This is a genomic window from Pseudomonas sp. AC463 (genome assembly GCF_979253585.1).
The window spans coordinates 1-56,400 of the sequence record NZ_CEEDDZ010000010.1 but is presented as its reverse complement, the minus strand read 5'-3'; the positions used below and the strand labels follow the sequence as shown (position 1 = coordinate 56,400).

55 protein-coding genes, 1 tRNA gene and 2 pseudogenes (1 of these 58 only partly in view) are annotated in these 56,400 nt (G+C 60.7%); 34 read left to right on the top strand and 24 right to left on the bottom strand.

Translation table 11 applies throughout. From position 1 onward, the window contains the following. The 12 genes from AC0IYH_RS14310 to hrpT all read left to right on the top strand — a co-directional run. Positions 1-132, top strand: the 3' end of a protein-coding gene (locus AC0IYH_RS14310) for a 50S ribosomal protein L25/general stress protein Ctc (RefSeq protein ID WP_116629216.1). Its footprint begins 474 nt before the window's first position; 132 of the gene's 606 nt are visible here — the last part of the coding sequence; the start codon falls outside the window, past its left edge; it ends in the stop codon at positions 130-132. A 168-nt stretch (positions 133-300) separates the two neighbouring features. Beyond that, the gene (gene pth, locus AC0IYH_RS14305) at positions 301-885 is read left to right on the top strand and encodes an aminoacyl-tRNA hydrolase (protein ID WP_122773637.1); all 585 of its coding nucleotides are present in this window, start codon (positions 301-303) and stop codon (positions 883-885) included. Between the two features lie 21 nt (positions 886-906). Then, positions 907-2,007, top strand: a complete 1,101-nt coding sequence (ychF, locus tag AC0IYH_RS14300; RefSeq protein ID WP_053254256.1) for a redox-regulated ATPase YchF — start codon at positions 907-909, stop codon at positions 2,005-2,007. A 289-nt stretch (positions 2,008-2,296) separates the two neighbouring features. Further along, complete coding sequence (locus AC0IYH_RS14295; RefSeq protein ID WP_277420877.1) at positions 2,297-3,223, top strand: sigma 54-interacting transcriptional regulator; 927 nt, start codon at positions 2,297-2,299, stop codon at positions 3,221-3,223. A gap of 217 nt (positions 3,224-3,440) precedes the next feature. Next, positions 3,441-3,596: a hypothetical protein gene (locus tag AC0IYH_RS14290; protein WP_163821434.1), complete on the top strand. Its 156-nt coding sequence runs from the start codon at positions 3,441-3,443 to the stop codon at positions 3,594-3,596. Positions 3,597-3,681: 85 nt separating this feature from the next. Continuing rightward, the gene (locus tag AC0IYH_RS14285; protein ID WP_122773636.1) at positions 3,682-4,038 is read left to right on the top strand and encodes a hypothetical protein; all 357 of its coding nucleotides are present in this window, start codon (positions 3,682-3,684) and stop codon (positions 4,036-4,038) included. A gap of 3 nt (positions 4,039-4,041) precedes the next feature. Next, entirely contained in the window at positions 4,042-4,827 is a 786-nt protein-coding gene (sctJ, locus tag AC0IYH_RS14280; RefSeq protein ID WP_122773635.1) for a type III secretion system inner membrane ring lipoprotein SctJ, read from the top strand. Beyond that, a complete protein-coding gene (locus AC0IYH_RS14275; RefSeq protein WP_471834850.1) occupies positions 4,820-5,395 on the top strand; it encodes a type III secretion protein in 576 nt (191 codons plus the stop codon). The genes sctJ and AC0IYH_RS14275 overlap by 8 nt, the downstream gene beginning before the upstream one ends. Further along, positions 5,379-5,969: a type III secretion system stator protein SctL gene (gene sctL / locus AC0IYH_RS14270; RefSeq protein WP_116629220.1), complete on the top strand. Its 591-nt coding sequence runs from the start codon at positions 5,379-5,381 to the stop codon at positions 5,967-5,969. The genes AC0IYH_RS14275 and sctL overlap by 17 nt, the downstream gene beginning before the upstream one ends. A gap of 100 nt (positions 5,970-6,069) precedes the next feature. Next, positions 6,070-6,300: a hypothetical protein gene (locus AC0IYH_RS14265; RefSeq protein WP_116629221.1), complete on the top strand. Its 231-nt coding sequence runs from the start codon at positions 6,070-6,072 to the stop codon at positions 6,298-6,300. Between the two features lie 344 nt (positions 6,301-6,644). Next, positions 6,645-8,783 (top strand): type III secretion system outer membrane ring subunit SctC, encoded by a 2,139-nt coding sequence (gene sctC / locus AC0IYH_RS14260; RefSeq protein ID WP_116629222.1) that lies wholly within the window; start codon positions 6,645-6,647, stop codon positions 8,781-8,783. Further along, positions 8,780-8,983, top strand: a complete 204-nt coding sequence (gene hrpT, locus AC0IYH_RS14255) for an HrpT family type III secretion system protein (RefSeq protein WP_116629223.1) — start codon at positions 8,780-8,782, stop codon at positions 8,981-8,983. The genes sctC and hrpT overlap by 4 nt, the downstream gene beginning before the upstream one ends. A 56-nt stretch (positions 8,984-9,039) precedes the next feature. On the opposite strand, the gene sctU is transcribed toward hrpT, so the two are convergent. From sctU to AC0IYH_RS14200, 11 genes are read right to left on the bottom strand one after another with little or no spacing between them, the layout of a single operon-like run. Then, positions 9,040-10,137 (bottom strand): type III secretion system export apparatus subunit SctU, encoded by a 1,098-nt coding sequence (sctU, locus tag AC0IYH_RS14250; RefSeq protein ID WP_471834848.1) that lies wholly within the window; start codon positions 10,135-10,137, stop codon positions 9,040-9,042. Beyond that, a complete protein-coding gene (sctT, locus tag AC0IYH_RS14245; RefSeq protein WP_471834847.1) occupies positions 10,134-10,922 on the bottom strand; it encodes a type III secretion system export apparatus subunit SctT in 789 nt (262 codons plus the stop codon). Before sctT ends, sctU begins: the two co-directional genes overlap by 4 nt. Positions 10,923-10,932: 10 nt before the next feature. Continuing rightward, complete coding sequence (gene sctS / locus AC0IYH_RS14240) at positions 10,933-11,196, bottom strand: type III secretion system export apparatus subunit SctS (protein WP_116629226.1); 264 nt, start codon at positions 11,194-11,196, stop codon at positions 10,933-10,935. A gap of 7 nt (positions 11,197-11,203) precedes the next feature. Next, complete coding sequence (gene sctR, locus AC0IYH_RS14235; protein WP_116629227.1) at positions 11,204-11,857, bottom strand: type III secretion system export apparatus subunit SctR; 654 nt, start codon at positions 11,855-11,857, stop codon at positions 11,204-11,206. Beyond that, positions 11,854-12,864: a FliM/FliN family flagellar motor switch protein gene (locus AC0IYH_RS14230; RefSeq protein ID WP_471834845.1), complete on the bottom strand. Its 1,011-nt coding sequence runs from the start codon at positions 12,862-12,864 to the stop codon at positions 11,854-11,856. Before AC0IYH_RS14230 ends, sctR begins: the two co-directional genes overlap by 4 nt. Further along, positions 12,861-13,319 carry a type III secretion system HrpP C-terminal domain-containing protein gene (locus AC0IYH_RS14225; protein ID WP_471834844.1) on the bottom strand — a complete coding sequence of 153 codons (459 nt, stop codon included), beginning with the start codon at positions 13,317-13,319 and terminating at the stop codon, positions 12,861-12,863. The genes AC0IYH_RS14230 and AC0IYH_RS14225 overlap by 4 nt, the downstream gene beginning before the upstream one ends. After that, complete coding sequence (locus tag AC0IYH_RS14220) at positions 13,291-13,728, bottom strand: type III secretion system stalk subunit SctO (protein ID WP_471834843.1); 438 nt, start codon at positions 13,726-13,728, stop codon at positions 13,291-13,293. Before AC0IYH_RS14220 ends, AC0IYH_RS14225 begins: the two co-directional genes overlap by 29 nt. Further along, positions 13,715-15,073 (bottom strand): FliI/YscN family ATPase, encoded by a 1,359-nt coding sequence (locus AC0IYH_RS14215; RefSeq protein WP_116629231.1) that lies wholly within the window; start codon positions 15,071-15,073, stop codon positions 13,715-13,717. The genes AC0IYH_RS14220 and AC0IYH_RS14215 overlap by 14 nt, the downstream gene beginning before the upstream one ends. Further along, positions 15,070-15,963, bottom strand: coding sequence for an FHA domain-containing protein (locus tag AC0IYH_RS14210; RefSeq protein WP_471834842.1), 894 nt, complete (start codon positions 15,961-15,963; stop codon positions 15,070-15,072). Before AC0IYH_RS14210 ends, AC0IYH_RS14215 begins: the two co-directional genes overlap by 4 nt. A 28-nt stretch (positions 15,964-15,991) precedes the next feature. Beyond that, positions 15,992-18,085 (bottom strand): type III secretion system export apparatus subunit SctV, encoded by a 2,094-nt coding sequence (gene sctV / locus AC0IYH_RS14205; protein ID WP_116629233.1) that lies wholly within the window; start codon positions 18,083-18,085, stop codon positions 15,992-15,994. Beyond that, a complete protein-coding gene (locus AC0IYH_RS14200) occupies positions 18,082-19,131 on the bottom strand; it encodes an HrpJ domain-containing protein (protein ID WP_116629234.1) in 1,050 nt (349 codons plus the stop codon). Before AC0IYH_RS14200 ends, sctV begins: the two co-directional genes overlap by 4 nt. 261 nt (positions 19,132-19,392) lie before the next feature. Between AC0IYH_RS14200 and AC0IYH_RS14195 the strand changes: the two genes are divergently transcribed. The 8 genes from AC0IYH_RS14195 to AC0IYH_RS14160 all read left to right on the top strand — a co-directional run bounded on the left by AC0IYH_RS14195 (position 19,393) and on the right by AC0IYH_RS14160 (position 25,503). Next, entirely contained in the window at positions 19,393-19,944 is a 552-nt protein-coding gene (locus tag AC0IYH_RS14195) for an RNA polymerase sigma factor (protein WP_116629235.1), read from the top strand. Between the two features lie 254 nt (positions 19,945-20,198). Beyond that, a tRNA-Met gene (locus AC0IYH_RS14190) sits at positions 20,199-20,275 on the top strand. Positions 20,276-20,601: 326 nt separating this feature from the next. Beyond that, positions 20,602-20,982: a hypothetical protein gene (locus AC0IYH_RS14185; protein ID WP_471834841.1), complete on the top strand. Its 381-nt coding sequence runs from the start codon at positions 20,602-20,604 to the stop codon at positions 20,980-20,982. Then, positions 20,979-21,746: a DUF1828 domain-containing protein gene (locus AC0IYH_RS14180; RefSeq protein ID WP_471834839.1), complete on the top strand. Its 768-nt coding sequence runs from the start codon at positions 20,979-20,981 to the stop codon at positions 21,744-21,746. The genes AC0IYH_RS14185 and AC0IYH_RS14180 overlap by 4 nt, the downstream gene beginning before the upstream one ends. Positions 21,747-21,917: 171 nt before the next feature. Then, positions 21,918-22,751 carry an EamA family transporter gene (locus tag AC0IYH_RS14175; protein WP_471834837.1) on the top strand — a complete coding sequence of 278 codons (834 nt, stop codon included), beginning with the start codon at positions 21,918-21,920 and terminating at the stop codon, positions 22,749-22,751. 80 nt (positions 22,752-22,831) lie between these two features. After that, positions 22,832-24,661 (top strand): gamma-glutamyltransferase, encoded by a 1,830-nt coding sequence (gene ggt / locus AC0IYH_RS14170; RefSeq protein ID WP_471834836.1) that lies wholly within the window; start codon positions 22,832-22,834, stop codon positions 24,659-24,661. Between the two features lie 292 nt (positions 24,662-24,953). Beyond that, positions 24,954-25,202: a hypothetical protein gene (locus tag AC0IYH_RS14165; protein WP_241092314.1), complete on the top strand. Its 249-nt coding sequence runs from the start codon at positions 24,954-24,956 to the stop codon at positions 25,200-25,202. Then, the gene (locus tag AC0IYH_RS14160; RefSeq protein ID WP_122773626.1) at positions 25,189-25,503 is read left to right on the top strand and encodes a helix-turn-helix domain-containing protein; all 315 of its coding nucleotides are present in this window, start codon (positions 25,189-25,191) and stop codon (positions 25,501-25,503) included. The genes AC0IYH_RS14165 and AC0IYH_RS14160 overlap by 14 nt, the downstream gene beginning before the upstream one ends. Positions 25,504-25,529: 26 nt before the next feature. Here the strand turns inward: AC0IYH_RS14160 and ddlA are convergent, their stop codons facing one another. Further along, the gene (gene ddlA, locus AC0IYH_RS14155) at positions 25,530-26,624 is read right to left on the bottom strand and encodes a D-alanine--D-alanine ligase (protein WP_471834834.1); all 1,095 of its coding nucleotides are present in this window, start codon (positions 26,622-26,624) and stop codon (positions 25,530-25,532) included. A 44-nt stretch (positions 26,625-26,668) separates the two neighbouring features. Next, positions 26,669-27,307, bottom strand: coding sequence for a LysE family translocator (locus AC0IYH_RS14150; RefSeq protein ID WP_471834833.1), 639 nt, complete (start codon positions 27,305-27,307; stop codon positions 26,669-26,671). A 140-nt stretch (positions 27,308-27,447) separates the two neighbouring features. On the opposite strand from AC0IYH_RS14150, the gene AC0IYH_RS14145 reads away from it, so the two are divergent. After that, positions 27,448-28,254 (top strand): AraC family transcriptional regulator, encoded by an 807-nt coding sequence (locus AC0IYH_RS14145; protein WP_116629240.1) that lies wholly within the window; start codon positions 27,448-27,450, stop codon positions 28,252-28,254. Positions 28,255-28,293: 39 nt separating this feature from the next. On the opposite strand, the gene AC0IYH_RS14140 is transcribed toward AC0IYH_RS14145, so the two are convergent. The 4 genes and pseudogenes from AC0IYH_RS14140 to AC0IYH_RS14125 all read right to left on the bottom strand — a co-directional run bounded on the left by AC0IYH_RS14140 (position 28,294) and on the right by AC0IYH_RS14125 (position 30,683). Then, the gene (locus AC0IYH_RS14140; protein WP_116629241.1) at positions 28,294-28,869 is read right to left on the bottom strand and encodes a flavin reductase family protein; all 576 of its coding nucleotides are present in this window, start codon (positions 28,867-28,869) and stop codon (positions 28,294-28,296) included. A 58-nt stretch (positions 28,870-28,927) separates the two neighbouring features. Continuing rightward, positions 28,928-29,359: pseudogene (locus AC0IYH_RS14135) on the bottom strand (methyl-accepting chemotaxis protein); the annotation flags it as partial. 108 nt (positions 29,360-29,467) lie between these two features. Next, positions 29,468-30,154 (bottom strand): annotated as a pseudogene (locus AC0IYH_RS14130) (PAS domain-containing protein); the annotation flags it as partial. Positions 30,155-30,350: 196 nt separating this feature from the next. Continuing rightward, the gene (locus tag AC0IYH_RS14125) at positions 30,351-30,683 is read right to left on the bottom strand and encodes a DUF2790 domain-containing protein (RefSeq protein WP_471834832.1); all 333 of its coding nucleotides are present in this window, start codon (positions 30,681-30,683) and stop codon (positions 30,351-30,353) included. Between the two features lie 227 nt (positions 30,684-30,910). On the opposite strand from AC0IYH_RS14125, the gene AC0IYH_RS14120 reads away from it, so the two are divergent. From AC0IYH_RS14120 to AC0IYH_RS14110, 3 genes are all read left to right on the top strand, one after another. After that, on the top strand, positions 30,911-32,230 hold the full coding sequence (locus tag AC0IYH_RS14120) for an OprD family porin (protein ID WP_471834830.1): 1,320 nt from the start codon (positions 30,911-30,913) through the stop codon (positions 32,228-32,230). Positions 32,231-32,573: 343 nt separating this feature from the next. Continuing rightward, positions 32,574-33,248, top strand: coding sequence for a heavy metal response regulator transcription factor (locus AC0IYH_RS14115; protein ID WP_116629245.1), 675 nt, complete (start codon positions 32,574-32,576; stop codon positions 33,246-33,248). After that, positions 33,245-34,681 carry a heavy metal sensor histidine kinase gene (locus AC0IYH_RS14110; protein ID WP_122773620.1) on the top strand — a complete coding sequence of 479 codons (1,437 nt, stop codon included), beginning with the start codon at positions 33,245-33,247 and terminating at the stop codon, positions 34,679-34,681. The genes AC0IYH_RS14115 and AC0IYH_RS14110 overlap by 4 nt, the downstream gene beginning before the upstream one ends. Here AC0IYH_RS14110 and AC0IYH_RS14105 read toward each other — a convergent pair. Genes AC0IYH_RS14105 through AC0IYH_RS14095 form a run of 3 tightly spaced genes read right to left on the bottom strand, consistent with a single transcriptional unit; the run spans position 34,605 to position 40,115 of the window. After that, on the bottom strand, positions 34,605-37,751 hold the full coding sequence (locus AC0IYH_RS14105) for a CusA/CzcA family heavy metal efflux RND transporter (protein ID WP_471834828.1): 3,147 nt from the start codon (positions 37,749-37,751) through the stop codon (positions 34,605-34,607). The two genes, AC0IYH_RS14110 and AC0IYH_RS14105, sit on opposite strands and share 77 nt — an antisense overlap. An 18-nt stretch (positions 37,752-37,769) precedes the next feature. After that, positions 37,770-38,876, bottom strand: coding sequence for an efflux RND transporter periplasmic adaptor subunit (locus tag AC0IYH_RS14100; protein WP_471834826.1), 1,107 nt, complete (start codon positions 38,874-38,876; stop codon positions 37,770-37,772). A gap of 18 nt (positions 38,877-38,894) precedes the next feature. Next, a complete protein-coding gene (locus AC0IYH_RS14095; protein WP_471834824.1) occupies positions 38,895-40,115 on the bottom strand; it encodes a TolC family protein in 1,221 nt (406 codons plus the stop codon). Positions 40,116-40,357: 242 nt separating this feature from the next. Between AC0IYH_RS14095 and AC0IYH_RS14090 the strand changes: the two genes are divergently transcribed. Next, positions 40,358-41,728 (top strand): GntT/GntP/DsdX family permease, encoded by a 1,371-nt coding sequence (locus AC0IYH_RS14090; protein WP_028618693.1) that lies wholly within the window; start codon positions 40,358-40,360, stop codon positions 41,726-41,728. Between the two features lie 2 nt (positions 41,729-41,730). Here the strand turns inward: AC0IYH_RS14090 and AC0IYH_RS14085 are convergent, their stop codons facing one another. Then, positions 41,731-43,020 (bottom strand): MFS transporter, encoded by a 1,290-nt coding sequence (locus tag AC0IYH_RS14085; RefSeq protein ID WP_116629251.1) that lies wholly within the window; start codon positions 43,018-43,020, stop codon positions 41,731-41,733. A gap of 184 nt (positions 43,021-43,204) precedes the next feature. Between AC0IYH_RS14085 and AC0IYH_RS14080 the strand changes: the two genes are divergently transcribed. From AC0IYH_RS14080 to AC0IYH_RS14060, 5 genes are all read left to right on the top strand, one after another. After that, positions 43,205-44,623, top strand: coding sequence for a TIGR00366 family protein (locus AC0IYH_RS14080; protein ID WP_116629252.1), 1,419 nt, complete (start codon positions 43,205-43,207; stop codon positions 44,621-44,623). Between the two features lie 122 nt (positions 44,624-44,745). Continuing rightward, a complete protein-coding gene (locus tag AC0IYH_RS14075; RefSeq protein WP_116629253.1) occupies positions 44,746-45,066 on the top strand; it encodes a hypothetical protein in 321 nt (106 codons plus the stop codon). Between the two features lie 101 nt (positions 45,067-45,167). Continuing rightward, entirely contained in the window at positions 45,168-46,868 is a 1,701-nt protein-coding gene (locus tag AC0IYH_RS14070) for an acid phosphatase (RefSeq protein WP_471834821.1), read from the top strand. Positions 46,869-46,990: 122 nt separating this feature from the next. Continuing rightward, positions 46,991-48,160: a hypothetical protein gene (locus AC0IYH_RS14065; RefSeq protein WP_471834820.1), complete on the top strand. Its 1,170-nt coding sequence runs from the start codon at positions 46,991-46,993 to the stop codon at positions 48,158-48,160. Positions 48,161-48,307: 147 nt separating this feature from the next. Continuing rightward, positions 48,308-48,832 (top strand): SET domain-containing protein, encoded by a 525-nt coding sequence (locus tag AC0IYH_RS14060; RefSeq protein WP_116629256.1) that lies wholly within the window; start codon positions 48,308-48,310, stop codon positions 48,830-48,832. On the opposite strand, the gene can is transcribed toward AC0IYH_RS14060, so the two are convergent. Further along, a complete protein-coding gene (can, locus tag AC0IYH_RS14055; RefSeq protein WP_025856499.1) occupies positions 48,829-49,473 on the bottom strand; it encodes a carbonate dehydratase in 645 nt (214 codons plus the stop codon). The genes AC0IYH_RS14060 and can overlap by 4 nt on opposite strands. Positions 49,474-49,612: 139 nt before the next feature. Between can and AC0IYH_RS14050 the strand changes: the two genes are divergently transcribed. Beyond that, positions 49,613-50,017 carry a serine kinase/phosphatase gene (locus tag AC0IYH_RS14050; RefSeq protein WP_471834817.1) on the top strand — a complete coding sequence of 135 codons (405 nt, stop codon included), beginning with the start codon at positions 49,613-49,615 and terminating at the stop codon, positions 50,015-50,017. Between the two features lie 58 nt (positions 50,018-50,075). Here AC0IYH_RS14050 and rimI read toward each other — a convergent pair whose 3' ends face one another. Next, a complete protein-coding gene (gene rimI, locus AC0IYH_RS14045; protein WP_003214382.1) occupies positions 50,076-50,528 on the bottom strand; it encodes a ribosomal protein S18-alanine N-acetyltransferase in 453 nt (150 codons plus the stop codon). Continuing rightward, on the bottom strand, positions 50,521-51,264 hold the full coding sequence (locus AC0IYH_RS14040; RefSeq protein ID WP_471834969.1) for an energy transducer TonB: 744 nt from the start codon (positions 51,262-51,264) through the stop codon (positions 50,521-50,523). Before AC0IYH_RS14040 ends, rimI begins: the two co-directional genes overlap by 8 nt. Positions 51,265-51,451: 187 nt before the next feature. Between AC0IYH_RS14040 and mksB the strand changes: the two genes are divergently transcribed. Genes mksB through mksF form a run of 3 tightly spaced genes read left to right on the top strand, consistent with a single transcriptional unit; the run spans position 51,452 to position 56,263 of the window. Further along, complete coding sequence (gene mksB, locus AC0IYH_RS14035) at positions 51,452-52,729, top strand: Mks condensin complex protein MksB (RefSeq protein WP_116629259.1); 1,278 nt, start codon at positions 51,452-51,454, stop codon at positions 52,727-52,729. Next, on the top strand, positions 52,719-53,426 hold the full coding sequence (gene mksE, locus AC0IYH_RS14030; RefSeq protein ID WP_116629260.1) for an Mks condensin complex protein MksE: 708 nt from the start codon (positions 52,719-52,721) through the stop codon (positions 53,424-53,426). Before mksB ends, mksE begins: the two co-directional genes overlap by 11 nt. After that, positions 53,423-56,263, top strand: coding sequence for an Mks condensin complex protein MksF (gene mksF / locus AC0IYH_RS14025; protein WP_471834815.1), 2,841 nt, complete (start codon positions 53,423-53,425; stop codon positions 56,261-56,263). The genes mksE and mksF overlap by 4 nt, the downstream gene beginning before the upstream one ends. Positions 56,264-56,400: the final 137 nt, after the last annotated feature.

Genomic DNA, 56,400 nt, shown 5'->3' with positions numbered 1-56,400 from the left:
CTGTCCGACCTCAAAGCCCCTAAAGGCGTTGAGTTCGTAGCACTGGCTCACAACGACGACAAGGCTGTTGCCAACGTCCACGCGCCACGTGTTGTAGCTGAAGATGAAGCTGAAGAAGGCGCTGCAGAGTAATTCACTCTGTATTGCCGGAGCTTGAGGAAACATCGCGGACCGGAACGTAGCGAGAAAGCGGGCGACAACGCGAAGTTTATCTCTGGATAAGTGAGCTCCTGTCGTCCACTTTCGCCGCACTCAGGTCGCGGCGATGTTATCCACAACTCCAAAGGAAGGGCCCCTGTCGTGACTGCCATAAAACTGATCGTTGGCCTGGGAAATCCAGGCGCCGAATACGAACAGACCCGGCATAACGCGGGGGCCCTTTTTGTTGAGCGCATCGCCCACGCACAAGGTGTGAACCTTGCGGCCGATCGCAAATATTTTGGCCTGACCGGGCGCTTTTCGCACCAGGGTCAGGATGTTCGTCTGCTGATTCCCACCACCTACATGAACCGCAGCGGCCAGGCTGTCGCGGCGCTTGCGGGCTTCTTCCGGATCAAACCCGAAGAAATCCTGGTGGCCCATGACGAACTGGACCTGCCTCCCGGTGTTGCCAAACTCAAGTTGGGCGGGGGGCATGGCGGCCACAATGGCCTGCGCGACATCATTGCGCAGTTGGGCAATCAGAATAATTTTTACCGTCTGCGGCTCGGCATTGGCCACCCAGGCGTTGCCAGTATGGTTTCAAATTTCGTCCTGGGTCGTGCGCCACGCGCCGAACAGGAAAAACTCGATGCCAGCATCGATTTTGCCCTCGGCGTGCTGCCGGATATCTTAGCCGGTGAATGGAACCGCGCGATGAAAAACCTGCACAGCCAGAAGGCCTGACTCTTACCGAGGGGAAACACCATGGGATTCAATTGCGGCATCGTCGGCCTGCCCAACGTCGGCAAATCCACCCTGTTCAACGCTCTGACCAAATCCGGTATTGCGGCGGAGAACTTCCCCTTCTGCACCATCGAACCGAACAGCGGCATCGTGGCCATGCCGGACCCGCGCTTGCAGGAGCTGGCGGCTATCGTCAATCCAAAGCGCATCCTGCCGACCACCATGGAATTCGTCGACATCGCAGGCCTGGTAGCTGGCGCATCGAAAGGTGAAGGCCTGGGCAACAAGTTCCTGGCCAACATCCGTGAAACCGATGCCATCGCCCACGTGGTCCGCTGCTTCGAAGACGAGAACGTGATTCACGTCTCCAACAGCGTCGACCCGAAACGCGACATCGAGATCATCGACCTGGAACTGATCTTCGCCGACCTCGACAGCTGCGAAAAGCAACTGCAGAAAGTCGCGCGTAACGCCAAGGGCGGCGACAAGGACGCAGTGGTCCAGAAAGGCCTGCTGGAGCAGTTGATCGCTCACTTCACCCTGGGCAAACCGGCACGCAGCCTGATGAAGAGCATGAATGCCGACGAAAAGGCAGTCATCAAAGGCTTCCACCTGCTGACCACCAAGCCAGTGATGTACATCGCCAACGTCGCTGAAGACGGCTTCGAGAACAACCCTTTGCTCGACGTGGTCAAGGCCATCGCCGACGAAGAAGGCGCGATCGTGGTGCCGGTGTGCAACAAGATCGAAGCAGAGATCGCCGAACTGGATGACGGCGAAGAGAAAGACATGTTCCTCGAGGCCCTGGGCCTGGAAGAGCCTGGTTTGAACCGCGTGATCCGCGCCGGCTACGAAATGCTGCACCTGCAGACCTACTTCACCGCCGGTGTCGAAGAAGTACGTGCCTGGACCGTAAAGGTCGGCGCCACCGCCCCACAGGCCGCCGGCGTGATCCACACCGACTTCGAAAAAGGCTTTATCCGCGCCGAAGTCATCGCCTACAACGATTTCATCCAGTACAAGGGTGAAGCCGGTACCAAGGAAGCCGGTAAATGGCGCCTGGAAGGCAAGGAATACATCGTCAAGGATGGCGACGTGATGCACTTCCGTTTCAACGTGTAAGTAATACCTGCGGTTAACGTCGCAAATAAAAAGCCGATGCAATGCATCGGCTTTTTTGTGGGCAACGATTACACACACGGCCAAAAAACTTTTAGACACCTGTGATTTTTAATTTCCCCTACTGACTACCCCTTAAAAAGAAATAAACCTGCAACGGTCTAACTTATCCTACGCCAACTGCGCAAGTTCCTACTTCAATTCAGGAAGAAAAAACTTATGCTTTCCATTCTATTAAAACGCGCCCGCTGACACTTTCCCTAATCGCGCAAAGCAATAATGGAGCACCCTTTTGACGTCGGCCGCCCCTCTGCAGGAAAATGAAACATATATCTCATTGATCGAAAGCCCGGACATTGAAAGTACACTCGTTAACACCGCGTCTCTCAGCATTGACATACTGCTATTGGGTGAAACCGGCACAGGCAAGGATACCTTGGCGCAACGAATACATAATCTATCGGGGCGCCGAGGTAACTTTGTTGCCGTGAACTGCGCGGCCATCCCGGAAAGTCTCGCCGAAAGCCAGTTATTCGGTGTCAACAGCGGCGCCTATACAGGCGCACTGCAATCGCGGGCCGGCGTTGTCGAGGCTGCTCACTTGGGCACCCTGTATCTCGATGAGATCGACAGCATGCCCTTAAGCATGCAAGCCAAGCTGCTGCGCGTACTGGAGACGCGTGGCGTGGAGCGCCTGGGCTCAACCCGCTTCATTCCTGTGGACATGCGCGTTATTGCGTCGGCCCAGCAGTCGCTGCTGGCAATGGTCGAACAAGGCACGTTCCGACGTGACTTGTACTTTCGCCTGAATGTCGTCAGCTTCCAACTTCCTGCCCTGCGAGACCGACGAGAGCGGATCATTCCGTTATTCCAGGGGATGATCCAGCAAGAAGCCGACCTCTTCAAATGCCCGGCCCCGACACCGCCCGGTGAATTGCTGCAGCAATTGCTGTGTCATTCCTGGCAAGGCAATGTCCGCGAATTGCGCTCTGCAGCCAAGCGGTTCGTCTTGGGCCTGCCACCCCTTTCCCCCCCAATACTCAACCCCCATGTTCATGAACTGAGCCTGAAGGCGCGGTTGCAGCAAATTGAAAAAGCCTTGATTGAAGAGTCGCTGCGCCGTAACGACCACTGTGTCGATAGCGTGGCAGCTGAGCTGAAGGTCGCCAAGCGTACGCTCTACTACCGGATGAAACAGCTCGACGTACAGCTGGCATAAAGCGCGTGGACGTAATGCCGAAACTTGCCTGCGTGCACCTGCCGTTACGTAATTCAGATAAAAAAAACATTAAGAAATAATTATCCACACCCGCCCTGCAGGAGAACTGGAACGTTTCATCTCGTGTAAGCCACATATACAACGAGCGATTTCAATGCCGCTCATAAACCCCCGACAGCGAACGCTCGCTATCGATTTAAAGTTCAAGAGGTGAATCATGGCAATAGGCGGCTTGGGTACCAGTCCACAAGAAATAGCTACAAAAGGCATCGAAGAACAAAAGAAATGGGATGGCGTACAAAAGGCCAAGGAAGAAGCGGATATCGCTAGATTCAACGCAACGGCAGCCAACACCAAAGCAGTACGTTACTAAGCAGATCAAGCCCTCTCAACTCATCCGCTGAGAGGGCTTCACTTAACGTGGGTCACCACACTCGATACGTTCGATAGAGGGACATATGCTCATCACCCACGAATACTTCACCACGAACGGAAAGATCAACACAGCGCCGGATGCCCCTGCCGAGACTCATCGATCTTCTGAGGTCAACTTTTTCCTGGCCGAAATGAACAAGACCGATCAACCCGATAAAGGACACCCTCGCGCCGTGGCCTCTACTGATTCAGGCTGGGGCAGTCGTGAGTCGTCGGAAATATCGAGACGCCTCTCCAAAGGTTTTCGGGACGCTAGCCAGAACAAGCGTATGAATGAGCTACCCCAATTGCTTGCCGAATCACATGTCAATGTGATTTCACAGGTCAAGGTCGTCGGCGCAATCGCAAAAGCCTGCGACAAAATTTCAACCATGGGGTAGTGCATGTACCGCCGCCTAAGCACCCTCTTATTTTTTTCATTGGCGCTGTTGCTCACCGGCTGCGGTGAAAGTGTAGAACTGCATCGCAATATTTCCGAACAGGAAGCCAATGAAGTCATCGCGGAACTGGCAGACAAACAGATTCGCGCCCAAAAGATTCCGGGAAAAGACGGCGTCGCTGTGCGCGTCAAGGCAAGTGACATCAATCGAGCCGTTCGTACCCTGGACGCCGCTGGACTGCCCAAGGTTGCACGCTCGACCTTGGGACAAATCTTTCGCAAAGAGGGGGTCATCTCGACGCCGCTTGAAGAGCGCGCGCGCTACATCTATGCACTGTCCCAGGAACTGGAAGCGACCTTATCCAATATTGACGGTGTTCTCGTCGCACGGGTGCATGTGGTGTTGCCTGAGCGAATAGCGCCTGGAGAGCCAGTTCAGCCGGCATCCGCCTCTATATTCATCAAGCATGACCCGCGCCTGGACCCTGACAATATCAATGCGCGAGTGCGCAGGTTGGTGGCCAGCAGTATCCCCGGCATGGCCTCGGCTATAGACAATACGACAAAGCTGACCGTCGTTTTCGTACCCGCCACGGCCTACATAGATAAGCAACAGCTTGCCTATTTCGGCCCTTTCCTGGTTCCGGAACAAGACCTCGGTATCTGGCTTATGAGCACTTTCGTGCCTGTGCTCGGGCTCTTGCTGGGTGCCGGTGCCTGGCTGTTCTGGCGCCGCAGGACAAGGCCCGCTTCGGCACCCAAGCCTGAGATAGCACACGCTCATGAGTGATGAACTGCGCTGGGCGAAATGGTGGGCCTGCCCATGGGAGAACGCCCACATTGACTGGCTTACCCTAACGGGCTTTGTTGAAACAACGGCACTTTCTCGCAGCCATCATGCCCGGGCGAGCAATCTGTTCGGCATCAAAGCCGAACTTCCTCCACCCGTGTCTGCGGCCTTGCTGCAACTGGTGCGCAGTAGCTCGCAACAACGAGACCTCATACTCACACTCGTCAATGAGGTATACAACGCGCCTTACGACAGTCGCTTGAGCCAAGGACAGCTACTTTGGTGCCAGCGCCTGGCCAAAGCGTTGCCACCCGGTCCGACACCCTTGAGCATCGACGACCCCCTGCACTACCTGCGCGCGTGGGTCACACCCGCTACATGGCAGCGATTGCGCCTGAACTTTGCACTGGAGAGGGTGCTTGAATTGGAGCAGCACCCAACGCTGGTGGACGCTCAAGGCCGCCTGGACATTCTGTGGCAAGCCGCTATTTGGCGTGCAACTTCTACCTCCGTAGATGAAGCGCTGCGCACCTCCCCCGAGATAGCCAACCATGTTTTGCACCCATAAAGTCGAGCTCAACGCCCGCTCGAGCGACCTGTCGACAGCCTTGATTCCTCGGGAAATGCTTGCCGAATATACCCAGGCCCGTGAAATCCTCGAACACGCGGAAGCCCAGGCACAGGCACTCATACGCCAAGCCGAAAGCCAGTGCGAGCACATACTGGAAAGTGCAAGCAATGAGTTCTGGCAGCGCGCCAACGCTCAACTTCATCGCTGGGAATCGGACCGACAAGCGATGTTCGACCAATTGGAAACTGCCGCCAGCTCAGTTATCAGGATGGCTATCCGCAGCTTGCTGGAGGAGACCGTACCCGCTCAACGCCTTACGGTACTGCTCAATAAGCTGTTGACTGCCCAACTTCCGACTGTCGAGGCGAACCTGCTGTGTCATCCGTTGGACCGCGAACATGTCGAGCAATGGCTGAGCAATCACTGCGATGTGCCATGGGCACTGCGCGTCGAGGACGGGCTCGCCGCCAGGTCGCTGATTCTTGAAACCGAAGATGGCGGGTTTCACATCAACTGGACTGATGCCGTCAACAACCTGGTGATCATTCCCCCCGAAGGTCGATACAAGTAACAGCGCATTCAGTATTTTTTTATTAACAATTTAATCCGTGGGAGGAACCGGTCATCCATCGGTTGCCACATAGGAGTAGAACCCCACTGGAGTTAATGCGATGAGTGACGCCCGCTTTCTTGATGGTCTCTACAGGCAGCAAGCTCGTTCCAATACTGTTTCCAAGCAAATCGAGGAGGATATTTCAAACGGGGGCGCAGACGAAGAGCTCTCCATGGCCTTCGACAAAATCTTGCAAGGGAAAATCAACGATGGTGTCAGCTATACAGTGACCGCGGCCTACATCAGCTATCAGCACGAAACTGTAAAAAGCGCCATAAATGTCGTCTAGTGCCGCACAGCATTTTCTGACTGACTGTTTGAGTGGTGGTATGCAGCGCTCTCAGGTGCTCGGTCAACGTGCTACGCACCCAACTGCTGCGTTCAAACCAAGCCACTCCGTCCAGCCTGGTGCATATCCAGGGCGCACTTGCCTCGGCGCCAGGCGCTGGCCACTTGCGGCCGGTGGGATGCCCGCCACGAAACGTCAGGCCGGAGTACCTGCGGAATGTTTTGGAAGCCCTTTTCAACCAACGCGAAACCCGGCGTGGCGTAACTGCGCGCCTGACTAAGGCTGGGTGCGATCTGCAGCCCACTCCCCTTCGTACGCTACCGCACTGAAACAGAGAACTTGTCATGTATAGCAAGATCAACAAGCACTCCGGCTTGCGCATAAATTCGCCTGCCATCCTGGTAAAACGCGTTCACTGGCGCAGTTTGCTAGCGCTGCCCTTGCTGTTGGCACCGCTGCACAGCACCCTTGCCGCCATTCCCCCGGAGTGGAGAAATACCGCCTACGCCTATGAAGCCGAGCATAAGCCCCTGGGCGATGTACTGGAGGACTTCGCTCAGACGTTTGGCACGCAACTGCAAATTGACGGCCTTCTGGACGGGACCGTCAACGGCAAGATACGCGCCAATACCCCCCAGTCAATGCTCGACAGGCTGGCGGTGGAACACCGCTTCCAGTGGTACCTGTACAACAATACCCTCTATATCAGCACGCTGGACCTGCAGGAGTCCGCGCGGCTGGAAGTCTCTGCCGAGACCGTCGCCGACCTCAAGCGGGCCCTGACCGATATCGGCTTGCTTGACAGCCGTTTCGGCTGGGGTGAACTGCCTGATGATGGCGTGGTACTGGTCTCTGGTCCCAAGCGCTACATCGACCAGATCAAGCAATTCAGCAGCCAGCGTAAAACCGCCGACGAAAAGCAGAGCGTACTCAGCTACCCGCTGAAGTTCGCCAACGCAGCGGATCGCCAAATTGACTATCGCGGCGAAAAAATTACCATCCCGGGTGTCGCCAGCATGCTGCAGGGGTTATTGGAGCCGCGGGGAGCGTCCACCCTCTCGTCGATGAACACGGGCCTCAATTCATCACAACCTTCGCCTATCACTGCGAACATTCCCCGGCTGAACAACCCTTTGCTGGGGCAAATGCTCGGTCAAACAGGGAGCGCCGGGCAGTTGGACAGCGGTGCGACGCTCACCCCTCGTGCGCCCGTGTCCAGAGGCAGAATTCGCGTCGAAGCCGATGTACGCAACAACGCTGTGCTGATCTACGACCTGCCAGAGCGCCAGGCGATGTACCGCGAACTGATTACCCAGCTCGACGTGGCGCGCAAGCTGGTGGAAATCGACGCAATCATCCTGGATATCGAGCGCACTCAATTGCGTGAGTTCGGGGTGACCTGGGGTTTCCAGAACAGCCGCTTCCGTGGCGGCGTGAACATGGCGCCGGGCACGTCATCGCAAGTGTCGATCGCCAGCCGGGACCGCTTCTTTGCCGATATACGCGCGCTCGAGCAACGCGGCCTGGCGACCATGGTGTCCAACCCCTCGGTCCTCACCCTGGAAAACCAGCCGGCGGTCATCGACTTCAACCGTACCCAGTACCTCACGGCAGGCAATGAGGTCGCGACCATCTTGCCCATCACCGTCGGCACCAGTTTCCAGGTGGTGCCCAGGGTGACTACCTCGGGTGGCGCGCATCAGGTTCACCTTGCCGTAGATATCGAAGACGGTAATTTCGACGAATCAAACCCCGATCGCATCGGGCCCGACGTACGCCGCGGCAAGGTCAGCACCCAGGCGGTCATCGCGGAAAAGCGCTCATTGGTGGTGGGTGGTTTCCATGTCACCGAAAGCACTGACAAACGCAGCAAGGTCCCGCTGCTGGGGGACATTCCGCTGCTGGGCAGGGCGCTTTTTTCCTCCTCCGAACGCCAGAACAATCGCCGCGAACGCCTGTTTATCCTGACCCCACGCGTCATGGGCGATCAGGCCGACCCTTCACGTTATCTGCCTCAAGACGATCAGGTGGAGCTACAAGCCGCTCTCAAGCCTTTGGCCAGGCGTTATGCCGAACATCAGCCGGTGATCAAGCGCAGTGACATCACCGGCACGTTGGCTCGCCTGGTGTCCGGTGAAGTGCCCCTGGCATTCAAGGCCGCACCGATGCCCCTGAGCCTGGACACCCTGTGCAGCACCCGTGACCTACTGGCAATGAACACCGAACGCAGCCAGTGGTATGCCGGCCCGGAGTTCAATGTGGCGGTGGTGGTGCTGCGTAACCAGTTCAAGCGCAATGTGCGTATCGACGAAAAAGAATGCAGCAATTCGCAAACCCTGGCCGTCACCGTGTGGCCGCGCGCCTGGCTCAAACCGGGTGAAGAAGCCGAGGTATTTATCGCCATGCGCCCAGTGGTGAAAGATGAACACATCGGCGTTCCCCGCCCCTCCTTGATCACTCCAGCGAAGAAGGCAACACCATGAAACACCACGTGTTGTGCGTCACCCTGATCAGCACAGTGCTGCTTATCGCCGGCTGCACCCCAACCTGCAAGGGCGACTCCTGCTCACGCCCACAAGCGACCAAGGATCGAATGGTGATCTGGTGGCCACCGCAGATGCGCGTCGAGCCTGGCCCTTCCGGCGAACGGGCGGACTACCAGACGATATCGTTGGAACGATAAGCCCTGGCAAAATGCCTGGCGATCAACGCCAGGCGTTTCGCAGCGCCAGTGACTGATCAGCGCAACTCAAGCTCCGGCAGCTGCAGGGTTTCGCGCTTGCTTTCATCATCAAGTTCACGCAACGTGCGATAGATCAGCGCCACGGCCTGCAAGGTTTCGCGCGGGATACTCGCTCCGAGTTTGCGGGTGTACAACGTGCGTGCCAGCCACACACACTGGATCACCGGCACCTCGGCCGCTTTGGCCTGCCGGATCAACTGGCGGGCGTCGGCATCCGTACCTTTGCTGACCAGCAGGGGCAGCGGCGTCACACCGGCGCGGTAATACAGGGCAACGGCAAAATGCGTCGGGTTGACCACCAGCATGTCGGCTTCTTCCAGCTTGGGCAGCTTGACCTTGGGCTCTTCGTTGGCCAATTGGTACGCCAACGAACGGCGCTGCCCCTTCACATGGGGGTCGCCCTCCATGTTCTTGTACTCCTGGACGACCTCGACCTGGGTCATGCGCATGCGCTTGGCAAAAAAGTGCTTCTGCATCGCCAGGTCAATCAGCGCCAGCACCAGCAGAAGCCCCAGGCAGGCATGCAGCAAGTGGCGAAACAGGACGATCAGCGCAAGGATATAAGTCTGCAGGTCAGTGGTGGCCAGGTTGATCAACGCGCCCAATGAGGGCCTGATCACCACGTACAACACCACACCCAGGAGCACCGCCTTGGCGATGCTCATCAGCAGGTTGATGACCGACTGGGCAGAAAACATTTGCTTGAGCTGATTGAGAGGGTTGATGCGGTTGAAATCGAGCTTCAAAGTCTGCGGCGCAAACAAAAACCCTATCTGCATCCAACTGCCGATCAGCTTCATGACAATCGCTACCCCGACCATTAACAAGGCAAACGCGAAAAACATCGCCAACCCTGAAAACAGCACTTCTTCCAGCGCGCGCGTGAAGGGTTGACTCATGCTCGACATGGGCAACACCATCAGCTGCTGGAAGCGTTGCATACTGCTTTGGGCGGCATACAAGGCAATCTCACTGATGGCCGTCAGCACCAGTAACTTGCCCACATCCTGGCTCTGGGAAACCTGGCCTTTCTTGCGCTGATCGCGCAGTTTCTTGGCGGACGCGGGGTGCTTTTTTTCGCCTGAGTCACTCATGGCGTCGAGTCCTTGAACATCAGCCCGAGTGAGTGTTTAAGGTCATCCAGCAGGCTCAGACGCCCCACGATCAGGTCTTGAAACAACGCAAAATACAACAGCAAAATACCAATACCCGCCAGCGACTTGACCGGTGGCGCCAGCGAACTTACTTGCAGTTGCTGGCTGTAGACCCCCAGCAGCGCAATACCGAATTCCAGGAACAACAGCACCGCAATAAAAGGCGCAACGTAGAGCATCATGTGCGTAAAGGTATCGCCGAGTATGCCCAAAAAAATACCGAACCCATTGGCGGCCGGCATCGGCACCCATGCCGTAGCGGGCCAGATCAGGTAACTGTCCCAGATCACCTGGGTAAGCACGCTAAGCCCCAACACAGCGATCAACAGGTAAATAACCAACTGTTTGAACAGATGCCCGATAGGCGTCGCGTCCGGCCCCAGCGAAGGGTTGAGTTGCCCCCCTGCCAGCGCGCCTCGCTGGTTGTCCAGCAGTGCGCCGACGGATTCGAACATCCAGAACGGCATGGCCAGCAAGACGCCGAGGAAAATGCCCAGGGCCGCCTCCTTGAACACCAGCCCACTGATCATCAACGCCGAGTATTCCTCAGCCGCCAGCACCGCGTGGATTCCTGGCGCCGGGATCAGCGCCATGACCATCACGACGACGTGCCGCAGCATGCCGCGTATGTGTTGGAACAGGAACGCCGGGACCAAAATGGCACAGGGGTAAATACGCGCCATGCCCACCAGCACGCTGGATAAATACTCAAGATAAATCAGCACGCTTATTCCCTCAGTTCAACGCCGAGCGGGCGATCATTTCAAACATCAGGTTGATCAGTTGAATCAACTCCACGCCGATCCAACGGCCCGTCAAGACCAGCGTGACACCTACCGCCACCAGCTTGACGCCAAAGGGCAATGTCTGGTCCTGGACCTGCATCAGGGCTTGTACCAGGGACGTCAGCACACCGACGATCACCGCCACGATCAGTGGCGGCGCCGACAGCACCACCACCAGCAGCATGCCCTGTTTGAACAGTACGATCGGTTCCATAGGGCACTCAGAGGTAAGAAAGGAACAGACTGTCGAGCAACCGCGACCAACCGGAAACCATGACAAACAACAGCAGTTTCAGCGGCAGGGAAATGGTCATGGGCGAGACCATTTGCATCCCCAGGGCCAACAGCAGGTTCGATACGATCAAATCGATGACGATGAAGGGAATGTAGATCAGGAAGCCGATCTCGAATCCCGCCTGCAACTGCGACAGCACAAAGGAGGGGACCAACAGGATCAGGTCATCGCGCTGGGTGCTTTGCGCCATTTCAGGCGGCCACATACGCGCACTGTTTTCCAGCATGTGTGTGAGTACGTCCGGGTCGGTGTTGCGCTTCATAAACGCACGGAGCGGCTCTGTGGCAACAAGCCCCGTCTCTTGAAGCGCCTGAACACTGCTCATGTCCAGGGGCGATTGCTTGAAAGCCTGGGCGACCTCGTACCCCACCGGCGCCATGACAAACAGCGTGGCAGCCAGTGCGATGCCATTGATTGCCATACTCGGCGGCACTTGCTGAACGCCAATGGCGTTGCGTGTGATCATCAGCACAATGACGATCTTCAAGAATGCCGTGCACACCACCAACAGCATCGGCAATAAAGACAACGCGCCAAAAAACAGCGCCAGCACAACGGGGTCAATGCCCTGGAATATCATCGGGAAAAAACCACGCGAGACAATTGCAGACCGAGTCGGCCATCCACTTCAACCAGCTGCCCTTGACCAATGGACCGCTCGCCGTAATACAAACCCGCCATGCCGGGTGCATATCCGGTGATCCCCAACACCGCTCCGGGTGCCAGATTGCGCAGCTCACCCAAGGTCAGGTTCAGCGCACCACATCGCACGGTCAGCGCCATGCTCAACTCATCAAAGAGTTCACCCCCGAACACATCCATTACCGGCTGATCCGACTCGGGTCCGGTGTACGCTTCCATTATGAAATCTTCGTCCATGGACGTTTCCTCGATCGAAATAAGGTTCAAGCACAACGGCCCGGATTCATCGTCAATACGCCCGTGCAAACGACGCCTGGCGACATGCAAATAACCCTCGCCGCGCGCATCGAAAAATGCCTGTTCAAGCATCAGCACATCGCCGACACGCAGGCAGCCCAATTGCGTACCAGGCAGGTTCAAGCGCCCCAGGGTCACCACCAGGGAAAGCGCAAACGCCGCTGGTAACGGGCCGGCTGTGGCGTGCCAGGGTCCGGCCGCGCACAGCGCCAACAGGCTTTGCGGGCTCAGCCACAGGTAGCCCATGACCTTCGAGGGGCCCAGCGTCACCGTGAAGCGGCAACCAAAGCTCAATTTCTGAGGCGCCGACAGCAACCGCAGGTACCCGAACAGCGCCTGTAACTGAGGGCTCAAATGATGCTGGAACAGTGCCCAGAGCCACGACTGCGGGTCATTGCCGGCTTCTGCCAGGGGCACGGGGCATTCGCCCATAAGGCTGAACAGCGGCCCAGCCTCGGCAAATGCCAGCACACCGCAGGCGCTCTCGAAATACAGCGGGCGAACACCCGCAGGGCCCCGGCCGGGCTCGAGCAACAACGCGCCCTCCTGGTCGACAACCCGAAACGGCATACGCAAACCGCGTCCCAGTCGCTGTGCCGCTGCCGCCCTGTCCGCATTGACCAACGGCAGTGTCAAAGGCGTGATCATGCGCGGCCCACGTGCCCGATGTGGATATCCACAGGCTGGCCCAGCGCTTGGGCCAACCCGTCCTGACAGCGCGTCCTGACGCCGCCGAGCCAATGCGCGGTGCGCTCTTCTTCGGCATCCAGCTCAACGTTCCAGGCGATCCCGCCCTTCCCCACACGGGCATTGATGCGCCCCAACCGGGGAAGGTAAAGCACCGCCTGCAAGGGCCACTGTGCGCTGACCTGTATGCGAGGCGCCAACTGCTCGGTCAATGCTTCGATCATCGCTTTATGAACCGATGCTTTAGGGCCCGACAAGCCGGAAGCGAAGCCGCTGCCGCCATCATCAGGGGCGAACAGTTGGGCGAACAAACGTCCATGTTCCCAAGGCACCACCCCTGCCGCATTGGGCTCACGGTCTTCCCGGGGCTGGCGCACGCGGGGTGCATCAGGTTTGCTCACAGGTTCTTGCTTCATTCTCTTCCTGCACCAGTAACTGGGATAATTCCCAAAGTTTTTCAACCTCGCGCAAACAGCGTGTGGCCTGCTTCTGCGCGCTGTCGATGTGGATCATTTGCTGCTCGTGCCGCCCGTTCAACGCATGCAACTGCGCGCGCTCGCGCTGCGTACCGGCAGACAGCGAACGCTCCTGGGTTCCCCACGATTTGAGTTGCCGAAAGGAGAGCACTTGCCCTTGATGCTTGCTCAATAGCGCCGCAGCTTCCTCGGCTTCCTGCAGCCGGGTCTGCTCCAGGAGCTGATGGGCCTGCTCTACCTGCACTTGCAGCGCACGCTGATGCCTTTTGGCCTCACTCAACGCGCGCTCCGCCCGGTCCGCCCGATGTTTGCGCAGGCGCCGCAGGGTCTCCAATTCAGAAAGGAACATAGCCGGTCAACTCCGTCAGTTGATCCAGGGTTCCATCCATCGGTGACGGCTCACGCAAGTCCTGGCGCAGAAACCGATCCACTGCCTGGCGGGTATCCACCGCCAAGTCGGTAAGCGCATCACTGCCAGGCTGGTATTCACCCAACTTGAGCATCAGCTCGATCTGCTGATACGCCGACAGCAGCCGCCGCAGCGCCGTACCCGCCTGGATATGCTCAGGCGTGGCGACGTTACTCAAAATCCGGGAAAGACTGGCCAGTACATCAACCGCCGGGTAGTGACCACGCTCGGCCAGTTTGCGCGACAGGACAATGTGGCCGTCGAGCAACGACCGGACTTCGTCGGCGACCGGGTCGCTCATGGAGTCCTGCTCGATCAGCACCGTGTAGATCGCCGTGATCACGCCGTCGCGGGTCAGCCCGGCGCGCTCCACCAAGCGCGGCAGCAAGCTGTACACCGAAGGCGGTAGACCGCCGCGCCCAAGGGGTTCACCCGCCGCCAGGCCGATTTCTCGCTGGGCCCGGGCAAAACGGGTCAGGGAGTCGATCAGCAGCAGCACCCGCTTACCCTTGCGTCGATAGCCTTCCGCCAACGCTGTCGCGGTAAACGCCGCGCGGGCTCGCTCCATGCTTGAGCGATCGGACGTTGCACACACCAGGACGGCCTTGGCCCGCAATTGATCATCCAGCTCATGGTCAAGGAACTCGCGCAACTCCCGACCGCGCTCGCCGATCAGGCCGAACACAATCACATCGCACTCGACATTACGGGCGATTTCCGCCAACAAGGTGGTCTTGCCACAGCCGGCGCCGGCAAACAGGCCTACGCGCTGGCCTTCACCCAGGGTCAACAGCCCATCGATCGAGCGTACCCCGGTCGCCAGGGCCCGATTGATCCGCGGCCGTTCAGTCGGCAAAGGCGCTTCGCACAACACCGTGCTCGCCTCTGGGTCGTCGGATTCGACGAAGGCACTGTGACCATCACCCGCAATTGGCCGCCCGAAACCATCCAGGACCTGGCCCAGCAATTGATCACTGACCCGCACCCGATGCGGCACACCCAGGCGCTGCACACTCGCCCCCACACGCACGCCTTCGAGGTTGCCAAGGGCGCTGAGTACGGCATCCTGCTGATCAAACCCGATGATCTCGGCCAGCATGTATTCGTCGGTGTTTTTTTCAACCTGGCACAAATCACCGATGCGTGCGTTGGGCAGCCGGCATTGCAACAGCATGCCGTTGACGCGCTGGATTCGACCACGCATCGTTACCGGCGCAAAGGTGGCCAGCGACTGGGCCTGGCGCTCTTGCCAGGCGTCGAGACGGGCTTGCAATTGCTCGTTCACCAACGCACCTCATAGCGCTGCGCGCCGTCAAAGACCACCTTGCTGTTATCGATCAATACCAGGCGCAGCCCATCAACTTCGTCACCCACAAACAGTCGGCTGCCCTCATCCAGAACCACATGGCCGTTGGGCCCACCGACAATCTGCACAATCTTGAATGGCAGCGCCCCATCGCGTACGCGCACACGACTGATCACCGGCACCGCGCTGTCGAACTGCTCACCAAAACGGCTGAGCATGCGTGCCACCAGCTCCACCTCATCCTGGGAAACGTCACCGTTGAGGGCGACCTGGCCATTGATCACTTGCACGCTGACCCGCTGGCTCAGTTCACGCTCGCCGAGCATTCCCAATAACTGCTGGCGAACTTCAAACGGCGAGTCCAGGACTTGCTTGCGGACCACGGGAGGCATCAAGGACGCCTGCGCCTCGCGCTCCCCCGTGGAAACCGTGCCCACCACCGCGACGATCACCGCTACCAGCAATACCAGACTGATCAGGCGCTTTTGCTGCGAGTGCGAGATGGACGACAACTTCAACACCGGCACAGGCTCATTGACGGGCGGCGGTGGCAGTGGAACCGCGGCCTGGGGCCAGGGCTGATCGGCCAAGGCGACACACAGCCGCACAACCCCGATCAAAAACACTGCATTGAGTGGCAGGTTGGCGATGTGTGCCAGGACCTGACCCTCACTGCTGTGCAACAGACCCGACTCGGCCTGCACCGACCAGTTGGCGTCGAGAAGACGCAGCCGCGCATGCTGCTCGGCAACTCCCGAATCGCTCAGGACAAGATCGGCGTCCGGGTGGCAACCAATGCTCCACTGCTCCCCAAACAACGGCAACGCTGCACCTTCATGCCTCCCATCAAGTACCCGAAGCTCAAACATCAACGGGCCCTCCGCGCGTAACGATTACTCATGCCACTTCACCACGCGTCAACTCGTCCTGGCCAAGATCGAAACGCCCCAGCACTTTCACCTTGGAGGTGCTACCCAATTCGGCGAACGACAGCACCGGCACATGGTTGAACTCTTCCAGTAACAAGGTCCGCAATGGGCTGCGCAGGTCCTGTGCAACCAGCATCACGCACTTGGTTTTGGGCCGCTGTGGAAACGCTTGGTTGAGCAGGCTGATCAGCGCGGCGCTACTTTCGTTGTCGAGCGCAAAAAACACGCCTGTCTGGGTCTGGCGCAGTGCCTCACGCATGATATTTTCGGTCTGCGGCGCGAGAAGCCAGGCATGCAGGCCGTCGGGCTCGCTGTACTGGTGGAAGATCTGCGACTTGAGGGCAATGCGCGCATAGTCGGCCAACGCGTCCGGCTCCCGCTCATGCTGGCCGTACTCGATCAGCGACTCGACAATCAACCGCACCGCCCGCAAAGGCACCCCCTCACTGGCCAGACGCTGCAAAACCGCCGAAAACCGCGCGAGCGGCATGATGCGTTGCAGCTCCTGAACCAGGTCCGGCTGGTTGTGTTCCAGCCAGCCAAGGATTGCCTTGCTTTCCTGGATACCGAGGAATTGCGGCCCGCTGAGCAACATCGCCTGTTTCATACGGTCGACGATCAGGCTCGCTGCGCTGAAGCGCTCTATGGCTGGATCATCGAGCAACGGATCATTCGCGGCCAGCCAGACCCAGTTCTGCTCATCGCGCTCGGCCAAACCCGGCACGCCATGTTCAGGCTCGACCTTCAGCGCTTTACGCTCCACGGCCACAAGTTTTACAACCGACGCCTTGAGCATCGGCACTTCATGCACGCAGAAACGCATCTCGTCATCGGCCAGCGCGCCATCAAGCTCGACTTCGAACGGTGGCAGCGTCAGGCCAATGTTGGTGACCATTGTGTTTCGCGCCTGGCGAATCGCATGAATCAGGTCTGTCACCTCGGGCGTCCCTCGCAGCGCCGGCGAGAACTGTAAAATGTAGGGCCGCGAGGGGTCGAACCCACGCAAGTCTTCGCTGCCGTTTTCTTCCGGGCGAACGGCTTCGGTGACTGGGTCAGCAGGTTTGCTTTGCTGTTCGCGTTGACGCGCAAGGTAGTAGCCCAGGCCGCCCGTCATCAGCGCGATAACAATAAACACCAGGGTAGGCATGCCGGGCACGAGCGCAAAGACCAGCATCCCAACCGAGGCAATCATCCAGCTCTTGGGCTCACTGGTCATTTGCCGGGCGATCTCGGCCCCCATATTACTGACGCCCTTGCTTCCATCAGGTGCTACACGGGTAATGATCATGCCCGCCGTGAGGGAAATCAGCAGCGCTGGAATCTGTGCAATCAGGCCATCACCAATGGTCAGTACGGAATACAGCGCTATCGATTCGCCAGCGCTCAAGTCGTGCTGGAACATACCCGTGGTGAATCCGCCCAACAGGTTGACCACAACGATGATCAAACCCGCGATAGCATCACCCTTGACGAATTTCATGGCCCCGTCCATGGCACCAAATAACTGACTCTCGCGGGACAACTGCTCGCGTTTTTCCCGCGCTTGCATGCCGTCGATCAGGCCGGCGCGCAGGTCGCTGTCGATGGACATCTGCTTACCGGGCATCGCATCCAGGCTGAAGCGCGCCGCCACTTCCGCAACGCGCTCAGAACCTTTGGTGATCACCAGGAAGTTGACCAGGGTCAGGATCAGGAAGATCACCATACCCACCGCCAGGTTGCCCCCCACCACGAAGTTACCGAACGCCTCGACGATATGGCCGGCGTCCTGCTCCAGCAGGATCAGGCGTGTGGTGGCGATCGACAGCGCCAGACGAAACATGGTGGTCAGCAACAGAATCGACGGGAACGACGAAAAGGCCAATGGTCCCGGCAAGTACAACGCGAGCACGATCAACAGACACGATATGCAAATGTTGATCGCAATCAGGACGTCGACCAGCCAGGTGGGCAGCGGCACGATAAAGATAAACACAATGCCCAGGACCACCACGGCGCCCAGCACTTCGGCACGCTGCGCCACTTTGAGCAATACATTGTTGATGGCCGACAGTGCGGTCACACCGACGCCCCAAGGCCACCGACAAAGCGTTTAGATCCGCGGTCGACTCGGTCCAGCTCCCCCATCACCGCCAAAAAGGTATCCAAACTGGACTGACGCACTCGACTGTCCGGCCACAACGCAGGGGGCAAATCCCGAATGAGGGGGTACAACGCGTTGAGGATGATCACTTGCCGGGTGGTCAGGCCATTTGCCAGATCATTCCCAAGCCGCAGGATTTCACTCGCATCGATACCACTGCCGGCGTACCCCAACAGTCGCTGCAACAAAGCCACGCAGTCATAGTCGTTGCCCAAGCGCTGGGTCAACGCATTGCAACCAGACAGCACGACGCCCAACTGCCCGCAACTTTGCAGGGCCAGCAGCAAGGTGCGCAAACGGGGCGTGGTCATTGATGACACCAGGTGCGCAATGTCGTCAGCCAACGCTTTACGCATGCTGCTGAGCCTGGAGGAAAACGTATCACCACCGTGCACGCCAAGCAGCGCCTGCATCATCGTCGACAGGGATTGGCGCGTGGCCACGCTGGCATAGTAGAGAGCACGCAGCGCTTCGCGCTCTTGAGGTTCTCCACCGGCCTCCAGCAGCGCCGTAGCAACCTTGAGACCCGCCTGGATTTCGCCTTTGTAAGCAACCGACAGCATGGCCACGGCATCCCGCGCCTTGGCCGCTTCGGACGGGCGCGCATCATTGTTCGCCTGGGACTCCAAATGCTTGAGCACTACGTACGCGCGCGCAGGGTCCCCCTCAGCAAGCTCCAGCAACTTGTCGACACTTGGATTGTGCTGCAACTGATGCTTGAAACGCCGAGAAACAGTCGCCATGGACTCCTGGGCAGGATGGCCCAACAACTCGTAAAGCTGCGCAAGCTGCTCGACAGGCGGGACGTGTATCGAGGTCGCATGCAGGGCGTGGTGAGCGGCAACCACCCCCGGATCAAAATAATGAGCAAGCTCGCCGGTCCGATCGGGCTGGGAAACAGGCACAACGGCGGATTGAACCTGCAGCTGGGCAGGAGGCACATCTTGATGAGATTCAATTTTCATGAGCAGGCCAAGGCAGGAAGTATGTGCCCCTGTGTGGCAAGACCTGCTTATACGGTTCCATAAAAACCCATCCACCGGAGTTGATGAAAACACCGGCACAAATCCTCAGCGCCTTTTGCAAAAACTTGCGTAAAAACCCTCTAATTCAAGATATTTATTTATACAAATCAATAGTTTGCATGATTTTTTCCTTTGGCATAACAGGTGCTATGGGCTTCTCGTCGAAACCATTTCGACAGCGTCTACCCTGAGGAAAAAATCGTGAATATCCCTATTGAAGCTTTAGCGCACCTCGTTGGCGGCTCGCCTCAATTCATGCTCCAACTGACGGACGACCAACAGAAAAAACTTCGCCGCTTTATTCATAAACGCGTACTCAACCACGAAGATGCAGATGACATCCTGCAACTGACCTACCTGGAGGCTTGGCGTAACAGGGAACGTTTCAGTGGCCAGGCCACCCTCAGCACCTGGATGTGCGGCATCGCGCAGAACCTGATCCGCAATCACTTCAGGCGCCTGTATGCCAAGCCCGTGCATTGCGAGTTTGATGAGTCGCTGTGGCACGGCCAGGAAGAAAACAAAAACCTGGACTGGGAGTTCGAGATCAACCGTCGCCTGGAAAACACCCTGAGCGCCATTGACCACCTACCCGCAGAAATGCGCAAAACGCTGTACGCTTCACTGGAAACCGACGGCAGCTACCAGGACACAGCCGACGTACTGGACATTCCCATCGGCACCGTTCGCTCACGCCTGTCGCGCGCGCGCGAGCACCTGAAGCGCGTCACCCATAACTCGACATACCCTTAGGAAAACCCACGTGTTGGGCGGCAGGGATATTGCCCAACTCGAAAAAAACCAAACATCAGACTGAACAACACCCCGGCGATCACCTGACACCCCACGCCCCCCATTAAGCCCTGTGGCGAGGGAGCTTGCTCCCGCCAGGCTGCGCAGCAGCCCCGGAAAACCGGCATTTCCGGTTAAACAGTTGAAAGCGCAGATAAAAATTAAAAATAAACGCTTGACGCATTTGCGTTCTACGCGAATAATGCGCGCCACTTGGCTACGTAGCTCAGTTGGTTAGAGCATAGCATTCATAATGCTGGGGTCCGGGGTTCAAGTCCCTGCGTAGCCACCAAGTACTAAAAACGGCTTACCGAAAGGTAGGCCGTTTTTTTATGCCCGCAGAAAAGTAACGCCAACGATCCGCAGCCACCAGGCTACTGATCCTTTCATATCGGGTAACACATGGCTTTCAGCCACTGAATTGCGCATTTCGAAGGTATCCACAACACTTCAGCGCATCGCGCAGTACTCCCCGGATATGCAACGCAGACAGTGATACTCAAATGACTCTACTCAGCGATGCCCTGATTTCAGAGCTGCTCACCATGGACAAGGTGGTAAAAAACCCCTGGCGCCAAGGCAACCCTGTTTAAAAAATCCCTGAGGCGTAACTACACAGTGCAATCATCCGATGGCACTCACTCTTTTGAGCTGTACACACGGCAAAATCAAATTGATCCCGACGCATTTTCCTGTGGCCTGACTTTTTATCCACGACCTGGCGACAAGGGCATCACCCTAACCCGGTATAACGGCGGTTATCACGTCCATCGCAACCCTTTGGAAGGTGATGAAGAGATACGAAATCTTTGCCATATCCACCTCGCCACAGAACGGTATATGGAACTTGGCAAGGTCGATAAATATGCAGAGACCACGAACCGGTACACGAACCTTAACGGCGCTTTGACATGCCTGCTGGCTGACTGCAACATCACTGGCCTGGAGCTAGACTCCATGACAGATGCTCATTCACTTCAGATAGCACTTTTCGAATGAACGACTTAGCCGCAATACGACAATCGTTGTGCACCGCGTTTTGCGAGGACGTGGTAATCACCGAGCGTGGCGATCTGCTGACGGTTTCCATCCCGCTCACCGCACGGGACGGGGATTGTTTCACCGCGTACCTGAGCCGCAGAAATGGCGGATGGCGCGTGTCCGATGCAGCCAACACGATGATGCGGCTCAGTTATGAAAATGATCTGACCAAACTACTTGCAGGCCCCAGAGCCAAGCTTTACGAATCCATTCTGACCGAAAGCGGCCTGTTTGAGGACGATGGAGAAATCTACATCGACGTGCCTGCGGATAAACTTTCTCGCGGCATTTTTGCACTTGGCCAAGGCCTGAGCAGAATTGAAGACATCGCCCTGTGGACGAAAAGTCGTGTGGGTTCGACCTTTGCCCATGACCTCCGAGAGCTGTTGTATTCCTTCGTTCCCAAGGACGCCATCGAGGAAAACCATGTGCCTGAGGTTCATGGCGGAGAGGACTACGTCATAGACTTCCGTATAAAAACCGATGGAAAGCCAGTCTTTCTGTTCGGCGTAAACGGCAAGGACAAAGCGCGCCTGACAACGATTACACTGCTTCACCTTAAGCAATCCGGCATCAAATTCGACTCGATCATCGTGTGTGGCGACTTCTACGAGCTGCCGAAAAAAGACGCTTCGCGCCTGATGTCGGCAGCCAATGATATTGCTCCCTCTATTCAGGACACGGTCGCCATCATCGAAAAGGTCCAGCATCGGATGGCTTAAGCCGTGACGTATAAAAACGGCTTACCGAAAGGTAGGCCGTTTTTTTATGCCCGCAGAAAAGTAACGCCAACTGTTAACATCCCGTCCTCCCCAGCGCCACACATGACCGAAATGCAATTGGCTCAAGCCATTGCAGTGACCGACTGACAGCCCCCAAAAAAGGAGCCCTTCATGAGTTTCGACGTATTCGCGATCATCATGCTGGGCGCTGCGCTCCACGCTACCTGGAACGCCGTGGTCAAAGGCGGCGCCGACAAGCTGTTGACCACCTGCATGATCGCCGCCGTTGCGTCCTTGATTGCCTTGGCAACGCTCCCGTTTCTTGCGCTGCCAGCCAAAGAGAGTTGGCCTTTTATCGGCGCATCGATGGTGTTGCAGGTGCTGTATTTCGTCCTGGTCGCCGCCACCTACCGCATCGCCGACATGAGCCAGACCTACCCGATCATGCGCGGCACTGCGCCGTTGCTGGTGGCCATGGTGAGTGTGCTGGTGTTGTCCGAGCCGTTATCGGCGTTTGCGTGGCTGGGGATTGCGGTGATTTCCCTCGGCATCCTGAGCATGGCCGCTGCACCTGCGGCGGGTCAGAAAAAGGGCCTCGTCCTGGCCCTGATCAACGCCTGTGTGATTGCCGGCTACACCCTTATCGACGGCCTGGGTGTGCGTAAATCCGGCGCTCCGGCGGCCTACACCCTGTGGATATTTTTGTTGACCGGCATTCCGCTCGCGGCCTGGGCATTAGCCACTCGGCGAGCCGTGTTCTGTGAGTACGTAACCCGCAACTGGCGCCTGGGGGTGGTCGGCGGCGTGGGCACGGTCGCCTCGTACGGCCTGGCTTTGTGGGCCATGACCCACGCCCCCATCGCCACCGTTTCGGCGCTGCGGGAAACGTCGATTCTGTTTGGCGTGGTGATCTCCGCCTGGGTGCTTAAAGAACACCTGACCCGCGTGCGCATCGTCGCCGCCTGCATCATCGCCGCCGGGGCGATGCTGTTGCGATTGGGCTAAACACGGTTTACCGGGTAGCATCGGGCGCTCGATCCTCCGGTAAAAAAGCACCACCCCAAGGACAACAGATCATTCTCAAAATGAACGGAGTTCAGCGCGTGTTTTCGATTTCCCGCCTACACCTGTCAGTGATTGCCACCGCGCTCGCCCTGGTTGCGTGCCACACCCCCGTCACGGAACAACCGCCGGCCCCGGAGCTGGGTTCGGGCTATCGCACCGACCTCACCACCCGCCACGCCGAGCGCCATATGGCCGCCGCCGCCAACCGGCTGGCGGCCGAAGCTGGGCGTGAAATGTTGCGCCAGGGTGGTTCGGCAATTGATGCAGCGATTGCGATGCAGGCCGTGTTGACCCTGGTGGAGCCGCAGTCGTCCGGGATCGGCGGCGGTGCATTCATCATGCTGTGGGACGGCAAAACCGTGCACGCCTACGACGGCCGCGAAACGGCACCGGCCGGCGCGACCGAGCGGTTGTTCCTAAAACCCGACGGCACGCCGATGGCGTTTGCCGAGGCACAGATTGGCGGGCGCTCGGTGGGCACGCCTGGTGTATTGCGTGCGCTGGAGATGGCGCACAAAAAGAGCGGGCGCCTGCCATGGGCCACGCTGTTTGAGCCGGCGATTCGGTTATCGGAACAGGGCTTTGCGATTTCCCCGCGTTTGCATGCGCTGATCGCCGCCGACCGTTACATCCCCCAATCCCCGGACATGGCCGCGTATTTCCTGAATGCCGATGGCACCCCCAAAACCACCGGCACGCTGTTGAAAAACCCGGCGTTGGCCAATGTGTTCAAACGCATCGCCAAGGAAGGCCCGGACGCGCTGTACCACGGGCCGATTGCCGATGAGATCGCACGCAAGGTCCAGGGCCATGGCAATGCGGGCAGCCTGTCGCTGGCGGACCTCAAGGGTTACAGCGCCAAGGAGCGCGCGCCGTTGTGCACCGGCTACCAGCAATGGACAGTCTGTGGCATGCCGCCGCCGTCGTCGGGCGGGATTGCCGTGGCGCAGATCCTCGGCACTTTGCAGGCGCTGCAAGCCCGCGACCCAGGCTTGGCCATCGCCCCGATGAAGCCGGTTGAAAGCACAAAACCAGCGGGCCTTGAGCCGACGCCTGAAGCCGTGCACCTGCTCGCCGAGGCCGGCCGCCTGGCCTTCGCCGATCGCGCGCTGTACGTGGCCGATTCAGACTTCACACCCGTGCCGGTCGCCGGCCTGGTCGCACCGAATTACCTGGCACAGCGCGCCACACTGATCGGCGCGCGCAGCATGGGCGTCGCCAAGCCAGGCACGCCGGCCGGCATCCAGGTGGCGTACGCGCCGGACCGCTCGCCGCTGCGCATCTCCACCTCGCAAGTGGTGGCCGTGGATGACCAGGGCGGCGCCGTGTCGATGACCACCACGGTGGAAGCCGCCTTCGGCTCGCATGTGATGGTCCAGGGCTTTTTGCTGAACAACCAGATGACCGACTTCTCATTCATCCCCGAGGAACACGGCCAGCCCGTGGCCAACCGCGTCGAACCGGGCAAACGCCCGCGCTCGGCCATGGCGCCGACCCTGGTGTTCGACCGCAAGAGCGGCGAGTTGCTGGCTACCGTGGGCTCGCCAGGTGGTTCGCAGATCATCGAGTACGTGAGCAAATCCCTGGTGGCGATGCTCGACTGGAACCTCGACCCGCAAGCGGCCATCAGCCTGCCCAACTTCGGCAGCCGCAATGGCGCGACCGAACTGGAAGCCGGCCTGTTCAGCCCCGCGTTGAAACAGGCCTTGAAGGATAAGGGCCATGCCCTGAGCGAGATCGACATGACCAGCGGCATCCAGGCCATCGTGCTCACGCGGGATGCCCAGGGCAAGGTGCGCCTCAGCGGCGGCGCCGACCCTCGGCGTGAAGGCGCAGCGCTGGGCGATTGAATGTGTTGGAGGCGAAGACGTTGATCTATTCGTGGGTGGCTCTTACGGCCCTATGAAAAAACGCCTACAACCTCCTTTCCCAAGTCTTATTCAGGCGGCTGGCTGCAAAGTGCCATGTCATTTTTTGCGATAAAAAGCCCCTTGAGCAGCGTCTTTTTACCTGCGATTTTCTGGCCCGCCCTTTCTTGTCAGAGGCTACGTCATAGACGTAGTATTTCGCGTGTTAACGATCATCGAATCACCTTTGTTCAATAGACTATGGCCTGACTATTGGACAGAGGATGAAAAAGGCATGTTCATGGCGTTTCTTGCCAGCCACCCTGACGCCGGAACTGTTGTTCCTGGCTCGGGCGGCTGCCGAAAGGTCCGCTGGAACTTGGAGGGGCGCGGCAAAAGCGGGTCAGTGCGAATTATCTACACCACACAATTAGCGTGCGGGGCGGTAGTAGCACCACTGATTTACGGTAAGGGCGCGACCGAAAATATTCCAGCGCACATCCTGTACAAAATCGCGAAGGACATGAACCATGCCACTCACTGAAAAACAACTGAAGGAACGTGACGCCAAACGCAACATCGGCGAAGAGTTACTGGCAGCCATTCAGGATGTCAAAGCGGGACGTTACGGTGCAGTGCACCACGTCGAGCTTACTCAAGCTGCCGAAGCAAGGAGCAAGACCGGGCTGTCGCAACCCAAATTTGCCGAGCTTTTAGGCGTTTCGGTGAGAACCCTTCAAGAGTGGGAACAGGGGCGTCGCTCTCCATCTGGTGCAGCACGCTCACTGCTGCACATTGCGGCGATAAGGCCGGACGTTTTCCGTGAGGTCCTCAGTAACGCCTGATGGCGTTACTGGCCACCCTCTGAAGATCACCGACTGAGCTTCAACCCCTTGCGCCCCGCATGCCGCTCCAGCGCCAGCTCGATCAACCGGCTCACCAACTCGCTGTAGCTCATCCCCGCCGCCTGCCACAGCTTGGGGTACATGCTGATGCGGGTGAAGCCGGGCAGTGAGTTGATTTCGTTGATCAGTACTTCACCATCGTCAGTGAGGAACACGTCGACCCGCGCCAGGCCCGCGCAGCCCAGCACCTCAAAAGCCTCGATGGCCAGGCGGCGAATGCGCTCGCTGGCCTGCGCGCTGATGTCGGCCGGCACCACCACTTGGGCGGCCTGGGCATCGATGTATTTGCTGTCGTAGGAATAGAAGCCGGTGCTCACCACGATCTCGCCGCAGCCGCTGGCGATGGGGTTTTCGTTGCCCAGCACGGCACATTCGATTTCGCGGCCCTGCACGGCAGACTCCACCAATACTTTTTCATCAAAACCCAAGGCCAGTGCGACGGCGGCGTGGTATTCGGCTTCGTCCGCTACCTTGCTCACGCCCACCGACGACCCCTGGTTGGCTGGCTTGACGAACATCGGCAGACCGAGCTTGGCCACCGCGTCGGCAAAGGCGGTGCGCGCGGCATTGCGACGCGTAAGGGTGATAAACGGGGTGACGCCAATACCGGCATCGCGCAGCAGGCGTTTGCTGATGTCCTTGTCCATGCACACCGCCGAACCCAGCACGTCGGAGCCCACGAACGGCAGATCCGCCATGCGCAGCAGGCCTTGCAGGCAACCGTCCTCGCCCAGGGTGCCGTGGACGATGGGGAAGATCACGTCGATATGTTCCAGCACGCCACTACCCGCGGTTTCCACCACTTGCTGGCTGGCCTTGCCGGGCACCACCGCCAGTTCGCGGTTGGATTGGTTGAGGGCGATGAGGGCCGGGTTTTCCTGGTTGAGCAGGAAGTCCGAGGTGTCGTTGAGGTGCCAATGGCCGGCCTTGTCGATGCCGATCAGCACCGGCTCGAAGCGCGAGCGGTCCAGCGCATCGACGATATTGCGCGCCGACTGCAACGAGACTTCGTGCTCAGCCGAACGGCCGCCAAAAATAATACCTACCCGCACCTTGCTCATGACCCGGCCTCACTGTTGAAAGTAAGGCTTCTTACCACGGGCAGTCAGCGATTCGCTACCAGATGCGCGCCAAACAGCAGGTAGCAACCGCCGGCAAAGCGGTCGAGCCATTTGCGCGAGTGGCTGTAGAGGTTGGCCATGCGCTCGCTGGAAAACACCAGGGCCACGCAGGAATACCAGCTGAACGACAAGCTGGCCATGGTGATCACGGCCAGGGTCAGCAACGCGGGCGACGGTGAGGGCGGCATCGTCGACGCGAAGGCCGTGGCGACAAACAGTGCGGCCTTGGGGTTGGACAAGTTACCCAGCAAACCGAAGCGCCAGGCTGAGAACAACGAACGTCGCGGCTCATCGGGCAGCACGCTCTGGCCCACCGCTGGAACCGAGCGTTTGAACAGCTTCAGCCCGAGGTAGATCAGGTAGCAACCGCCGATGATCTTGAACGCCAGGTACAGCATCGGCGCGGCGGTAAACAGCGACTTGATGCCCAGCCCACCGGCCAGCCCCCACATGATCGTACCGCTGGCCACGCCCGCCGACGCCACCACGCCATGGCGACGCGAAACGCTGGCGGCCAACTGCGCGGTATTGAAGAAGTTGGGGCCAGGCGTTACCACGGCCACCGTCCACAGCAGGGCCAGCGACACCAGCGGCGTCACATAGGCGGGGTTGAGAAAATCCATGGCTGCAACTCCTTCAGCGCGGGTCACAAACGGCGATCATAGGCCTCAGGTACCGCGTGCACAATCGTACAAGACCCCGGCAGACAAGCACCGCAGACTCGGTTAACGTGTTTCCCACCTCAAACTTGTGACAAGTCACCATGGGCCAACCCTCCACCCTCGACTGGCTGCACCGCGCCCCGCATGCCAGTGGCCTGGACCGTATCGAGGCGTACTTCGCCGGCTACGCGTTCGACCCCCATCGCCATGACACCTACGCCATCGGGCGTACGTTGTTTGGCGTGCAGAGTTATCACTATCGCGGCTGCATGACCCACAGCATGCCCGGCGCGACCATGGTGATTCACCCCGATGAAAGCCATGACGGCCGCGCCAGCAGCGTGGAAGGTTTCAAGTACCGCATGATTTATGTGGAGCCGGCGCTGATCCAGCAGATCCTTGGCGGCAAGCCGCTGCCGTTTATCCACAACGGCCTGTCCAGCGACCCGCGACTGTTCCGCGCCAGCGAAGTGTTGTTGCAAAGCCTGGACTGCCCGATTGACCCGATGCAGGAGCAGGACGCGCTATTCGACCTGGCCCAGGCGCTGAATGCCGCTTCGGGCGCGATCATCAGCCGTAAATCCTTCGATTACATCGCCGCCGAGCGCGCCCGGGAATTTATCCACAGCGCCTTGGGCCGCAGCATCACCCTGGACGAAATGGCCGACCACTGCGGCCGGGACCGCTGGGCATTGTCGCGGGACTTTCGCCTGCTGTTCGGCACCAGCCCCTATCGCTACCTGACCATGCGCCGTCTGGACCTGGTGCGCAGTCTGTTGGCACAGGGCATGTCGCTGGTGGATGCGGCGCTGACCGCCGGCTTCACCGACCAGAGCCACATGACCCGGCAATTTCGCAGCACCTACGGCATGCCGCCGTCGCGCTGGGTGAAGATGCTCGGGCGCTGATTGCCCCCGTTGAAATGCGATCACCGCTCCCACTAAAGCCTAAAGCTGATGCCCATCGATCGGCGCGCCGATGCTGAGGAAATGCCCGCCCGCCACATGGTGCAAGGTGCGCAAGCCATCATGGCCTTCGAAGTGCCAGCGGCCGTCGCTGAACACGCGCTCGTCAGCGTAGGCCGCAACCACTTCGCCGAGGAACAGGTCGTAGGTCTGCTGGTTGTGGGGTTCGGGCAGCAGGCGGCATTCCAGCCAGGCCACGCAGCCTTCCAGCAGCGGCGCTTCGGTATGTTCGCCATTGAAAGTCTGCAGGCCGTAGGCGGCGAATTTGTCGGTGTCGGCTCCACTGGTGTTGCCGACCGTCTGCACCAGGTCAGCCTGGGCCGCGCAGGGCACCTGCAGCACGAAGGTACCGGCGCTTTCCAGCAGTTGGCGAGTCCAGGTGGCCTTGTCCAGCACCACCGCGACTTTCGGCGGTTCGAAATCCAGCGGCATCGCCCAGGCAGCAGCCATGATGTTGCGCTTGCCATCATGGGCCGCGCTCACCAGCACGGTCGGGCCGTGGTTGAGCAAGCGATAGGCCTTGGACAGCGGGACGGGGCGACGGTGAGTAGGGCTCATGGAAGGTCGGCTCTTCAAGCGAAAAAACCTACGATACCTCAAGCACAAGCCCTATGGGTCAGCTCGACAGTTGGTTGGCGAATTGCCCTACCGCGCTGACGACCTTCTGCGCGCCGTCCTGGATTTCCACAATCACCGTACCCGCTTCCGCCGCCAGGGCCAGGCCTTGTTCGGCTTGCAGGCGGCCGTCGGTCATCAGCGCCACGGCGTCGCGCGCCATGTCCTGGTTCTGACGCACCACGCCGACGATTTCTTCAGTGGCTTTGCTGGTGCGTGACGCCAGTTGGCGAACCTCATCGGCCACCACCGCAAAGCCTCGGCCCTGCTCACCGGCGCGCGCCGCCTCGATGGCCGCATTGAGCGCCAGCAGGTTGGTTTGCTCGGCAATCCCGCTGATGGTCTTGACGATGCTGCCGATCACTTGAGACTGAGCGTTCAGCGCCTCGATACCCTCACCGGCCTGCTGCATGTGCCTGGCCAGGTCGCGCATTACATCCACCGCCTGGGTGACCACGGTGGTGCCGCGCTGGGCGCTGTTGTCGGTTTGCAGCGAGGTGCTGTAGGCAATGTTGGCCGCCTCGGCGACCGCCTGTTCCTGGTTGACCTGGTCGGTGATCACCGTGGCGAACTTGACCACTTTGTACAGCCGATCATTGGCATCCAGCACCGGGTTGTAGGTGGCCTCCAGCCACACCGTGCGGCCATGGCTGTCGGCACGCTTGAAGCGCCCGGCAACAAACTCACCGGCATTCAAACGTTTCCAGAAGTTCTGATATTCGGCGCCGTTGTATTCCTCCGGCGCGCAGAACATGCGGTGATGTTTGCCCTGGATCTGCGCCAGGCTGTAACCCATGCCGCCGAGGAAGCGGTCGTTGGCGGTAAGCACATGCCCGCCCAGGTCGAACTCGATCACGGCGGTGGAGCGCACCAGCGCGGTGATCAGGTTTTCATGCTCGCGGGAGGCTTCGATGGTGCGGGTGAGGTCGCTGGAGTAAATCGAGAAATGCCGGATGCGCCCATCCGAACTGCGCACCGGCTGCACGATTGAGCGCAGCCAGGCTTCCTGGCCATTGCCGCGCATCAGGCGCACCGTGCCGGCAAAATGCTCGCCGCGCACCAGGGCATTCTTGAAGCGCTGCTGGAACTCATCCTTGCGCACGTGGGCCGGCACCAGGTCGTCGATGGCGCGGCCCAGCAGCTGGCCGCTCTGGTAGGCGAGTTCCTGCAGGAAGTTGGCATTGGCCCATTCAACACGGCCTTCGGCGTCCAGCGTCAGGCATAACATTTCGCTTTCCAGGCTCTCCTTTACCTGTTGCAAGCTGGACAATTCTTCGCGAAGAGCCGACAGCTCCTGCTTCAAACGGGTGTTGAACATTGGGCACCGATGGTCATTTGGGGGGAGATGGACTGACCTGCATCGGCGCTGGCGCGGTTTTCTTAAGAGGACTTTAGTGCGGTGCCCAACTGTTTTTTTGGATCCATTATCCGCCGTTGACTCGACACACACCCATCACTTGGTATTCCAGGGTATTGAGCTTGCCGCTGGAGTCTTCATAGGTCATGCGCGAGGGCACTGGGTTGCACGATTTGATCGGCGGCGTGACGTTGACCACCTTGGCGATGTCCAGCGTCATGCCGTAGCGATAGGCTTGCACTTCGGGTGCCGGCTTGCCCTTCCTCACAGCGTCTTCAGCCATGGCTTTTTCGTTGCGTTCCATCATCTGAGCAAAGGTGCGATCCCCTCCGCCTTCGGCCAATGCGCCGAATGACAGCGTGAGGGTTAATACCGCCAGGGCCAAGTTATTAAAGTTCATGGTTAGTTCCTCGATTGAAAAAGTCAGTGACGAGACTAACCAGGCAACCCTGACGCCATGTTCACCAGAACATTACTTATTTGTTAGATAACGCTGAGTTTCCAGAATTGTAATGTTCACGCCACACCGCCGTTATTCGCAGTTTGCAACTATCAGCCCGGGCCAGATCAATAAGAACGCCCGCCTCTATAAGAAGCTGATAACTGCCAAACACCGAGGAGCGAACCATGAACATTACTTACTACACCCTTCCCTTTTCATTGCTCGCCGCACTGCCCCTGGCAGCCGTGGCCGTAGAAGACACACCCCAAGGTTTTATCGAAGGCAGCAGCGTGAACGTGCTGGCGCGCAACTTCTACTTCAACCGCGATGACCGCAAGGGCCAGTCCAGCCCCACCGGCAATGGCTACTCCGAAGCCTGGGCGCAGGGGTTGATCGGCAAGTTCGAATCCGGCTTTACCCAGGGCACCGTGGGGTTCGGCCTGGATGCCTTCGCCATGTACGGCCTGAAACTCGACTCGGGCACCGGCCGCAGCGGCGGCAAGGGCTCGTTCGGCGTGCTGCCGGTGGACAGCGACAACCACCCCGAAAGCGGCTACAGCAAATTCGGCGGCGCGGCAAAACTGCGTGTGCTGGACACGGTCATCAAGGCCGGCGATGTGTTCCCCGCCACGCCGGTGGTGGCCGCCGGTGACTCGCGTTTACTGCCGCAGAGCTTTCGCGGCGTGACGCTACAGAACACCAGCCTTGAAGGCCTGAGCCTGCAGGGCGGGCGCCTGAGCGGCATGAGCCAACCCACGCAAAGCGGCATGAACAAAGGCTTTGCGACGTTTTATGCGGGCAAGGTCGACTCACCCTGGGTCGGCTATTTCGGCGGTGAATACGCCGTCAACCAACATCTGAGCGTCAGTCTGTACAACAGCCGCCTCAAGGACGCCTGGGACCAGTACTACTTCGGCAGCGCCGCCACTTACCCCTTGAACGATGACGTCTCGCTGTTCGGCGACTTCAACTATTACAAGGCGGTGGACGAAGGCAAAAAGCTGCTGGGCGAATTCGATAACAACATCTGGAGTGCCAAGGTCGGGGTAAAGGTCGGCGCCCACAGCCTCGCCGTGTCGCACCAGCGCAACAACGGTGACGACGACTTCGATTACCTGCGCCAATCGGACTCGATTTTCCTCAACAACTCGATCCAGTACAGCGACTTCAACTCCCCCAAGGAGCGCTCGTGGATGCTGCGCTACGACCTGGACATGCAGCCATTGGGCATTCCCGGCCTGTCTTTCATGGCCCGCTATGGCAAGGGCACCGGCGCCGACTACAGCAACGCCAACGCGGTGTATATGCGCCGCGACGCCGCCGGCGACCCGCTCACCGACCAGCGCCGCTGGGAGCGTGATATCGAAGCTAAATATGTAGTGCAGGGCGGCAGTTTGAAGGACTTATCCTTGCGACTGCGCCAGGCCACCGTGCGCTCAAGTGCATTTGAATCCGACCTTGAAGAAGTTCGGGTGATTGTCGAATACCCGCTGGCGGTTCTTTAAGCCGCGCTTACATTCACTTGCGGTTGCACTACATCTGTTAACAAGTTGCAGCCTGTCAGAACTGTAATATTGGCCTCACGTTGCCGTTAAGTTGCACTTTTATACTGCGCGTCGAATACACCTCATCTCTGCGGCTTTTGTGAAGCTCCTTTGGAACAGAGATGATTTTTACGCCCCGCATGGGGCGTTTTTTTTGCGTGCAGGCTCAGCGACCAATCGCCGCACCCGGCTTGACCCTGTAGCTACTTCAGCGTTCAGAGTCCAACGCCCAGAAATGTCCTAAAGCCTACTTAATGCCTCTATGAGGTCATGCCCGTTTCGTTTCCCTTGAAGGTAATTCCCTATGCGTATCCTTGTGGTTGAGGACGAGCAGAAAACCGCCGACTACTTGCAGCAAGGCCTGACCGAAAGTGGTTACGTGGTCGATTGCGCCGCCAGCGGCGTCGATGGCCTGCACCTGGCCCGGCAGCACACCTATGAGCTGGTGATTCTCGATGTGAACCTGCCCAACGCCGACGGTTGGGAGGTGCTGGAGCAACTGCGCCGCGACGGCAACCAGCGCGTGATGATGCTGACCGCGCGCGGGCGGCTGGCCGACAAGATCAAGGGCCTGGACATGGGCGCCGACGATTACCTGGTCAAGCCTTTCGAGTTTCCCGAACTGCTGGCCCGCGTGCGCACCCTGCTGCGGCGTAGCGAACATATCCCCGTGCCGGACGTGCTGCGCGTCTCGGACCTGGAGCTGGACCCGCGCCGCCATCGAGCCTATCGCGGCAACCGGCGCATCGACCTGACCACCAAGGAGTTCGCCCTGCTGCATGTGCTGATGCGCCAGGCCGGCGAGGTGATGACCCGTACGCAAATCATCTCGCTGGTGTGGGACATGAACTTCGACTGCGACACCAACGTGGTGGAAGTCTCCATCAGCCGCCTGCGCGGCAAGGTCGATGACCAGAGCGAGGTCAAGCTGATCCACACCATTCGCGGCGTGGGTTATGTACTGGAGGCGCGCCAATGAGGACCAGCAGCCTGTCGATGCGCCTGGGGCTGACCGTCAGCCTGATGGGCGCCGGGCTGGTTGTGCTGCTGGCCACCCTGGCCTACCTGGCCCTGACCCATGAGCTGGAAAAGCTCGCGCGCAAGGGCCTGGAAAACAAGATGGAGCAGCTGGAACACAGCCTGGCCCAGGGCCTTGTACCCCACGACATCAGCGCCCGCCCCCATTCACTGCTGGACCTGGTGATGGGCCATGACAACATCTACCTGACCATCATGGGCACCACCCCTAACGCGCCGGTGCTGCTCAGCGTCGGCGCCAAACCCCAGCAACCGTTGCTGCTGGATGTGCCTGCGGGCAACAACCTGGCCTACCTCAACTGGGAGGACGGCCGTGGCGACCGCATCCTCAGCGCCACCCGCCTGATGCCCTTGCACAGCGGCGAAAAAGTGCGCGTGCTGCTGTCGCTGAACCGTGCAGACGACGAGGCTTTGCTCAGCGCCTACCTGCGCTCCACGGTGATTGCCTTGCCGCTGCTGTTGATCCTGATCGGCATGGGCGCCTGGTGGCTGGTGCAACGCGGGCTCGCGCCGCTGCAGCAGTTCAGCCGGGTGGCGGCCCAGGTCAGCACCCAGGACCTCACGCATCGCCTGTCGCTGGACAACCTGCCCAAGGAGTTGGGCGAGCTGGCCGAAGGCATCAATTTCATGCTGCACCGCCTCGACGCGGGGGTGCAGCAGTTGTCGCAATTCTCCGACGACCTGGCCCACGAACTGCGCGCGCCCTTGACCAACCTGATGGGCAAGGCCCAGGTGACCCTTTCCCGCGAGCGGCCCTCGGAGGACTACAAGGCCGGGCTGGAGTCGTGTACGGAGGAAATGGAGCGCCTGTCGCGCATCGTCTCCGACATGCTGTTTCTCGCCCAGGTCAGCCACCCGGCGGCGCGGGCCGGGTTTGGCCAGGTGGCGTTGGGTGAGGAAGCACAGCGAGTGATGGAGCTGTTCGCCTTGAGCGCCGAGGACAAGCACGTGAGCCTCAGCCTGCGCGGCGACGCCTGGGTGACGGGCGATCGCCTGATGATCCAGCGGGCCATTTCCAACTTGCTGTCCAACGCCATTCGCCACACGCCCGATGGCTCCACCGTGTTGCTGCTGGTGGAAACCTACGACCATTGCGTGTCGCTGTCGGTCGGCAACCCGGGCCGTGGGATCGAAGCCCACCACCTGCCGCACCTGTTCGAACGCTTTTACCGCGCCGACAGCAGCCGCACCCGCGCCGAAGGCGGCACTGGGCTGGGGCTGGCGATTGTGCAGTCGATCATGCAGTTGCATCAGGGGCACGCCGACGTCAGCAGCCAGCCTGGGCGTTTTACCCGCTTCAGCCTGGCGTTTCCTCTTCCTTGCGATGCGCCCACTGGTACAACGCCGGCAACACCAGCAAGGTCAGGAGCGTAGAGGAAATAATCCCGCCGATCACCACCGTCGCCAGCGGGCGCTGCACTTCGGCGCCGGTGCCGGTGGCCAGGGCCATGGGGATAAACCCGAGGGAGGCCACCAGCGCGGTCATCAACACCGGGCGCAGACGGGTCAGCGCGCCTTCGTTGATTGCCACCGACAGCGACCGCCCTTCCTCCCGCAGGTTGCGGATGAACGCGATCATCACCAACCCGTTCAGCACCGCCACGCCGGACAGCGCAATAAAGCCCACCCCCGCCGAGATCGACAGCGGAATATCCCGCAGCCACAGGGCCATGATCCCACCGGTGAGCGCGAACGGAATCCCGGTAAACACCAGCAGCCCGTCCTTGAGGTTGTTGAACATCATGAACAGCAACCCGAACACCAGCAGCAAGGCCACCGGCACCACAATGCGCAACCGTTCGGAGGCTTCCTTCAACTGCTCGAACTGGCCGCCCCAGGTGGTCCAGTAACCCGCCGGCACCTTCACCTGCGCGCTGATCGCCGCTTCCGCCTCTTCCACGAACGAACCGATATCCCGCCCACGCACGTTGGCGCTGACGATCACCAGGCGCTTGCCATTCTCGCGGCTGATCTGGTTGGGGCCAAGTACCAGGTCCAGGCTGGCGACCTGGGACAAGGCGATAAACCCCAACTGCCCCGCTGCATTCCCGGCCAGCGCCGGCACCGGAATCAGCAGCCGCGACAGGCCGTCGATATCGGTGCGCAGCGCGTCGGATAAACGCACGACCATGTCGAAACGGCGGTCACCTTCATACAAGGTCCCGGCCTGACGCCCACCGACGGCGACGGCAATCGTATCCTGCACATCGCCAACGTTAAGGCCAAACCGCGCGGCCTTTTCGCGATCGATATTGATGGTCAGCACCGGCAGGCCGGAGGTCTGTTCCACCTTCACTTCCGAGGCGCCGTCGAGCTTCTGCAGGGTCTCGGCGATTTCCCCGGCGGTCTCGTTGAGCACTGCCATGTCATCGCCAAACACTTTCACCGCGACATCGCTGCGCACCCCGGAAATCAGCTCGTTGAAGCGCAGCTGGATCGGTTGCGACAGTTCGTACGCGCTGCCCGGCACAATCGCACTGGCGCGCTGGATATCGGCGATCAGCGTTTCGCGGGACTTGCCCGAATCCGGCCATTGCTCCTTGGGCTTGAGCATCACGTAGCTGTCGGAAATATTCGGCGGCATCGGGTCGGAGGCGATTTCCGCCGTGCCAGTGCGCGCAAAAACGCGCTCGATTTCCGGCACCTGGGCCATCAAGGTTTTTTCCAACTGCTGCTGCATCTGCACCGATTGCGTCAGGCTGGTGCCGGGTACGCGCAAGGCCTGCTGGGCGAAATCGCCTTCACTGAGGCTGGGGATAAACTCACTGCCCATGCGGCTGGCCACCACGCCCGACGCCACGATGCTCAACACCGCCAGGCCAAACACCAGCGGGCGGCGCGCCATCACCCAATCCAGCACCGGCGCATAGGCGCGGCGCGCGGTGCGCATCACCAGGTTTTCTTCTTCCTTGACCTTGCCGGTGACGAACAGCGCAATCGCCGCCGGAACGAAGGTCACCGACAGAATCATCGCGCCGAGCAAGGCGATCACCACGGTGAAGGCCATGGGGTGGAACATCTTCCCGGCCACGCCGGTGAGGGCGAAAATCGGCAGGTACACGACCATGATAATCAGTTGCCCGAAGATCAACGCGCGGCGCGCTTCCTTGGCGGCGGCGAACACTTCGTGCAGGCGCTCGCTGCGGGTCAACAGGCGGCCGTGACGCTGCTGCGCATGGGCCAGGCGGCGGATGGCGTTCTCGACGATCACCACTGCGCCGTCAACGATAATGCCGAAATCCAGCGCGCCGAGGCTCATCAGGTTGGCGCTGACTTTATTGGTGAACATCCCGGTAAAAGTGAACAGCATCGCCAACGGAATCACCATCGCGGTGATCAGCGCCGCGCGGATATTGCCGAGGAACAGGAACAGCACCGCGACCACCAGCAGCGCGCCTTCGAAGAGGTTTTTCTTGACGGTGGCGATGGCTTTTTCGACCAGCGTAGTGCGGTCATACACGGTCACGGCCACCACCCCTTCGGGCAGCGAACGGTTGATGCTTTCGAGTTTTTTCGCCACCGCCTGCGACACGCTGCGGCTGTTTTCGCCGATCAACATGAACACCGTGCCCAGTACCACTTCACGGCCGTTTTCGGTGGCCGCGCCGGTGCGCAGCTCACGTCCGATCTCGACCTGGGCGACATTGCTCACGCGGATAGGCGTGCCATCCGATGAGGTAATCACAATGTTGGCGATGTCTTCGATCGACGCCACTTGCCCCGGCGCGCGGATCAGCAACTGCTCGCCGCTGCGCTCGATGTACCCGGCGCCGACGTTGGCATTGTTGCGTTCCAGCGCGGTCACCAGGTCGCCCAGGGTCAGGTTGTAGGCCGCCAGGCGCTTGGGGTCGGGGGCGATCTGGTATTCCTTGGCAAACCCGCCGATGGTGTTGATCTCCGCCACGCCGGGCACGTTGCGTAACTGCGGCTTGATGATCCAGTCCTGGATCACCCGCAGGTCGGTCGGCGTGTAAGGCGTGCCGTCGTCCTTGAGTGCGCCGTCCTTGGCCTCTACGGTCCAGAGGAAAATTTCCCCGAGCCCGGTGGAAATCGGGCCCATCTGCGTTTCGATGCCGAGGGGCAATTGCTCGCGGGCAACCTGCAGGCGCTCGTTGACCAACTGGCGAGCGAAGAACAGGTCGGTGCCGTCCTTGAAAATCACCGTGACCTGGGACAAACCCGAGCGCGACAGCGAGCGGGTCTGCTGCATGCCGGGCAAACCGGCCATGGCGGTCTCGATGGGAAAGGTGATGCGCTGCTCGGTTTCCAGCGGCGAAAAACCGGCCGCCGACGAGTTGATCTGCACCTGCACATTGGTGATGTCGGGCACCGCGTCGATGGGCAGTTTCTGATAGCTGGCGATGCCGACGCCGGCCATCAACAGCACGGCCAACAGCACGATGATGCGCTGCTCGATGGCAAATTGGATAAGGCGCTCAAACATGGGGAATCACTCGCAGGATCAATGGGCGTGCTCGGCCGAGCCCTTGCCCAGTTCGGACTTGAGGATGAAGCTGCCAACCGTGGCCACCTGCGCCCCGGCGTCGAGGCCCTGGCGCACTTCGACGTAGCCGTTTTCACTCACGCCGAGTTCCAGATGGCGGGTCATGAAACCTTCGGCGGTGCGCACGAACACCGAGGGTTTGTCCTCAACCGTCTGGATCGCCTCAACGGGCACGCTGACCTTGGCCTGATAGGTGTCGGTGGCCAATTGCACGCTTACAAACAGCCCCGGGCGCCAGGCGTCGTCGGGGTTGGGCACACTCACGCGCACGGTGGCGGTACGCGTCTGCTCGCCCAGCAGGTTGCCGACATAGGCCACGGTGCCCTGCACGTCGGTGCCCATTTCGGTGGAGATCACTTTCACCGCCTTACCCAACTGAACCTTGTTCAAATCCTTGGGAAACACGCCGAACGTGACCCACACCTGGGACAGATCCGAGAGCGTGAAGGCATTGCTGGTTTCGCTGACCACCTCGCCGACGCCCAGGTGTTTTTCCACCACGGTGCCGGCGAAGGGCGCGCGCAATTCATAACGATTGCCACCGACCGAGACGGCGCTGCCACTGAGGGCCGTCATCTTCTGGCGCGCGTTATTCAGGGCGATTTCCGCCTCTTGCAAGGTCTGGCGCGCCAGCAGGTAATCCTGCTCGGCGGAGATCTCGTCCTTCCACAATTGGCGTTCGCGCTGGAAGGTGGTGCGCGCCAGTTCGACACGCCGCGTGCTGGCGGCCAGCTCGCTGCGCTGATCGGAAATCTGCTGGCTGGCGATCACCGCCAGCACGTCGCCCTTTTTCACCGCCTGGCCGAGGTTGACCTTCACCGCCTCCACCACACCGGCCACGCGCGGGACGATGTGCGAGGTGCGGTCCTCGTCGAAGCGCACCTCGCCCGGCAGGGTCAGCAGCAGGCTGATGGCCCGGGGTTGGGCCGGGGCCAGTTGAATGCCGGCGGCCTGGATCTGCTGTTCGGTCAGTTCAATCAGGCCTTCTTCTTCCTCGGCGCCGGCAAAACCGGGCAGCAGCAGGCCCAGGGCGATGGCCAGTGCCACGCCATGTCGTTTGTTCATAAGAGACTCCAGAAAATATCAAGGCCGGGCGAGGTCGCCGTAGATCCGTTCGATGCGCACCCAGGCGTCGGTGGCCTGGGCGGTCGCCGTGAGGTATTGGGTGCGCGCCGCGATCAGGGTGCGCTGGGCGTCGAGCACATCGAGGAAGTTGAACTTGCCCATCTCGAAGCCACGGGTGGCGCTGTCTACCGCGCTTTGGGCGGCGGGCAGGATCTGCTGGTTGAACGCGAGCACTTCGGTGTTCGCGGTTTGCCACAGGTCCAGGGCCTGGCGGGTTTCGGTGCGCAGGCGCAGTTCGGTGGCGTTGCGCAGGTCGCGGGCCTGGTCGGCGCGGCGGCTGGCCGCGAGCACATTGCCCTGGTTGCGGTTGAACAGCGGGATCGGCATCGACACGCCGACCAGGTTCACGCGCTCGCGCACGCTGGCGTCGTATTGGCTGCCGATGGACACATCGAGGTCGGGAACCCGCTGGGCTTTTTCCAGGCCCACGCTGGCTTCGCTCTGCAGGATTTGCAGCTCGGCCAGGCGCAGCTCCACGGTTTGCTCCAGGCGCGCCAGCAGTTGCGCAGCGGCCGGCAGGGGCGGCGCGGATTGGCTTTGGCTGACGACGGCCTGGAAGTCGGGTGACGCGCTGCCGGTGCTGGCGGCGAGGCGGCGGTAGGCGTCAGTGAGGCCGGCCTGGGCGCGGTTCAATTCCAAGCGGATCTCCGCGAGCTGCACCTGGGCGCGGGTGGCTTCCACCGGCGAGGTTTTACCGGCGCTGACGCGCCCCTTGGCGACCACCAGGCCGCGCTCGGCCAGGGCCAGGGAACGTCGCGCGAGGTCGAGGCGCTCCTGGGCACGCAGGGCGCTGTAGTAGCTGTCGATCACCTCGGCGCGCAACGTGTTGCGGCGCTGCTCGAGGGTCAGCGCGGCGGCGTACTGGCCACGGATGGCCACATCAATGCGCGCGCCGCGTTTGCCGCCCAGTTCCAGGGTCTGGCTGAGTTTGATGCTGGTGGTGCGGCTGTTGCGGCGGGTGTCTTCGGCGTCCCAGGAGGCCACCGGGTTGGGGATCAGACCGGCCTGCTGGCGAGCACCTTGGGCAATGTCGATTTCCCATTGCGCGGCCGCCAGGTCGAGGTTGTTGGCGAAGGCGCTTTGCAGGGCTGAATCGAGGGTCAGGGTTTGCGCCTGGGCAGCCGTGACGGCCCCCCATAACAGGCCCGCCATCAGAAGTTTTTTAACCGAAATTGCCATAACGAGAGTTCCACGCCGAGAAAGTCCAAGCGGGGGCAATGTAGCGTTGGGGACCTATCAGGGCGGTGGAGCAAAGATTACAAATCCGACAGCAATGGCTCTGCGGCGGGGGTGCTGGCCCTGAGCCGTTGATCGCACCAAAACGGTACATAAGCACTTGGCCACTGCGGGATCAGGTATGCTTTTCAGGCAGGAAACAAAAAGAAACAATTTTCCCAACCTGTTCGATAAGGAGTCCCGTTTTGGAGTTATCGACTGCCGCGTGGATGGTTCACGACACCCGCCTCATGCTCTGCGTTTTGCTGGCCATCGCCAGCATCATCGTGCTGATCAGCGCGACCAAATTGCCACCGTTCCTGTCGATCCTGATCGGCACATTTATCGCCGGGGTCGGCGCCGGGCTGCCGCCGGAAGAAGTGGCCAAGGCGTTCAGCAAAGGCGCCGGGGCGATCCTTGGCGAAGCCGGGATCATCATTGCCCTGGGCTCGATGCTCGGCGCACTGATGGCCGAATCCGGCGCGGCCGACCGTATCGCTACCACCCTGCTTGGGCTCGGCAAGGGCAAGTCATTGCCGTGGGTGATGGCGCTGGTGGCGATGGTGATCGGCCTGCCGCTGTTTTTTGAAGTGGGCCTGGTGATGATGGTGCCGATCATCTTTGTGATGGCCAAGCGCTCGAACCAGCCGTTGCTGAAAATCGCGATTCCGGCGCTGGCCGGCATGACCACCCTGCACGCCCTGATGCCGCCGCACCCGGGCCCGCTGATTGCGGTGGGCGCGCTGCACGCCGACCTGGGCCTGACCATGTTGCTGGGCTTCTGCCTGGCGGTGCCGGCGGTGATCCTCGCAGGGCCGATCTATGGCAACTGGCTGTCCAAGCGCCTGCACGTGGACGAACCGGCCGACATTGGCGCGCTGTTCAGCGCCCCGCCCAAGGCGCCGCGCCAGCCGAGCTTCGGCGTGTCGTTGCTGATCATTCTGTTGCCGGTGATTCTGATGCTCGGCAGCACCTTGGCCAAAGTCGCCCTGCCGGCTGAAAGCACAGTGGGCCTGACGTTGAAGTTTCTCGGCGAACCGCTGATCGCCCTCGGCCTGGCCGTAATCGCCGCCGTGATCTGCCTTGGCTGGGCGGCCGGCATGCCGCGCGCCGAAGTCGGCAACACCCTGCGCAAGGCCCTCGCGCCCATCGCCGTGTTGCTGCTGACCATCGGCGCCGGCGGCGGCCTCAAGCAAACCCTGCTGGACGCCGGCGTGAGCCAGACCATCAGCAAGGTCGCCGAAGGCGCGCACATGCCGTACCTGCTGCTGGCCTGGTTGATCGCCGTGGCCCTGCGCCAGGCGACCGGCTCGGCCACCGTGGCCACCACCACAACGGCGGGCATCCTCGCGCCGATGATGGCCGGGTTGGCCGCCACCCAAAGTTCACTGGTGGCGCTGGCGATTGGCGCGGGTTCGGTGTTCTTCTGCCACGTCAACGACGCCGGGTTCTGGATGGTGCGTGAGTACTTCGGCTTGCAGTTGAAGCAGACGATCTGGGTGTGGTCGGTGTTGCAGACGATTGTTTCGGTAGTCGGGCTGGTGGGTACGTTGCTGCTCTGGCACTTTCTGACGTAACCCTACGCAGCCAAGGTGTGGCGCTTGCCAAACAGCGCCACACTCACCACCCCCACCGCGCCCATCACCACGCAATAGCCCACGCAAATCCACGGGCTGGTGGGCATCAGCGCGATCAGCATCAGCGGTGTCGTGCTCGCCCACAGCGCGTAGGCAATGTTGTAGGTGAAGGAAATCCCCGACACCCGCACCTGCGCCGGAAACAGCCCGACCATCACCGACGGCACCGCGCCCACCACGCCACAGCTCAAGCCTGCCACGGCATACGCCGCGCCCAGCCACACGCCGCCGCTGATCAGGCTGGCGTACAGCAGCGCAATGCCCACCGGCAGCAACAGGCTGTAGACCAGCACCGCGCGCCAGGCGCCGATGCGGTCCACCAGCAGGCCGGCGAGCACGCAGCCGATGTTCAGGAAGACGATGCCCAGCGCGCTCAAGGCGAAGGTATGGCTGGGGCTCATGCCGAAGGTTTTCTGCATCATGGTCGGGGTGATGACCACGAGTACTACCACGGCCGAGGTGAGCACGCAGGTGAGGATCATCGCCGGCAGCAGCACCGCGCGGTGGTCGCGCAGCACGGTGCGCAAGGGCATTTCGGCGGCGGCCTGGCGGCGCGCCTGCATTTCGAGGAACACCGGGGTTTCGCTGAGCCAGCGACGCAGCCACACGCCAATCACGCCGAACACACCGCCGAGCAGGAAGGGAAAACGCCAGGCGTAGTCGAGGATTTCCGCCGGGGTGAACACCTGCGCCAGCAGCGTCGCGGTGAGTGCGCCAAGCAGGTAGCCGAAGGTCAGGCCGGCTTGCAGGAAGCCCAGGGCGTAGCCACGGTGGTTGCGCGGTGCGTGCTCGGCCACGAAGGTCCAGGCGCTGGGCACTTCGCCGCCCACCGCGGCGCCTTGCAGCACGCGCAGCGCCAGCAGGATCAGCGGTGCGAAATAGCCGATTTGCGCGTAGGTGGGCATGATCCCGATCAGCAGGCAGGGCAAGGCCATCATCAGGATGCTCAAGCTGAACACGCGCTTGCGCCCCAGATGGTCGGCAAAGTGCGCCATCAGGATGCCGCCCAGCGGGCGCGCCAGGTAGCCGGTCACGAAAATCCCGAAACTTTGCAGCAGGCGCAGCCACTCGGGCATTTCCGGCGGGAAAAACAGTTGGCTGAGGGTCAGCGCAAAGAACACGAAAATAATGAAGTCGTAGATTTCCAGGGCTCCGCCCAGGGCGGCCAGGCCCAGGGTTTTGTAGTCGGAGCGGGAAAAACGCTGCGCCTGTGCAACAGAGGTGGCAGTCATGATGAGGCTCGGCAGACAAACAAAATGGCGTGCAGGTTATGAGCTGAGCCGAATGATGGCAATCACAGCAGATATATTTGTTTTCCTCATGGATCGATGAAGATAACTGCATTCCCATATCAATGGCCGTGGAGGAACATGCGCGCAAACTGCCCCCCCATAATAAATACAAGAGGTACGACTCGTGGCCGATGCTATCGAAGAAAGCCGCTATGCCCGATTTGCCCTGCGTTGCTCCAACTTCGCCGAACGCTGGTTCCCTGACTCCTGGGTGTTTGCCGCCCTCGCCGTGATTATCGTGGCCGTGGCGACCCTGGGCATGGGCGCCGCGCCGACCGAGGCCGCCAAAGCCTTTGGCGACGGGTTCTGGAGCCTGATCCCGTTCACCATGCAGATGGCCTTCGTGGTGATCGGTGGGTATGTGGTCGCCAGCTCGCCGCCGGCGGTGAAGCTGATTGACCGCCTGGCGCGCATCCCCAAGAACGGCCGCTCAGCCGTGGCCTGGGTCGCGTTGATTTCCATGGTGGCCTCGCTGCTCAACTGGGGCCTGTCCCTGGTGTTCGGCGGTTTGCTGGTGCGTGCACTCGCGCGGCGTACGGATTTGCGCATGGATTACCGTGCGGCGGGGGCGGCGGCTTATCTCGGCCTGGGTGCCGTTTGGGCGCTGGGGCTGTCGTCGTCGGCCGCGCAGTTGCAGGCCAACCCGGCCAGCTTGCCGCCGTCGATCCTGTCGATCACCGGCATGATCCCCTTCACCGAGACCATCTTCCTGTGGCAATCCGGCGTGCTGTTGCTGGCCCTGATCGTGGTGTCGCTGATCATCGCCTACGCCACCGCCCCCGGCCCGAACAGCGCGCGTGACGCCAAGGCCTGCGGCGTCGACCCGGCCTTCAACCTGCCCAAGCCGCAGGCGCCGACGCGCCCCGGCGAATGGCTGGAGCACAGCCCGCTGCTGACCATCCTGCTGGCGCTGTTGGCGGCCGGCTGGTTGTTCCACGAGTTCTCGACCAAGCCGGCGATCAGCGCCATCTCGGGGCTGAACACCTACAACTTCCTGTTCATCATGGTCGGCGCCCTGCTGCACTGGCGCCCGCGCAGCTTCCTCGATGCGGTAGCGCGCGCCGTGCCTACCACCACCGGCGTGCTGATCCAATTCCCGCTGTACGGCTCGATCGCGGCATTGATGACGGTGGTCAAGGGCGGTGACGGCCAGACCCTGGCGCACCATATCTCGACCTTCTTCACCTCCATCGCCTCCCACGACACCTACGCGCTGCTGATGGGCGTGTACTCGGCAGTGCTGGGCTTCTTTATCCCGTCGGGCGGCGGCAAGTGGATCATCGAAGCGCCCTACGTGATGCAAGTCGCCAACGACCTGCAATACCACCTGGGCTGGGCGGTACAGATCTACAACGCCGCCGAGGCGCTGCCGAACCTGATCAACCCGTTCTATATGTTGCCGCTGCTGGGGGTGCTGGGGCTCAAGGCGCGGGACTTGATCGGTTTTTCGTTTGTGCAGTTGCTGGTGCACACGCCGCTGGTGCTGTTTTTGCTGTGGGCGCTGGGGACGACGTTGAAGTATTTGCCGCCGGTGATGCCGTAACCTTTCTGATGAAATGCGTCGGGGTTGTCCCACTCATTGTGGCGGCACCCCCTGACTGCCCCCTCCAGCGCTGTTGATTAACCTGTCTCGGATCCCTCCTCACCACACCCCAAGGAAATCCGATGACGCCCCTATCCAAATCGCTGGAAGAGTTGATCAATGCCATTTATCAGGACGGCAGCGTGTCGTTCGTTGAATACCAGGGCCTGCGCGACAACGCCGATTGCCGCATGGCCACGGTTATCAAGGAGTTTGGCCAGCACAACAATGTGACCGCGTTCCAGAAGGCCATGGACGTGGCCATGCAGCTGCTGCAAGCCAGTGTCGTGGACGCCAAGAAAGCCAAGCTGACCGACACCGGCGAGGCCATCGTCAAGGATGCCTTGGCGTCCCAGGTCCAGTATTTGCTCGCCGGCAGCCAATTGGCCCTGCGCTTGTTGTGATCGGCCGGTAGCGTTCAGACGGCTGTCTTCGTTCCGTCACATTCCATTGCTACCGTCCTGCGAAATATCTTGCAACAACTAGCCCGCAGGGACTTCCAGACATGAGTGACGAGCACGAAGACCGCCCTTCCCCCGATTCCGTAGCCCAACCGCCAGTCGACACCAGCCGTCGACGCTTCCTGGGAGGCGCGGCGGTGCTGGGGGTGGGCGCGACCTTGAGTGCCCGTGGCCACGCCACCGAAACAGCGGGTACACCGGTAGCGCGACCGCTCACGCCCCAGGAGCTGGACAAGGCGTTGCATGACCAGGTGAAAACCGTGGTGGTGATCTACGCCGAAAACCGCAGCTTCAACAACCTGTTTGCGGACTTCCCTGGCGTGGAGAAACCGCTGTCGGCGCTTTCCCCCGCCGAGTACCAGCAGCGCGACCGCGACGCCAGCCTGCTGACCTCCCTGCCTCCGGCCTGGGGCGGCGTGTTGCAGGTCGGCCCGCAAAGCGTGGACGGGGTGACCTATCCCAGCGAAGTGCAATTCCAGCAAAACCTGCCCAACGCACCGTACGCCCTCAAGGGCCCGAATGCCGAAGACCTGCCCCTGAGCCTGGTCACCCGTGACCTGTGGCATGTGTTCTACCAGAACCAGATGCAAATCAATGGCGGCAAAAACGACGGTTTCGTCGCCTGGGCCGATTCCGGTGGCCTGGTGATGGGCCATTACGCCCAGAGCCGTTACGCCCTGCGCCTGTGGGACGTGGCCAAGGAGTTTGTGCTCTGCGATAACTTCTTCCAGGGCGCGTTTGGCGGCTCGTTCCTTAACCATCAATACCTGATCAGCGCCACCGCGCCGTTTTACCCGAATGCCGCGCAATCGGTGGCCAAGGCGCAGATCGCCACGCTGCAAAGTGACGACCCCAGCGACTCGCGCCTCAAGCCATTGGACAAGTCCCCCGCCAGCGCCATGACCGGCCCACCGCAGTTCGGCCCCAGCGCGCTGACGCCGGACGGCTACGGCGTGAACACCCTGGCCCCGCCCTACTGGCCGACCTGGATCCGCGACCCGCAAAACCCCGATTACTCCAAGCCCGACCTGCCCAACGTGCTGGTGCCGCAAACCCACGAACACATCGGCGACAAACTGTCGAAACAGAATGTCGACTGGGCCTGGTACGCCGGGGCGTGGCAGGCGACGCTGGATCAGTTCAAGGATTCGGGCGGCATTCCGAAAATTCCGAACTTCCAGTACCACCACCAGCCGTTCAACTACTTCAAGCAACAAGGGCCCGAAAACCGCGTGGAACGCGACAAACGCTTGCGTGACGGCGGGCTGGGCGACGAATCAAGCACCAACAAGTTCTTCGCCGACGCCCAGGCCGGCAAGCTGCCCGCCGTGAGTTTCTACAAGCCCCAGGGCAACCTGAACATGCACGCCGGTTACGCCGACGTCGCTTCGGGCGACCGCCATATCGCCCGCGCCCTGAAAGTGCTGCAGGAAAGCCCGCAGTGGAAAAACATGGTGGTGGTGGTCACCGTCGATGAAAACGGCGGCTGGTGGGACCATGTCGCACCGCCCAAAGGCGACCGCTGGGGCCCGGGTACGCGGATTCCGGCGTTGGTGGTTTCGCCGTTTGCGCGCAAAGGCACGGTGGACCATACGGTGTACGACACTGCGTCGATCCTGCGCTTGATTACCCGGGTGTTCCAACTGGAGAAACTCGACGGCCTCAAGCAGCGGGATGACGCGATGATTGCCCGTGGTCAGCAGCCGATGGGCGATTTGAGCAACGCATTGCAGTTCAACCTGTAGGTTTTCTTATCCAATAGCGACACGCCCGGCGATTTAGCACGCGGTTTCCCTGGTCAACCGCTACTGTGTGGAAGTGGGCTTTCATCCCGCGCAGACGGGCTTTCGCTGACAAGGAATCAAGCATGTTCAAACCGACCAGGTTGTCCTTCACCCTGGCCGCACTGCTGGCCAGTGCGGTCGTACAGGCCGACATCGAGGTACCGCTGGGCAGCACGCAACGCGTCACCCAGTTGTTCGCGTTCCCCAATAACTGCAACGTGATCTGCTTTCGACCATGGACGCTGGAGCAGACCGCCGAGCATTACCTGAACCAGAGCCTGCAGCGCGACGGTTACAGCCGGGCCAAGGTCAGTGTCAAAACCCGTGACGGCCAGGTATCGGCAACCTTCACGGGCGTGCCCGACACCTACGGCCAGCCGTTGACGGCCTTGCTCAACACCGCCGACCTTGCCTACCAGGGCGCGAGCAAACTCAACGGCGATGGCAAGTGGGCCTACAACTGGTACCTGTTCCTGCCGCTGGGCATGGCCCTGGAAAACCGTAAAAGCATCGAGCTGCTGCACTTCCCGCCGGATTACTCGCTGACCCAGGCCCAGGACTATCTGGAATCGGCCACCACCGACCGCTGGGCCACGCTGCTCACCGACAACGGCGTGCCGGCCACCGAAACCCCGGCCTACCAGACCATTATCGATATCGCCCCCATCGCCGCCCCCTCCAATGCGGGCAAGGATCTGGAAGGCATCTACAGCTATTTCAGCGACTACCAGACGCGCATGGTCCAGGAGCTGAGCCTGCAAGCCAACGGCTCGTTGCCGATGGTCGCGTTCGGCGCGCCGGTGCGTAATTGGATCAAACAACAGTATGGCCAGAACGTGACCGTCCTGGGCCTGGCGCAGATCAGCCCCACAGCGGGCAAGACCGTGTCGGTACTCGGCTCCAACCACCCGAGCTACATCTGGTACGCGGCCGACCCTGCCAGCTATGACGGCGATGAGCAGAAAGCCGACGAGGCCGGTTTGAAAGTGATGGGCCAGGACTTGAGCGCCGCCTGCTGGCAGGCCGGCATGGGCCAGAAGCCGGCCAGCGACCCGAATGTGCTGCTCAAAGCGTGCATGAATACCTGGCAAGTCACGCGTAAAGAGCAGACGTGTGAACTGTTCTACACATCGGTGCGCAACCTGCCCCCGGAACAGGCCAATGCCAAATGCGCCACGCCGGTCATCAAGGCACAGCTCAAACAGCTCAAGAATGCCGCCCCGGCGCCAGCCATCAGCGCTCCCGCCCTGTAAACGGCACAAAAAAAAGCCGATTACTACTGTCAGATTTGACAGTAGTAATCGGCTTCATCTTGCGTAAGTCTTGAGCCGGGCCCATCCGCTGCAAGACTGGTAGTCAGCCACCACCCGCAGGTCGATGCAGCCTAACCAAGGAGAGTTATGAAAACTCAGGCCATGGATAAGGCTAAAACCGCTGTGAGTGACTGCCTGTACCCATTCAAGACGCTGCTTGCCGAGCACGGTTACCCGTCATCCGAGCACTTTCAGGTGATGCAAGCCTCGACTGGCACGCCTGCGGGGGTCCAGACACGCAAAGACCTCGACGGCCGTGTACGCATTGCCAGGGTTTCCGGCTACGCCGTGAACGAGCGGCGGCCCCACACGCTGCAGTTGTCGGCGCGCATCCACTTGTACGACAGCTGGTTCTGCGGCCTCTTGCGGCACTCGTGCAACCCCAACGTGTTTTTCGACACCACCTACCTGGAGCTTTGGACGTTACAGCCCATCGCCACCGGCACGCGGCTGACCCTGGATTACGCCAGCACCGAGGACGCGCTGTTCCGGCAGTTCGCCTGCCAATGCGGCGAGCTGAACTGCCGGGGCTGGATCACCGGCAGCCAGGAGGCCCTGAGCGCAGAGGGCCAGGCGTTCATGGCCGAGTGGCGCGAGCACAAACGCCCTTAGGCTTCGCCCAGCGGACGCAGGCGGTACTGCGGCGGCAACTGCTCGAAGCCACTGATGGTGGTGTTCAAGCTCTTCCAGCGGCCGTCCTTGATGCCGTAGATGCAGCCGTGAATCGACAGGCTCTGCCCGCGATGCCAGGCGTTTTGCACAATGCTGGTATGGCCGACGTTGGCCACTTGTTGAATCACATTCAGCTCGCACAGGCGGTCGACGCGTTCTTCTTCGGTCGGCAACTGGGCCAGCACATCGCGGTTTTCGTAATACAGGTCACGGATGGTGCGCAGCCAGCCGTCGATCAGGCCGAACTGGCGGTCCTGCATCGACGCGCGTACGCCGCCGCAGCCATAGTGGCCGGTGACGAGGATGTGTTTGACCTTGAGCACATCAACCGCGTACTGGATCACCGACAGGCAATTGAGGTCTGTGTGCAGCACCACGTTGGCCACGTTGCGGTGCACAAACAGGTCGCCGGGCAGCATGCCGACGATCTCGTTGGCCGGCACGCGGGCGTCGGAACAGCCGATCCACAGGTATTCCGGCGTTTGCTGGCGGGCGAGCTTGGCGAAGAATTCGGGATCTTCCTGTTTGATCGCATCCGCCCAGCGTTCGTTGTTATCAAGCAGGTCTTGTAGTTCGTTCATCAGGGAAAGCCTCAGGAATGATGCGCAGTTTTGTGACTGACAACCCCTCGCCCAGGTCACGCCGCGCGCAAATTAGCTTGAATCTTTAGGCAAACGCGCCGGTCCACACACTATAAGCCCCACAGTATGAGGATTGGCCATGACTGAATCACGACGTCCCTACGGCGCTACGCAGCCCGAACCGATTGACGACAATGAAGACCGCATGGGTTCGATGCGCGAGCTGGATTTTGATGAAGAAGAGCCGACGGCGGAAATCGGCGAGGAGATTCCGCGCCGCGAGCGTGAGCACCTGATGCCCGACGAACGGGTACGCGAGGCCGGGCTGACGGGAGCGTCGACCGATGACCATGAGCCGACTGACGATGACATGAGCCCGGAGACGCTGATCCATGAGGATGGCGCGCGGGATGCACGGGAAGCCGGGGAAGACAACCCTGCCGACTTCGACCTCAGCATTGTGGATGAGGACGAGATTGGCGGCGGCAATGGGCTGGATGAGGCGGAGCTGGCCGATATCGACCCCGTCGACGGCAACCGCTGAACAAATGCGGTTCAACATGTGGGAGGGGGCAAGCCCCCTCCCACATGGGTTTCAGCGTTTAATCGACCAGGGTGCAGGCCATGACGACGGCGTCTTCGCGGCCACCCACAGCCGGGTAATAATCCCGGCGGCGACCAATCTCGTTGAAGCCATAACGCTCATACAACCGAAACGCCCCGGTATTGCTGTCGCGCACTTCCAGGAAGCATTCTCGCGCCTTGGCCTCATAAGCCCGAGACATCAAGTGTTCGAGCAAGCTCAAGCCCAACCCACGCCCCTGGTTTTCCGGCTTGACGGTGATGTTGAGCAAATGCGCTTCATCCAGAATGATCTGCACCACGCCGTGGCCCACCTGCTGCTCGCCTTCGAACATCAGCCAGATCTGGTACTTGCCCAGCCCGTCGAGAAAGATCCCACGGGTCCAGGGATGGCTGAACGCCGCGTATTCGATTTTCAGCACGGCGTCGAGGTCGGCCTCGGTCATCGGGCGGAAGGATAAAGCCTCACTCATCGGTTGTTTTCCAGCGCGCCATCAGCCGGCGCATGGCTTGCCAGACATCAGCCTTACGCTGTGGCTCTTCCATTAATAATTCCAGGCCCGGCAGGGCCCATACCGAACCCAGGCCTTCGACCTGCAGCTCGCGGTACCAGGCCTCGGCGTTTGCCTCGCCGGCAAAACGCACGGCGGGCAGGCCGATCAGCCACAGGCACACACAGGGTTCGTCTTCCAGGCGCGCCGACACAAAGCCTTGCACAAAATCCCGCGCGGCTTCCGGGCCCTGGTCCATGGTGCCGCGCACCAGCAATGGCCAGCGCACCGGGTCGCCGACAATCTGCGGGCTGTCAGGCAAGCCGGCGGCGCGCAGCATGTCCTTGAGCAGCATGTAGGCGGGGTCGCGGGTCTGGAAACGCTCGCCGGTGGGCAATTCCACCAGCAGCAGGCAGCGCCCGGCCCGCAGCAGTTGCAAGGCAAAACGCGGCGGCGGCACCACCGGTGCCTTGACTACCGGCGCAACCTCTTCGGCCACCATCGGCTTGGCGATTGGCGACGGGCGTGGCACTTCGATCTTGGCCCGCTCGACCACCGGGCGCGCCTCGGGGGCTGGCTTGACCACCGCCACTGGCGCAGCAGCTTCCTCGCCCGAGGCCTCGAACGCCTCATACGGCTCGAGCGCCTCTAGCAGCTCGGGCCGCGACGGCGCGGCAAACGGCAGTTCGGTGCGGGGCAGCCAGTTGACCACCTGCATGGCGGTCAAGTAAGCGCGACGTCGGGACTCGATAAGCACAGCTCGGCCACTTGTGGATAAGTAAAGAGCGGGGATTCTACCGCTGTTCGGCAACAATCGCCCACTGTGCACTGACCGGCTGTGGATAAATCCCGCGCCTGATGCAGTACAATCGCGACTTTTAATCGCCAACCAGCCGGCCATTCCCATGATCGAACCCAAGCGCGTCCTGCGCGCCCTCGCCGAACACTGGGCCTTACTTGAGCCACTGTGCGAACACTTCGACCAAGGCACCTTGAGCCTCGGCGAGCTGCGCGCGCAACTGGCCGCCCAACAACTGGACAGCACGCCCCAGGACATCACCAGCCTGCTGGACGTGTGGATTCGCCTGGATATCCTGGTACCTGTCGCCAAAAGCCCGAACCGTTTCGAGCTGAACGCGCAGATCCACGACTTCCTGGCCTATCTTCGCAAGGAGCACCGGCTTGGCCTGTGCCTGGAAATCGAAGCCTACCTGCGCCACCTCGAGCGCCTGGCGGGTTACATCCAGGACGCCTTCGACATCCGTGATGGCCACGACCTGGCCCGCCAACTGCGCCTGCTGGATATGCGCGTGCGCGATGTGCTGAAAAAACTCGCCAATGACGAACAGGCCCTCGCCGCCGTGGCCGACCGCGCCAAGACCAGCGACCGGCAGATCCCATTGCGCCAGCGTTACGCCGAGGTATTGGCGACCTGGGACGAATACGTCGAACCGATGATCCAACTGGTGAACGCCGACGGTGCGTTCGAGCAAGGCGTGCGCAAGGTCGAGAATGTGCTGTTGCGCATGCTCACCGAGCAGCAGCGCCTCGGCCATTTGGTGGACGACGACATGCTGCTGCGCACCCACGCGCGCATTCTCGAAATGCAGACCAGCGCCCAGTTGACCCTGCGCCATGCGCGCGAACTGCTGTTGCCGCTGCGTGAAGAAGCGCGTCGCCACAACGCCGTGACCCGTGGCGCGGCGCTGGCGCTGTCGGCGATTCGCCGCAAAGGCCTGGACGCGGTGCCGCAAGCGGCGATGCCAATGTTCACGCGGCCGCAAAGCACCTTCTTGGGCAGCGCCAGCCAGGTCGAAGCCTATGTGTATGCCTTGGCGAATTTCGAGCCGAAACCGGCGCGCTTCCCCAAGGCGCACAAATCCCACAAGGGCGACGCCCAGCGTGCACCGCGCACGGTCAAGGAAATGCTCGAGCGCTGCGAAGACGCGCTGCCGATGCCGGACCTGATGACCTGGCTGCTGGAGCAGGAACCCGACGGCGCCACCGACGAATTGCTGTACTGGTTCTCGCGGCTCTCGCGGGAAAAACGCTTCAAGCGCGAACGCCTGGAACGCCGCGAATACCACACTCACGAGCACCAGGTCAGCCTGCGCTCATTCGCCCTGCTCCCGGCCGGCACTGACGCCGCCGAGCAACCTGCGAGTACACCTCATGCATCTTGATCTATCCGAACTGTCCCAACTGGCGCCGATCTTTCGCGAGCTGTTCAAGGGTTACCACGTCAGCCGCCGCGACCCGGAGCTGTACGCACAACTGTCGAACTTTCAGGACCAGTACCGCACGCTGTTCAAGGCCCTGGGCTTTGAGCTGGTGTGCGATACGCGCGGTTTCTATTACTTCGTGCCGGACTCGGCGATTGCCAGCGCGCAGGTGAACAAGACTGCGCAGCGGTTGGCGCTGTTCACCTTCATCCTCGTCGAGCACCTGGCCGACCAGGGCCGCGACCCGATCGCCGTGCTCGACGGTGGCAGCCTGGGCCGCGATGAATTGCCCTCCTTGCTGGAAAAATACCGCGACCTGTTTATCCAGGCCGAGGTCCAGACCCAGGAAGAACTCGAAGAAAAAATCATGCGCCGCATGACCCAACTGGGGTTTGCCAGCGAGGACAGCGGCATCTACCGCTTCCTGCCGCCGATGCACCGTTTCCTCGACGTGTGCCTGTCGGTGCAACAAGACCGCGACTTGGCGGCCAGCGTGCACAGCGTATTGCCACTGCCGGCGCCGGTGATCATCGACGAAGACAGCGACGAAAAGTTGCTGAAAACCGATGACCCACTCGACCTGAGCGACTTTGAAGAAGAAAGCGAAGAAGACGCCATGGCCCGCGCCATTGCCGAAGAACAGGAGACCGACGCATGAGCAAGGAACGCTACGGCATCCGCCGCTTCGCCCTTTTGAACACCGCCGGTTACAGCCTGGGCCTGTTCCCGCTGGAAGAACCGCTGTCGGTGTATGGCGCCAACAACCTGGGTAAATCCGCGTCGATCAACGCCTTGCAGTTCCCGATCCTGGCGCGCATGTCGGACATGAGTTTCGGCAAGTACACCCTGGAGCAATCGCGGCGCTTCTACTTTGCCACCGACACCAGCTACATCCTCGTGGAAGTCTCCCTGCCCCACGGCCCCCACGTGATCGGCGTGGTCGGGCGCGGCCCGGGCGGCGGTTTCGGCCACCAGTTCTTTGCCTACGCCGGCAAGCTGGACCTGGCGCATTACCAGAAAAACGACACCTGCCTACGCCAGAAAGAACTGTTCACCAACCTTGAGCGCGAGGGCCTGAAAGCCTACGAACTCAAGCCGGATGAACTGCGTCGTTTGCTGGTGGGCGGGCATACGTCGATCCCGCTGGACCTGACCCTGATTCCGCTGCGCTCCACCAGCGAGCAGAGCCTCAAGACTTTCCGCGCACTGTTTATCAACTTGCTGCACATGCGTGAAATCACCGCGGCCAAGCTTAAGCAACTGTTCCTGGATGCCTTCGAACACAGCCTGCGTTCCGGTAGCGTGGATTACATCGCCGCGTGCGAAGAAGCCTTCCGCGATGTACGTCGCATGGAGCAGGACTACAACTCGCTGGTGGCTGCCGGCCCGTTGGTAGAAGCACTGGCCAATGGCGTGCGCCTGCGTGACACGCTGCGTGGCAAGTTGCATCGCCTGTCGCCGCTGCTGGATTCGTTGCTGGGCACCTGGTCGGACTACGCCAGTGCACGCAAGGAAGAACTGACCATCCAGGCCGAGCACTACCGCAACGAGCAGGACGCCTTGCAGAACGACCAGCGCGGCGGCACCCAGGAGCTGATGCGCCTGGAACGCGAAATCAGTGGGATCCAGCGTTGGCTGGGCGAGCTGTCGGTGCTCAAGCATCGCTTCGCGCTGGTGGATGACGTGAAGGTGCTGGAGCAGCAACTGCTGGCAGCCAAGGATGCTCACGATGAACTGGCCGGCGCGTTGGCGCAGTCGCGACAGTTCAGCGCCGAGGACCTGGACGAGCGTTTGCGCGATCTGGAAAAACGCCTGAAGTCGGTCAAGCAGCAGCTCGACCACGCGGACAACAACAGCTACGCCAAGCTGCGCGAAGAATTCTCACAGCAGGATGTCGAGCGTCTGATGCGCCTGTTCAACAGTTCGTTGTTCAGCCTGCCGTTGGGCGAGCATGGCATTACGCTGGACGAGGACGGCCAGTGGGTCAAATCCCTGGAGCAGATCCTCGATGGTTTCAAGGGCGAACGCTTTGAAGTGCCGGGGTTGTCCGTCGACATCTCGCACATCGAGCCACCGGCGTTGCAGGCCCTGGCGGACCGCGCGGCGTTGCGCGACCAGAAAGAGCGCCTGGAAAAAGAACTCAAGCAACTGAAAACCCAGCAAGCCGTGGCCTCTGACCGCGCGGCGAGCAAGACCCAGACTGAAGCGCTGTACCAGCAAGTGCTGGACGCGCAAAAAGCCCTGGAAGACTTCCGCCGCGCGCAAACCCTGAGCGCCGAAGAAGGCGAAAAACTGGAAACCCTGGCGCAGATGGAAGCCGCCCAGGACGAGTTGAAACGCTCCAGCGATGCCTTCACCGAACGCGTCCAGCAACTGTCGGCCAAGCTGCAACTGGTCGGCCGGCAGATCGGCGATATGGAAGCCAAGCAGCGCACGCTGGATGACGCACTGCGCCGTCGCCAACTGCTGCCGGCGGATTTGCCGTTCGGCACGCCGTTCATGGATACGGTCGACGACTCCATGGACAACCTGCTGCCGCTGCTCAACGACTATCAGGACAGCTGGCAGGGCCTGCTGCGTGCCGATGGCCAGATCGAGGCACTCTACGCCCAGGTGCGCCTCAAGGGCGTGGCCAAGTTCGACAGCGAGGATGATGTCGAGCGTCGCCTGCAACTGTTGATCAACGCCTATGCGCACCGCACCGACGAGGCGCTGACCCTGGGCAAGGCGCGCCGCGCGGCGGTCACCGATATCGCGCGTACCCTGCGCAATATCCGCAGCGACTACGACAGCCTGGAACACCAGCTGGCGCTGTTCAACCGCGAAATCAACAAGCGCCAGGTCTCCAACCTGCAAAGCTTCCGCATCGTGCTCGCGCCGAACAAGGAAGCCCTCAAGCATATCGACCAGATCATCCACAGTGCCGGTCAGTATGAAGAAGGCGAAACCCTGTCGGTGTTCGACCTCAGCCAGAGCGCCGAGCAGGACAACAAGAACGAAGAGGCCAAGGAATACCTGGCCCGCCTGGTGGCCGCCAACCATAACCAGTTGGGCCTCAAGGACCTGTTCGAGCTGGCCTTCGAGATCACCAAGGTGCATGGCCAGCCGGTGATCCATACCGACATCGATGGCGCCGCGTCCAACGGCACCACCATGACCATCAAGGCGCTGACCAACATGTATTTGTTGCTGCACTTGATGGACCGCGACCAGGCCGGTCGCGTGCGCTTGCCGTATTACCTGGATGAGGCGGCGGATATCGACGAGAAGAACCAGGCAGCGCTGCTGGAAACCAGCTTGCAGCTGGGCTTCGTGCCGATCCTGGCGAGTGTGAAGCCGCAGGTGTCGGCCCAGGTGGCGATCGACCTGGAAGGCGGCAGCGGGCCGAACGGAATCTACATCGATGAGGCGGACTGGAAATACATCCGTCGCCATGATGTGGTGAAGGCGCCGGTGAATGTGCAGGCGGATGAGCCGGAGCTGGATAAGGTCTGACTTTTTCCGCTGAAATGAGAAAGGCCCCTCGGTGAGAACCCAGGGGCCTTTTTTTGTGTCTTGTCCCGTCCTGAATAAGGTTTACACCTTCTGACCGATCTTCAGGAGGATTCAATGGATACGGGAAAAAGGCGGAG

Excerpts from the sequence above, each read along its gene's own strand:
- hrpT (WP_116629223.1), top strand. The coding sequence starts at position 8,780 with ATGAAACACCACGTGTTGTGCGTCACCCTGATCAGCACAGTGCTGCTT.
- AC0IYH_RS14125 (WP_471834832.1), bottom strand. The coding sequence starts at position 30,683 with ATGAACTTTAATAACTTGGCCCTGGCGGTATTAACCCTCACGCTGTCA.
- AC0IYH_RS14150 (WP_471834833.1), bottom strand. The coding sequence starts at position 27,307 with ATGGATTTTCTCAACCCCGCCTATGTGACGCCGCTGGTGTCGCTGGCC.
- AC0IYH_RS14180 (WP_471834839.1), top strand. The coding sequence starts at position 20,979 with ATGAACGACTTAGCCGCAATACGACAATCGTTGTGCACCGCGTTTTGC.
- AC0IYH_RS14230 (WP_471834845.1), bottom strand. The coding sequence starts at position 12,864 with ATGATCACGCCTTTGACACTGCCGTTGGTCAATGCGGACAGGGCGGCA.
- sctL (WP_116629220.1), top strand. The coding sequence starts at position 5,379 with ATGTTTTGCACCCATAAAGTCGAGCTCAACGCCCGCTCGAGCGACCTG.
- AC0IYH_RS14105 (WP_471834828.1), bottom strand. The coding sequence starts at position 37,751 with ATGTTTGAGCGCCTTATCCAATTTGCCATCGAGCAGCGCATCATCGTG.
- AC0IYH_RS14265 (WP_116629221.1), top strand. The coding sequence starts at position 6,070 with ATGAGTGACGCCCGCTTTCTTGATGGTCTCTACAGGCAGCAAGCTCGT.
- AC0IYH_RS14100 (WP_471834826.1), bottom strand. The coding sequence starts at position 38,876 with ATGAACAAACGACATGGCGTGGCACTGGCCATCGCCCTGGGCCTGCTG.
- sctJ (WP_122773635.1), top strand. The coding sequence starts at position 4,042 with ATGTACCGCCGCCTAAGCACCCTCTTATTTTTTTCATTGGCGCTGTTG.
- AC0IYH_RS14290 (WP_163821434.1), top strand. The coding sequence starts at position 3,441 with ATGGCAATAGGCGGCTTGGGTACCAGTCCACAAGAAATAGCTACAAAA.
- can (WP_025856499.1), bottom strand. The coding sequence starts at position 49,473 with ATGAACGAACTACAAGACCTGCTTGATAACAACGAACGCTGGGCGGAT.
- AC0IYH_RS14160 (WP_122773626.1), top strand. The coding sequence starts at position 25,189 with ATGCCACTCACTGAAAAACAACTGAAGGAACGTGACGCCAAACGCAAC.
- AC0IYH_RS14065 (WP_471834820.1), top strand. The coding sequence starts at position 46,991 with ATGTTCAAACCGACCAGGTTGTCCTTCACCCTGGCCGCACTGCTGGCC.
- ggt (WP_471834836.1), top strand. The coding sequence starts at position 22,832 with ATGAACGGAGTTCAGCGCGTGTTTTCGATTTCCCGCCTACACCTGTCA.
- sctS (WP_116629226.1), bottom strand. The coding sequence starts at position 11,196 with ATGGAACCGATCGTACTGTTCAAACAGGGCATGCTGCTGGTGGTGGTG.
- AC0IYH_RS14275 (WP_471834850.1), top strand. The coding sequence starts at position 4,820 with ATGAGTGATGAACTGCGCTGGGCGAAATGGTGGGCCTGCCCATGGGAG.
- AC0IYH_RS14085 (WP_116629251.1), bottom strand. The coding sequence starts at position 43,020 with ATGACTGCCACCTCTGTTGCACAGGCGCAGCGTTTTTCCCGCTCCGAC.
- rimI (WP_003214382.1), bottom strand. The coding sequence starts at position 50,528 with ATGAGTGAGGCTTTATCCTTCCGCCCGATGACCGAGGCCGACCTCGAC.
- AC0IYH_RS14120 (WP_471834830.1), top strand. The coding sequence starts at position 30,911 with ATGAACATTACTTACTACACCCTTCCCTTTTCATTGCTCGCCGCACTG.
- AC0IYH_RS14165 (WP_241092314.1), top strand. The coding sequence starts at position 24,954 with ATGTTCATGGCGTTTCTTGCCAGCCACCCTGACGCCGGAACTGTTGTT.
- AC0IYH_RS14210 (WP_471834842.1), bottom strand. The coding sequence starts at position 15,963 with ATGTTTGAGCTTCGGGTACTTGATGGGAGGCATGAAGGTGCAGCGTTG.
- AC0IYH_RS14175 (WP_471834837.1), top strand. The coding sequence starts at position 21,918 with ATGAGTTTCGACGTATTCGCGATCATCATGCTGGGCGCTGCGCTCCAC.
- AC0IYH_RS14220 (WP_471834843.1), bottom strand. The coding sequence starts at position 13,728 with ATGTTCCTTTCTGAATTGGAGACCCTGCGGCGCCTGCGCAAACATCGG.
- AC0IYH_RS14070 (WP_471834821.1), top strand. The coding sequence starts at position 45,168 with ATGAGTGACGAGCACGAAGACCGCCCTTCCCCCGATTCCGTAGCCCAA.
- AC0IYH_RS14285 (WP_122773636.1), top strand. The coding sequence starts at position 3,682 with ATGCTCATCACCCACGAATACTTCACCACGAACGGAAAGATCAACACA.
- sctU (WP_471834848.1), bottom strand. The coding sequence starts at position 10,137 with ATGAGTGACTCAGGCGAAAAAAAGCACCCCGCGTCCGCCAAGAAACTG.
- AC0IYH_RS14050 (WP_471834817.1), top strand. The coding sequence starts at position 49,613 with ATGACTGAATCACGACGTCCCTACGGCGCTACGCAGCCCGAACCGATT.
- AC0IYH_RS14110 (WP_122773620.1), top strand. The coding sequence starts at position 33,245 with ATGAGGACCAGCAGCCTGTCGATGCGCCTGGGGCTGACCGTCAGCCTG.
- mksB (WP_116629259.1), top strand. The coding sequence starts at position 51,452 with ATGATCGAACCCAAGCGCGTCCTGCGCGCCCTCGCCGAACACTGGGCC.
- AC0IYH_RS14145 (WP_116629240.1), top strand. The coding sequence starts at position 27,448 with ATGGGCCAACCCTCCACCCTCGACTGGCTGCACCGCGCCCCGCATGCC.
- AC0IYH_RS14225 (WP_471834844.1), bottom strand. The coding sequence starts at position 13,319 with ATGAAGCAAGAACCTGTGAGCAAACCTGATGCACCCCGCGTGCGCCAG.
- sctC (WP_116629222.1), top strand. The coding sequence starts at position 6,645 with ATGTATAGCAAGATCAACAAGCACTCCGGCTTGCGCATAAATTCGCCT.
- mksE (WP_116629260.1), top strand. The coding sequence starts at position 52,719 with ATGCATCTTGATCTATCCGAACTGTCCCAACTGGCGCCGATCTTTCGC.
- sctR (WP_116629227.1), bottom strand. The coding sequence starts at position 11,857 with ATGATATTCCAGGGCATTGACCCCGTTGTGCTGGCGCTGTTTTTTGGC.
- ychF (WP_053254256.1), top strand. The coding sequence starts at position 907 with ATGGGATTCAATTGCGGCATCGTCGGCCTGCCCAACGTCGGCAAATCC.
- ddlA (WP_471834834.1), bottom strand. The coding sequence starts at position 26,624 with ATGAGCAAGGTGCGGGTAGGTATTATTTTTGGCGGCCGTTCGGCTGAG.
- AC0IYH_RS14040 (WP_471834969.1), bottom strand. The coding sequence starts at position 51,264 with ATGCAGGTGGTCAACTGGCTGCCCCGCACCGAACTGCCGTTTGCCGCG.
- AC0IYH_RS14060 (WP_116629256.1), top strand. The coding sequence starts at position 48,308 with ATGAAAACTCAGGCCATGGATAAGGCTAAAACCGCTGTGAGTGACTGC.
- AC0IYH_RS14140 (WP_116629241.1), bottom strand. The coding sequence starts at position 28,869 with ATGAGCCCTACTCACCGTCGCCCCGTCCCGCTGTCCAAGGCCTATCGC.
- mksF (WP_471834815.1), top strand. The coding sequence starts at position 53,423 with ATGAGCAAGGAACGCTACGGCATCCGCCGCTTCGCCCTTTTGAACACC.
- AC0IYH_RS14200 (WP_116629234.1), bottom strand. The coding sequence starts at position 19,131 with ATGAAAATTGAATCTCATCAAGATGTGCCTCCTGCCCAGCTGCAGGTT.
- AC0IYH_RS14095 (WP_471834824.1), bottom strand. The coding sequence starts at position 40,115 with ATGGCAATTTCGGTTAAAAAACTTCTGATGGCGGGCCTGTTATGGGGG.
- AC0IYH_RS14075 (WP_116629253.1), top strand. The coding sequence starts at position 44,746 with ATGACGCCCCTATCCAAATCGCTGGAAGAGTTGATCAATGCCATTTAT.
- AC0IYH_RS14115 (WP_116629245.1), top strand. The coding sequence starts at position 32,574 with ATGCGTATCCTTGTGGTTGAGGACGAGCAGAAAACCGCCGACTACTTG.